Origin of the sequence: Paenibacillus sp. J2TS4, from assembly GCF_018403245.1 — a bacterium.
GTDB lineage: Bacteria > Bacillota > Bacilli > Paenibacillales > NBRC-103111 > Paenibacillus_L.
In genome coordinates this window covers 288,358-346,028 of the sequence record NZ_BOSH01000006.1, presented here as the reverse complement: position 1 = coordinate 346,028, position 57,671 = coordinate 288,358, and the positions used below count along the sequence as shown (strand labels likewise).

At 49.9% G+C, this 57,671-nt stretch carries 52 protein-coding genes (1 of these 52 running past the window's edge); 15 read left to right on the top strand and 37 right to left on the bottom strand.

What is annotated here, in order from left to right; genetic code table 11:
- Nucleotides 1-168: 168 nt before the first annotated feature.
- A complete protein-coding gene (locus KJS69_RS15615) occupies nt 169-552 on the top strand; it encodes a YhjD family protein (RefSeq protein ID WP_213584702.1) in 384 nt (127 codons plus the stop codon).
- A gap of 61 nt (nt 553-613) precedes the next feature.
- Here the strand turns inward: KJS69_RS15615 and KJS69_RS15610 are convergent, their stop codons facing one another.
- Nucleotides 614-1,312, bottom strand: a complete 699-nt coding sequence (locus KJS69_RS15610) for an adenosylcobinamide amidohydrolase (protein WP_213584701.1) — start codon at nt 1,310-1,312, stop codon at nt 614-616.
- The gene (locus KJS69_RS15605; protein WP_213584700.1) at nt 1,309-1,521 is read right to left on the bottom strand and encodes a hypothetical protein; all 213 of its coding nucleotides are present in this window, start codon (nt 1,519-1,521) and stop codon (nt 1,309-1,311) included. Before KJS69_RS15605 ends, KJS69_RS15610 begins: the two co-directional genes overlap by 4 nt.
- A gap of 245 nt (nt 1,522-1,766) precedes the next feature.
- Between KJS69_RS15605 and KJS69_RS15600 the strand changes: the two genes are divergently transcribed.
- Entirely contained in the window at nt 1,767-2,081 is a 315-nt protein-coding gene (locus KJS69_RS15600; RefSeq protein WP_213584699.1) for a hypothetical protein, read from the top strand.
- A gap of 80 nt (nt 2,082-2,161) precedes the next feature.
- Here the strand turns inward: KJS69_RS15600 and KJS69_RS15595 are convergent, their stop codons facing one another.
- Nucleotides 2,162-2,479, bottom strand: coding sequence for a hypothetical protein (locus tag KJS69_RS15595; RefSeq protein WP_213584698.1), 318 nt, complete (start codon nt 2,477-2,479; stop codon nt 2,162-2,164).
- A 137-nt stretch (nt 2,480-2,616) separates the two neighbouring features.
- Nucleotides 2,617-3,189, bottom strand: a complete 573-nt coding sequence (locus tag KJS69_RS15590) for a xanthine phosphoribosyltransferase (RefSeq protein ID WP_213584697.1) — start codon at nt 3,187-3,189, stop codon at nt 2,617-2,619.
- Nucleotides 3,190-3,479: 290 nt separating this feature from the next.
- Here KJS69_RS15590 and KJS69_RS15585 point away from each other — a divergent pair, with 290 nt between their 5' ends.
- Together KJS69_RS15585 and KJS69_RS15580 are read left to right on the top strand one after the other, a co-directional pair.
- Complete coding sequence (locus KJS69_RS15585) at nt 3,480-4,163, top strand: hypothetical protein (RefSeq protein WP_213584696.1); 684 nt, start codon at nt 3,480-3,482, stop codon at nt 4,161-4,163.
- Nucleotides 4,164-4,276: 113 nt separating this feature from the next.
- The gene (locus KJS69_RS15580; RefSeq protein ID WP_213584695.1) at nt 4,277-5,323 is read left to right on the top strand and encodes a YkvI family membrane protein; all 1,047 of its coding nucleotides are present in this window, start codon (nt 4,277-4,279) and stop codon (nt 5,321-5,323) included.
- Here the strand turns inward: KJS69_RS15580 and KJS69_RS15575 are convergent.
- On the bottom strand, nt 5,249-5,683 hold the full coding sequence (locus tag KJS69_RS15575; protein ID WP_213584694.1) for a hypothetical protein: 435 nt from the start codon (nt 5,681-5,683) through the stop codon (nt 5,249-5,251). The two genes, KJS69_RS15580 and KJS69_RS15575, sit on opposite strands and share 75 nt — an antisense overlap.
- An 18-nt stretch (nt 5,684-5,701) precedes the next feature.
- The gene (locus tag KJS69_RS15570) at nt 5,702-6,091 is read right to left on the bottom strand and encodes a hypothetical protein (protein ID WP_213584693.1); all 390 of its coding nucleotides are present in this window, start codon (nt 6,089-6,091) and stop codon (nt 5,702-5,704) included.
- A gap of 204 nt (nt 6,092-6,295) precedes the next feature.
- Here KJS69_RS15570 and KJS69_RS15565 point away from each other — a divergent pair, with 204 nt between their 5' ends.
- Nucleotides 6,296-7,054: an SDR family oxidoreductase gene (locus tag KJS69_RS15565; protein WP_213584692.1), complete on the top strand. Its 759-nt coding sequence runs from the start codon at nt 6,296-6,298 to the stop codon at nt 7,052-7,054.
- 21 nt (nt 7,055-7,075) lie between these two features.
- Here KJS69_RS15565 and trpB read toward each other — a convergent pair whose 3' ends face one another.
- Nucleotides 7,076-8,242, bottom strand: coding sequence for a tryptophan synthase subunit beta (gene trpB, locus KJS69_RS15560; protein WP_213584691.1), 1,167 nt, complete (start codon nt 8,240-8,242; stop codon nt 7,076-7,078).
- A 244-nt stretch (nt 8,243-8,486) separates the two neighbouring features.
- Here trpB and KJS69_RS15555 point away from each other — a divergent pair, with 244 nt between their 5' ends.
- Complete coding sequence (locus KJS69_RS15555) at nt 8,487-9,368, top strand: EamA family transporter (RefSeq protein WP_213584690.1); 882 nt, start codon at nt 8,487-8,489, stop codon at nt 9,366-9,368.
- A gap of 256 nt (nt 9,369-9,624) precedes the next feature.
- Here the strand turns inward: KJS69_RS15555 and KJS69_RS15550 are convergent, their stop codons facing one another.
- The 9 genes from KJS69_RS15550 to KJS69_RS15510 all read right to left on the bottom strand — a co-directional run bounded on the left by KJS69_RS15550 (nt 9,625) and on the right by KJS69_RS15510 (nt 30,109).
- A complete protein-coding gene (locus KJS69_RS15550; protein WP_213584689.1) occupies nt 9,625-11,298 on the bottom strand; it encodes an alpha/beta hydrolase family protein in 1,674 nt (557 codons plus the stop codon).
- A gap of 275 nt (nt 11,299-11,573) precedes the next feature.
- Complete coding sequence (locus tag KJS69_RS15545; RefSeq protein ID WP_213584688.1) at nt 11,574-12,497, bottom strand: D-alanyl-D-alanine carboxypeptidase family protein; 924 nt, start codon at nt 12,495-12,497, stop codon at nt 11,574-11,576.
- 244 nt (nt 12,498-12,741) lie between these two features.
- Nucleotides 12,742-13,848 (bottom strand): sensor histidine kinase, encoded by a 1,107-nt coding sequence (locus tag KJS69_RS15540; RefSeq protein WP_213584687.1) that lies wholly within the window; start codon nt 13,846-13,848, stop codon nt 12,742-12,744.
- Entirely contained in the window at nt 13,838-14,533 is a 696-nt protein-coding gene (locus KJS69_RS15535) for a response regulator transcription factor (RefSeq protein WP_213584762.1), read from the bottom strand. The genes KJS69_RS15540 and KJS69_RS15535 overlap by 11 nt, the downstream gene beginning before the upstream one ends.
- Before the next feature lie 387 nt (nt 14,534-14,920).
- The gene (locus tag KJS69_RS15530; RefSeq protein ID WP_213584686.1) at nt 14,921-18,148 is read right to left on the bottom strand and encodes an AAA family ATPase; all 3,228 of its coding nucleotides are present in this window, start codon (nt 18,146-18,148) and stop codon (nt 14,921-14,923) included.
- Nucleotides 18,145-19,461 carry a metallophosphoesterase family protein gene (locus KJS69_RS15525; protein WP_213584685.1) on the bottom strand — a complete coding sequence of 439 codons (1,317 nt, stop codon included), beginning with the start codon at nt 19,459-19,461 and terminating at the stop codon, nt 18,145-18,147. Before KJS69_RS15525 ends, KJS69_RS15530 begins: the two co-directional genes overlap by 4 nt.
- Before the next feature lie 866 nt (nt 19,462-20,327).
- Nucleotides 20,328-21,455, bottom strand: a complete 1,128-nt coding sequence (locus tag KJS69_RS15520; RefSeq protein WP_213584684.1) for a glycosyltransferase family 4 protein — start codon at nt 21,453-21,455, stop codon at nt 20,328-20,330.
- A 920-nt stretch (nt 21,456-22,375) separates the two neighbouring features.
- A complete protein-coding gene (locus KJS69_RS15515; protein ID WP_213584683.1) occupies nt 22,376-29,524 on the bottom strand; it encodes a SpoIID/LytB domain-containing protein in 7,149 nt (2,382 codons plus the stop codon).
- Between the two features lie 378 nt (nt 29,525-29,902).
- The gene (locus KJS69_RS15510; protein ID WP_213584682.1) at nt 29,903-30,109 is read right to left on the bottom strand and encodes a helix-turn-helix domain-containing protein; all 207 of its coding nucleotides are present in this window, start codon (nt 30,107-30,109) and stop codon (nt 29,903-29,905) included.
- 179 nt (nt 30,110-30,288) lie between these two features.
- Here KJS69_RS15510 and KJS69_RS15505 point away from each other — a divergent pair, with 179 nt between their 5' ends.
- Nucleotides 30,289-30,699, top strand: a complete 411-nt coding sequence (locus KJS69_RS15505) for a helix-turn-helix domain-containing protein (protein WP_213584681.1) — start codon at nt 30,289-30,291, stop codon at nt 30,697-30,699.
- A gap of 28 nt (nt 30,700-30,727) precedes the next feature.
- On the opposite strand, the gene KJS69_RS15500 is transcribed toward KJS69_RS15505, so the two are convergent.
- The 5 genes from KJS69_RS15500 to KJS69_RS15480 form a co-directional block, all read right to left on the bottom strand.
- On the bottom strand, nt 30,728-31,459 hold the full coding sequence (locus KJS69_RS15500) for a hypothetical protein (RefSeq protein ID WP_213584680.1): 732 nt from the start codon (nt 31,457-31,459) through the stop codon (nt 30,728-30,730).
- A 5-nt stretch (nt 31,460-31,464) separates the two neighbouring features.
- Nucleotides 31,465-32,100, bottom strand: a complete 636-nt coding sequence (locus KJS69_RS15495; RefSeq protein WP_213584679.1) for a DUF4004 family protein — start codon at nt 32,098-32,100, stop codon at nt 31,465-31,467.
- Nucleotides 32,101-32,396: 296 nt separating this feature from the next.
- Entirely contained in the window at nt 32,397-32,936 is a 540-nt protein-coding gene (locus KJS69_RS15490) for an HAD-IIIA family hydrolase (RefSeq protein WP_213584678.1), read from the bottom strand.
- Between the two features lie 17 nt (nt 32,937-32,953).
- The gene (locus KJS69_RS15485; RefSeq protein WP_213584677.1) at nt 32,954-33,658 is read right to left on the bottom strand and encodes an AIM24 family protein; all 705 of its coding nucleotides are present in this window, start codon (nt 33,656-33,658) and stop codon (nt 32,954-32,956) included.
- A gap of 17 nt (nt 33,659-33,675) precedes the next feature.
- On the bottom strand, nt 33,676-34,137 hold the full coding sequence (locus tag KJS69_RS15480) for a hypothetical protein (protein ID WP_213584676.1): 462 nt from the start codon (nt 34,135-34,137) through the stop codon (nt 33,676-33,678).
- 173 nt (nt 34,138-34,310) lie between these two features.
- On the opposite strand from KJS69_RS15480, the gene KJS69_RS15475 reads away from it, so the two are divergent.
- The gene (locus KJS69_RS15475; protein WP_213584675.1) at nt 34,311-34,889 is read left to right on the top strand and encodes a 2'-5' RNA ligase family protein; all 579 of its coding nucleotides are present in this window, start codon (nt 34,311-34,313) and stop codon (nt 34,887-34,889) included.
- Nucleotides 34,890-34,930: 41 nt separating this feature from the next.
- Nucleotides 34,931-35,515 carry a GNAT family N-acetyltransferase gene (locus KJS69_RS15470; RefSeq protein ID WP_213584674.1) on the top strand — a complete coding sequence of 195 codons (585 nt, stop codon included), beginning with the start codon at nt 34,931-34,933 and terminating at the stop codon, nt 35,513-35,515.
- 10 nt (nt 35,516-35,525) lie between these two features.
- On the opposite strand, the gene KJS69_RS15465 is transcribed toward KJS69_RS15470, so the two are convergent.
- The 5 genes from KJS69_RS15465 to queD form a co-directional block, all read right to left on the bottom strand.
- The gene (locus KJS69_RS15465; protein ID WP_213584673.1) at nt 35,526-36,128 is read right to left on the bottom strand and encodes a YdcF family protein; all 603 of its coding nucleotides are present in this window, start codon (nt 36,126-36,128) and stop codon (nt 35,526-35,528) included.
- Nucleotides 36,129-36,414: 286 nt separating this feature from the next.
- The gene (locus tag KJS69_RS15460; RefSeq protein WP_213584672.1) at nt 36,415-37,236 is read right to left on the bottom strand and encodes a metallophosphoesterase; all 822 of its coding nucleotides are present in this window, start codon (nt 37,234-37,236) and stop codon (nt 36,415-36,417) included.
- 956 nt (nt 37,237-38,192) lie between these two features.
- Nucleotides 38,193-38,900, bottom strand: coding sequence for a 7-cyano-7-deazaguanine synthase QueC (gene queC / locus KJS69_RS15455; RefSeq protein ID WP_213584671.1), 708 nt, complete (start codon nt 38,898-38,900; stop codon nt 38,193-38,195).
- Between the two features lie 31 nt (nt 38,901-38,931).
- The gene (locus KJS69_RS15450) at nt 38,932-39,612 is read right to left on the bottom strand and encodes a 7-carboxy-7-deazaguanine synthase QueE (protein WP_213584670.1); all 681 of its coding nucleotides are present in this window, start codon (nt 39,610-39,612) and stop codon (nt 38,932-38,934) included.
- Between the two features lies 1 nt (nt 39,613).
- Complete coding sequence (gene queD / locus KJS69_RS15445; protein ID WP_213584669.1) at nt 39,614-40,084, bottom strand: 6-carboxytetrahydropterin synthase QueD; 471 nt, start codon at nt 40,082-40,084, stop codon at nt 39,614-39,616.
- A gap of 595 nt (nt 40,085-40,679) precedes the next feature.
- On the opposite strand from queD, the gene KJS69_RS15440 reads away from it, so the two are divergent.
- Nucleotides 40,680-42,062, top strand: coding sequence for an RsmB/NOP family class I SAM-dependent RNA methyltransferase (locus tag KJS69_RS15440; RefSeq protein WP_306434412.1), 1,383 nt, complete (start codon nt 40,680-40,682; stop codon nt 42,060-42,062).
- Here KJS69_RS15440 and KJS69_RS15435 read toward each other — a convergent pair.
- Together KJS69_RS15435 and KJS69_RS15430 are read right to left on the bottom strand one after the other, a co-directional pair.
- Complete coding sequence (locus KJS69_RS15435) at nt 42,032-42,301, bottom strand: hypothetical protein (protein ID WP_213584668.1); 270 nt, start codon at nt 42,299-42,301, stop codon at nt 42,032-42,034. The two genes, KJS69_RS15440 and KJS69_RS15435, sit on opposite strands and share 31 nt — an antisense overlap.
- Nucleotides 42,302-42,596: 295 nt before the next feature.
- A complete protein-coding gene (locus tag KJS69_RS15430) occupies nt 42,597-44,156 on the bottom strand; it encodes an FAD-dependent oxidoreductase (protein ID WP_213584667.1) in 1,560 nt (519 codons plus the stop codon).
- Nucleotides 44,157-44,291: 135 nt separating this feature from the next.
- On the opposite strand from KJS69_RS15430, the gene KJS69_RS15425 reads away from it, so the two are divergent.
- Entirely contained in the window at nt 44,292-45,296 is a 1,005-nt protein-coding gene (locus tag KJS69_RS15425; RefSeq protein WP_213584666.1) for a LacI family DNA-binding transcriptional regulator, read from the top strand.
- Nucleotides 45,297-45,386: 90 nt separating this feature from the next.
- Here KJS69_RS15425 and KJS69_RS15420 read toward each other — a convergent pair whose 3' ends face one another.
- Nucleotides 45,387-46,499 carry an RNA-guided endonuclease InsQ/TnpB family protein gene (locus KJS69_RS15420; RefSeq protein WP_213584665.1) on the bottom strand — a complete coding sequence of 371 codons (1,113 nt, stop codon included), beginning with the start codon at nt 46,497-46,499 and terminating at the stop codon, nt 45,387-45,389.
- 288 nt (nt 46,500-46,787) lie between these two features.
- On the opposite strand from KJS69_RS15420, the gene KJS69_RS15415 reads away from it, so the two are divergent.
- Entirely contained in the window at nt 46,788-47,360 is a 573-nt protein-coding gene (locus tag KJS69_RS15415) for a DUF4269 domain-containing protein (RefSeq protein ID WP_213584664.1), read from the top strand.
- Here the strand turns inward: KJS69_RS15415 and KJS69_RS15410 are convergent.
- Nucleotides 47,357-48,091 (bottom strand): DUF6081 family protein, encoded by a 735-nt coding sequence (locus tag KJS69_RS15410; protein ID WP_249730543.1) that lies wholly within the window; start codon nt 48,089-48,091, stop codon nt 47,357-47,359. The genes KJS69_RS15415 and KJS69_RS15410 overlap by 4 nt on opposite strands.
- A 345-nt stretch (nt 48,092-48,436) precedes the next feature.
- On the opposite strand from KJS69_RS15410, the gene KJS69_RS15405 reads away from it, so the two are divergent.
- Nucleotides 48,437-49,249, top strand: coding sequence for an undecaprenyl-diphosphate phosphatase (locus tag KJS69_RS15405; protein ID WP_249730542.1), 813 nt, complete (start codon nt 48,437-48,439; stop codon nt 49,247-49,249).
- 319 nt (nt 49,250-49,568) lie between these two features.
- Nucleotides 49,569-50,873, top strand: coding sequence for a hemolysin family protein (locus KJS69_RS15400; protein WP_213584759.1), 1,305 nt, complete (start codon nt 49,569-49,571; stop codon nt 50,871-50,873).
- A 130-nt stretch (nt 50,874-51,003) separates the two neighbouring features.
- Here KJS69_RS15400 and KJS69_RS15395 read toward each other — a convergent pair whose 3' ends face one another.
- The 4 genes from KJS69_RS15395 to KJS69_RS15380 form a co-directional block, all read right to left on the bottom strand.
- Nucleotides 51,004-51,996: a hypothetical protein gene (locus KJS69_RS15395; protein WP_213584662.1), complete on the bottom strand. Its 993-nt coding sequence runs from the start codon at nt 51,994-51,996 to the stop codon at nt 51,004-51,006.
- Between the two features lie 175 nt (nt 51,997-52,171).
- Nucleotides 52,172-52,960: a Cof-type HAD-IIB family hydrolase gene (locus KJS69_RS15390; RefSeq protein ID WP_213584661.1), complete on the bottom strand. Its 789-nt coding sequence runs from the start codon at nt 52,958-52,960 to the stop codon at nt 52,172-52,174.
- A gap of 33 nt (nt 52,961-52,993) precedes the next feature.
- Nucleotides 52,994-53,740 carry a pseudouridine synthase gene (locus KJS69_RS15385; RefSeq protein ID WP_249730540.1) on the bottom strand — a complete coding sequence of 249 codons (747 nt, stop codon included), beginning with the start codon at nt 53,738-53,740 and terminating at the stop codon, nt 52,994-52,996.
- Nucleotides 53,741-53,742: 2 nt separating this feature from the next.
- Nucleotides 53,743-55,470 (bottom strand): RsmB/NOP family class I SAM-dependent RNA methyltransferase, encoded by a 1,728-nt coding sequence (locus KJS69_RS15380; protein WP_213584659.1) that lies wholly within the window; start codon nt 55,468-55,470, stop codon nt 53,743-53,745.
- An 80-nt stretch (nt 55,471-55,550) separates the two neighbouring features.
- On the opposite strand from KJS69_RS15380, the gene KJS69_RS15375 reads away from it, so the two are divergent.
- The gene (locus KJS69_RS15375; protein ID WP_213584658.1) at nt 55,551-56,030 is read left to right on the top strand and encodes a thioredoxin family protein; all 480 of its coding nucleotides are present in this window, start codon (nt 55,551-55,553) and stop codon (nt 56,028-56,030) included.
- An 82-nt stretch (nt 56,031-56,112) separates the two neighbouring features.
- On the opposite strand, the gene KJS69_RS15370 is transcribed toward KJS69_RS15375, so the two are convergent.
- The 3 genes from KJS69_RS15370 to KJS69_RS15360 all read right to left on the bottom strand — a co-directional run.
- Nucleotides 56,113-56,547, bottom strand: coding sequence for a DUF309 domain-containing protein (locus tag KJS69_RS15370; RefSeq protein ID WP_249730539.1), 435 nt, complete (start codon nt 56,545-56,547; stop codon nt 56,113-56,115).
- 69 nt (nt 56,548-56,616) lie between these two features.
- A complete protein-coding gene (yjbM, locus tag KJS69_RS15365) occupies nt 56,617-57,423 on the bottom strand; it encodes a GTP diphosphokinase (protein WP_213584657.1) in 807 nt (268 codons plus the stop codon).
- Between the two features lie 21 nt (nt 57,424-57,444).
- On the bottom strand, nt 57,445-57,671 hold the final stretch of the coding sequence (locus tag KJS69_RS15360) for a quinone-dependent dihydroorotate dehydrogenase (RefSeq protein WP_213584656.1). Its footprint extends 871 nt past the window's final position; the window shows 227 of its 1,098 coding nt (coding positions 872-1,098); its start codon lies beyond the right edge, outside the window; it ends in the stop codon at nt 57,445-57,447.

Sequence of the window (57,671 nt, the reverse complement as noted above, 5' to 3'; positions counted from 1 at the left end):
TGGTTTAAGATTGTTGCGGCGACAAGAAATAATATACCATGCTTGCCCATACGTTGTCAAACATTTTCTTTAAGATATTTTCCATATATTATTTCAACATTTGATCTTGCGTTTTACGGTTTTTTCCAGTACAATAAAAACAAATACACGAACGGAGGTTCGCATCCTATGACGACAAGAACGCTAGTCCGCAAGCCACCGCACACAACGTTGGAAGAATCGGAATTAGTTAAGGAAGCCGTACTGCTGCCCGTTTTATTGACCATGATTAGGCGTGATATGGACCGGATGCAGGATCAAGCCAACAAGCTTTGCCTTCCGAACATTGTCGTCATGCAGAGAGTGCTCGAGATGATCCAGATCGATCTGGTCAAGCTTAAGCAGCGGCTAAGATCGGCCGGAATCCGTATATACAGCGAAGTGAAAGACGCCCAAGGCATCCGCTGCAAGTACATTTGCCGTGAGAATAGAGGAAGCTTAACTATGTCCCGGAGTATGGTTAAGGCAGAAATCAGCATTATAGCCGGCAATTATGTCCATATGCGCCGTTAGGAATACTACTTTAAGTGCCTTTACTTAACACTTTTCCAGTGTCTTTCCCGTTTCCAACCGCCTATTGCGGATAGATGCGTTCCCGCCAATAGTGCAGATTACGCTGTCCGGATGCATAAACCGCATCGTATACGGTCCGTCCAATCCTATATCCAAGCTCGGTCGCCGTCCCGGCATACACACACGGAACACCCGTTTGGGTAGCGGCGATAATGATCGCATCAGTAGTCGTTCCTGTAGCCGTTGCTTCCTCTTCCCCAATCTGTACCTCCAGATCCTGGAGAGCGGCTGTTTTGGCTTCGGTTGCTGTTATGACCGCGTTTACCATAGCCGAGTCGGTTAAGACGGCTTCCACCAATACTATAGTATTAATCGTTCCCGGGAAGTGATATTGGGGCTCACGTCTGGAACCCGCCCTCGAAGGGTTGCTAAGTCCTGCAGTCACCCAAGTGCTGACCCGAATTCCCGATTCGCTTATTTGAGAGCTTCCTACATCCTGAACTCTGGCCGCCGTCAGCATGCCAGCCGTCTCCATAAGAGGAAGTCCGGCCCTTGTAAGGAATTGCTCCATTTCCTTAACCGGATCCTCGCAATCGTAATCCTTGTTCACTTGACGGTTAATCAAGTAACGGCATTGGGAGAATCCTCCTCTCCATATGGAAGAATTTAGCGTGTAGAGAGGTTTCTCCGCAGAGATCAAGAGACACGGGCTGTCATCCCACTGGATTAGTTTCTGTTGTACTCCATCAATCACAGTCATTCCGGTACCTTCCGTTCTTCGCTGAATGGCTGGTATAAATAATTTCTATCCAGCTTGATCACTTTACGATTCATTTTACGGATAAGAACCGTCTCTTCATCCCACGCCATGACGAATCCTCTCACGTCATTAGCCGGATCTGCATCTCTAACCACCCTTATTCTTGTTCCATCCAGCCGGTAACGGTTCAACTCCTCATCTGAAATCATTCCGTATCCCTCCCGTCATCTCTATAAAATTATCATCACATAAGCGATTCACATTACAGCCATCGAATCACGGTTTTCCTCAGATTCATTGATGATCCTTGCTCTCCATAAATATAACATACAACAAGTTGTTCATTTTTAACTAATAGAAGATCATTAATACATAGGAAACGAAGCGATAGGACAGAATAAGACTGCCGCAAAGCAATTCTTCCTTAGGGACAAACTGGAAGGAGAAGGACTACATGGAGAAAAAAACTTACTATGTGGCGGTCAGTCACGGAGAAATCTTGCCAGAACCCCCATTCAATTATGAATTCGTAATCCAGGCAACGGATGACGAATTAGATAAGTTGCAAGAATTATTTGAAGATACGTCTGAAGCCGCAACCAGCACCGCCGCAAGAGCCACTATTCCATTCCGGGAATACTCCCATGATAAAGAAAACGATTGGTACGACACCAATCTTCAGCAAATTTATCAGGCGCTTCATTACTTGGGGACACCGGAAACAAGAAAACATATAGAGAGCATGAATGTTTTGCCTCAAAAAGAGTAACGAAAAAGCATTATAGTAATAAAGACCTAAAAGTGATTATCACTTTTAGGTCCTAGCAAATTCGAATATCCAAAGATGTCTTAGCCGACATGCTCCTTAGATTCATACCAACAATCCAACACTTTGCCGGACATCACTCTAGATTCGATGTACTCGATCTGTTGAGGCGTAAATTGCTCTTTCCAGTTAACCTCTAATTCGCCGCACAGCTTAACGATCGTCAGCAATTCAGACCAAGCGACATATCGTTTGTACCAAAAAAATTGAGGATGTTCAATCATATAGGGATACAGGTCATCGAATTCGGTGTGCTTGCATTCCAGGGCACGTTCAAAGTGAACCTTGGCTTCCGTCAATTTGGTTTCAAAGAAATTATCCGGAATATTCTCTTTCCCCATAGCAATGCCTCCTCTCTCTATAGTCCTGATTTAATTATAACGAAAAACAGCGGTGTTGGGAAGGCAAAGAGCTTCTATCCATAATCCACCTGCTTACTTTTTTGTTAGGATCATTAGGCTCTGCTTCCTTCCCGGACTTATGAATCGAACTGAATAACGCCATCCTCTAACCCCGCAATGCTGACCAGAGATTCCATCCTTATTCCTTGCTCCCGGATCGTTTGAGCACCCTTCTGGAACGATTTCTCTACGACCACACCCATTCCCACCAACTCGCAGCCGGCCTGATCAATTATCCGCAGCAGCCCCCGTGCCGCATCCCCATTAGCGATGATGTCATCAATAAACAGCAATCGATCTTCCGGAGCCAGAAAAGACTTCGATATCATAATATCGGTCACAATCCCTTTTGTAAAAGAAGGAACGCGCTCGATGTAGCTATCCGCATCCGTCGTTAGCGTCTTTTTGCGTCTCGCAAAAACCATCGGAATATCAAAATGATAGGCCGTTGCAAAAGCGACCGGTATTCCCGAAGTCTCTACCGTAATAACTTTCGTAATGGATTCCCCCTGAAACCGACGGGCAAATTCTTGCCCCATCTCCATAATAAGTGAGGGCTCTACTTGATGATTAAGCAAAGCGTCGAGCTTCAGAACTTGATCGGACAAAACAATACCATGCTCCCGTATTTTCTGTTTTAATCGATCCATCTGTATGACCAACCTCCCATTGTAAACTATCGCTGGCTCCACCGAATTCAGGCTTTATTTCGCTACCGTTCATCAACATCGGCTTCCGTTGCTTGTTTTTTAAAATTTATCACAGCCTTTCCCGATTTATCAAGAGAATGTTAAAGAGATAACTAATTTTGTATTTTTGCAAAAAAAATGAAACTTTTTGCTTTCTTAGGATGTCTATATATGTAGAGAAAGATTTGTTCGACCGATTCGCCGTTATCACGGGCTCCAACATCAGCAGTTTTACGAAAGGATAGAGAATCATGTACCCCTTTACTCAAAGGGTTGTCCTGGTTGGACTGGCCGTAGCCGCCATTACCGTCCTCAGCGCTTGCCAAAGTGAGGGCAGCCATGCTCAACCGGCCCCGACACCCTTAACAACGACCGACCAACCGACCGAAGCCAGCACCGTGCCTCCGACTCCCGTTTCTGATCCCCCAGTGGCAGATGCTCCAGTTAACGGAACACAAATCTCGCACCCTCAGGAGACAGCCACCCCGACCGGCGACAAGGAGAAGCCGTCTGCTAAACCAAGACCGGAAATCGAAGCTTATGACAGCCAGCGGCCGATGCTAATGGGTCTCTCCATTGCAGACAAAAGAGAAACGGCAATAGACAATTTCGGAGAACCGGACAGCGAATTTGTTATGGATGACCCCAATGACCCTATTACCGTAATGGATTATACCGACTTTACAGTAGGGATTAACCATGCCGGCAGCATCGAATTTATAAGCATTGAATCGCAGGATATCGATCCCGGTCTGAATGGACTCAAGCTCGGACAAAAAGCTTCCGACGCCATCGATGCCTTGGGAGAGCCCGATACGAACACCAATTACGTCATCGCGTATTCTAATGAGGCAACCGTACTCAAGCTCGACATCGACCCCAAAACAGCCAAAATTCAATCGATCAAATTGTTTAACGAAGTGCAAATGCAATGAACGATGCAAGAACGGATTAAAGCCATGCTTTAACGGCGTAAGATTGTCATGCTTCCGCTCCCTTGGACATACCTTATAGTAATTCGGGTATGGACAAAGGGGGCGGTATTTTTATGCGAAAAACAGGTAAAATTTTACAGGTGTCCTTTACTTATATCGGGACCGTGGTTGGCGCCGGTTTCGCCACTGGACAGGAAATTTTGCAATTTTTCACACGGTTCGGGTCCGCCGCCGCTTGGACCATCGCTCTCTCCTGTCTTCTTTTTACATGGATTGGAATAAAGCTGATGCTGTTGGCTAATGAAATGGAGGCTCGTTCTTATGAGGATTTGAACCGGATGCTGTTCGGGGAACGAATCGGAAATTATGTAAGCTTGTTTACGATGATTGTCCTGTTTGGTGTTACCACCATTATGCTGGCAGGTGCGGGCTCTCTTTTTACCGAGCAATTGAACATGTCCTATCAGGCGGGTTTGTGGCTCACGATCATAGTTTCTTATTTCGTTCTGTCTCGGGGCATTCACGGAATACTGACTATGAATTCGATTGTCGTGCCGGTCATGATGGCTTTCTCTATCCTGGTCGTCTGGACCACTCTCTCTATGCCTAATGCGGATTATTGGCTGAAACTATCGACCGATTCCTCCAGCTGGAGGATCTGGTTTTCCCCCTTCTTATATACCGCCTTTAATCTGGCTATGGCACAAGCCGTCCTCGTACCGCTCGGTTCGGCCATTCGCGACCGCTCCATCTTGTTCTGGGGAGGTCTTCTCGGCGGGGTCGGGATCAGTCTAATGCTCCTTGCCGCACATATAGCTCTGGCTGCGCGTATGCCTGGAATCGTCCAATTCGAAATTCCCATGGGACAAGTTATCCACCACTTAGGACCTGTTCTTCAGCTTATGTATGTATTTGTTATTTTCGGAGAAATCTTCACGACCTTTGTCGCAGATGCCTATGGTCTTACCCTGCAGTTAGAGCAGCGAACGAAGCTCTCTCAGACCAAACTGGTTCTCTTAATTCTGCTGATCAGCTACTTGGTCAGTCAAATAGGCTTCAGCAAGTTATTGTCCGTCCTGTATCCTTTATTCGGTGGAGTCAGCCTGCTCTGGCTGATTATGATGCTCCTTCCCAGATCCCGGCATACGGGTACTCTGTAGCGTTAAAGACAGCCGGACAATCATGAATAGCATACCGAGAAAGCTGAAAATAAAGCCGACCAGGATATACGCATAGTGATGATAAGGATACTGCTCCGGATTACGCATGACCGACAACAAATCAACAAATAAAAACAGCATCCCGATAGCGAATAGAGCAAGCATGGCGGCGTCCAGAACAGTCCACCTTAAAAAATAAATCCCCACTCCCGGCCGCTGCCCGGATGAGTTATGAGAATCCTGAGGCTGTCCTTCTTTCGTCTGGTTAATACTTGAATAGACGTGCCACAATGTATATACGGCTGCTCCGGTCACTATCAAGCCAACTATTCCGGCAAAAATGGCCCACATGGAATACATCTCGATCCCCCCTTTCTTCTAATAGTGCATCAGCGAATAAACAACCCAAATAATAAGCCCAAAGCTGATGGCAGGCAGCATCCATAACAATACCTCCGCTGCTCGAGCCGGCAGCCAGGGCAGTTCTATCCATAACCAGCGGGAAGAGCCTGTTAAAAGCAACGCGGGATAGTTCGCCGAGGATGCCGTCAAGACTTGCTTGCTATGGGAATCTCTCCGGGCCCGATCGTCGGCCGCCCTTTTCCGCTTGAAATTGTTCTTGGAAGAGGCTGTTGCAGTAAGTAAGGAACCTGGCTTCTTGGCATTGGAGCCTCGTTTGCGCTGAGGATCGTATTCAATCTTACCTTTTCTCCACCCGATTTGATATGTAATTTGCCTCTGCGGTTTATTTCCTTTGGATGAGTCCAATTCCGTCCCTCCTCTCCAAAAGCTTCAAATCATCTGTCCTTGTCCTGACAGGACCAGCAGATTTGCCGGCTATTCACGGACCTGCGCTAATTGACCGATAAATTTGCGCTAGTACTATAGTATTCGAATCTTTGTCGAAAAAGCAATGAACATTTCAATATCGAATGGCTTTTTCGTATAATAGTGGAAAAGGAGGAAGACGCCATGAACAAGGTTGCCGTTGTTTCTGGAGGGGGGCAAGGAATCGGCAGAGCCATCGCCTGGAAGTTTGCTGCCCAGGGATATTCTGTCTCCATTGCCGATCTGGATAAAGAGGCCGGTTTTGAAGTTATCCGACGAATAAGGCAAATGGGAGGACAGGCTATGTTCCTGCGTGCGGATGTGGCGGATGAAGAGGCGGTGCATCGTTGGTTCCGCCTGACTCAAGAGGAATATGGACGGATCGACGTCCTCGTGAACAACGCCGGAATTAGCCGCAACGCGCCTATGCTGGAGCTGACCGCGGAACAATTTGACCGCGTCGTGGCCGTTAATTTGCGGGGAGCGTTCCTGTGCTCACAGCAAGCCGCGCAAGTGATGAGAAGACAGGGCAGCGGCAGCATTATTCATATCGCTTCGACCCGGGCGCTTATGTCCGAGCCCGATACCGAAGCCTATTCCGCCTCCAAGGGAGGGCTTCTCGCATTGGCTCACTCCATGGCGGTCAGCCTCGGTCCTTACGGCATCCGCGTGAATGCGATCAGTCCCGGCTGGATAGAAACGTCGGACTGGCAGTTGTCCTCCCGAGCGTCCGCTCCACACCATAGTGAACGGGACCAGCGGCAGCACCCGGTTGGCCGGGTCGGCACTCCCGAAGACATTGCCGAGGCTTGCTTATTCCTGGCTGGCTCAGGCTCGGGCTTCATCACCGGGCAGAACCTAGTGATAGACGGGGGCATGACGGTCCGCATGATATACGATTAGACCGTCTTGCCCCCGTATTCCTTACTTCTTCTCCTTCAGCATTTCGAACACTTGCTCGACGTCCTTATCACCGCGACCCGACAGATTAACAATCAGCACCTGATCGTGGCTAAGTGTCGGACCCAGCTTCAGAGCGTAAGCAACCGCATGAGCGCTCTCCAAAGCCGGAATGATCCCTTCCGTACGAGAAAGCACCTGGAAGGCTTCCAGTACTTCTTCATTAGAAACGGCATAATATTCGGCCCGTCCGGATTCCTTCAAATAGCTATGCTCCGGACCAATCCCGGGATAATCGAGACCGGCGGCGATAGAGTAGGTTTTCCGAGGCTCCCCCTGCTCATCCAGCAGCACTAGGCACTTGAAGCCGTGCAGCATTCCCGGAACCCCCTGGGTTAAAGTAGGGGCCTGATCCGGCTCCACTCCAATTAACCGAACCGACGGCTCGTCGATATAGTGTGCGAAAGAACCGATTCCGTTACTGCCTCCCCCCACACAGGCGATAACAGCATCCGGCAGACGGCCCTCTTTTTCGATGATTTGCCTTTTCGACTCCTCGCTAATAATCGATTGAAAATGCTTGACCATCGTCGGGAACGGATGCGGTCCTACCGCAGAGCCAAGCAAATAGAACGTGTTCTTGTAGTTGGCTACCAGGTCTCCTAACGCTTCATCTACAGCGTCTTTAAGCCTGCCCTGACCTTTGTTCACCGGCACCACCTTCGCACCGAGCAGCTCCATCCGGAAGACATTGAGCGCTTGCCGACGAGTATCCTCAGCTCCCATATAAATCACGCATTCCATACCGAACATCGCACACACGGTTGCCGTTGCCACTCCATGCTGTCCGGCTCCGGTTTCGGCAATAACCCGTTTCGCCCCCATCCGCTTTGCCAACAAAATCTGCCCGAGCACATTGTTGATTTTATGAGAACCGGTATGGTTTAAATCTTCTCTTTTTAAATAAATTTTCGCTCCGCCCAGCTTCTCCGACAGATGCTTTGCATACGTCAGCGGATTGTCGCGGCCGACATACTCTTTTAAATAGTATTGATACTCTTCAATAAAATCAGGATCGTCTTTATATTTCTCAAATTGCTCCGTTAAATAATCCATAGCTTGCTGTAATTCCGGCGGTATGAAGCTGCCACCGAAAGAACCAAAAAAACCAGCCTGCTGATCGGTGCCCATTCTAAAGCCCTCCCTGTGAAATTTCAATTCATTATATAATCTGCTAATAATGATCTATTCTACTAAAATCCCACCTGTTTGTCATGGATGCTTTTCTGGCCTCTATCTTTACTGAAGCATGTGTTTGATGCACAGAGAAAAGTGAAGAAGGTCAACCTTGACGGAATTCAAGAGTCTGCCTATAGTGGAAAGAGTGACTTTTTGCTAACTTCATAGTATGACTAGAAAGGATCTGATGTAGTTCATGTGGCTCGTCTATGCAAGCCTGGCCTGTTTGTTCTTCGGAATGAGAGGCATACTATACCAGTGGACTTCCCAAAAGCCTCTGGATCGCAATTTGCTGCTGTTCGGTGTTTATTTATCCGGGACATTGATTGCTGTCGGACTGAGTTTGATTCTCCAGCCGGAATGGTCACCAGCCGTCTGGATCGGCCTCTTGATGGGAGTATTTTCATTTACCGCCAATGCGGCCATGTATAAAGGCTTTGCCGTCGGCAAGGCCTCATTAATCGCTATTCTGGCCGGACTCCCTCCGGTCGTCGTTGTTATTATGGCCTATGCTTTATGGGGAGAGGCATTGACCTGGGGACAGGGGGCCGCATTTCTGGTCATCATCAGCGGTATTTTATTAATCCGCTATTCCAGCGACTTATCCCTCTCTAACTTGAAGGGCGTACAATGGGGAATCATTACCCTTATTTCTTTCGGTATTACAGACGTCGCCTCCAAGCAGGCCATGCTATGGGGAGGAGAGACCATTCCGACCTTGGTCGTCATGTATGCTACCGGAATGGTGCTGTTCTTTGTTTCCTGGCTGTTGAGCTTGAAGAAAACGCGAGCCCAAGCTGCACAAGCGTCCAATGAGGAGACTGTTCCCTCCTGGTCATTTTCCAAAACTATTCTCTGGGGGCTCGTGGTCGGAATAAGCAATATATCCGGAATGCTGCTTATCCTTCCTGCGTTTAAATATGGCGTGACCGGGCTTGTTTCAGCGGTCGTAGCCATGAACGTCCTGATTATCCTGTTCTATGCACGATTGTTTCTGAAGGAAAAATTCAACAAACAGGAGACCGCCGGAATCGTCTTCGCTTTCTGCGGCATGATTTTGCTGCGGCTGATCGGATGATCAAGCTGGCCAGCCTATTCAACCGACAGAGAAAATGAGAACCCGCACATTTAGCATGGATCTAACAACTCAAGGAGAACCGTTACTTTCGAAACAGCCAACGCCATCTGGCGTTGGCTGTTATTTGAATGGCTGTCGCCCGGCAACGGAGCTCGACTTTCTTTCGCTCTTAGCAGCCGGCAAAGATTCCGTTCGATCTCGTCGGCATGAAAAAAGCCGGGGAATCCCCGGCAGCTTGCGTTGACTAGTTTCTTTCCTAATTCTGTTTCTTGATCCATTCGGCCAGATCGTCAATCAATTGCTTCGATACATTGCCGGGCACCGCGTATTCCAACCCGGTTGAAGGCTGATCCACTTCGATCAAGAAGTGATTCATTCGAGGATACAGCTTGTAAGCTACATCGTTGCGGGCAGAGAGTGCTTCCTTCCAGCCATCCAATTCCTTGGCCGGAACCTGAGAATCGTTGTCCCCTTGCATGATAATAAGAGGAACGGTTTGATCCTTGGCTAGTTCTCCACCGTAGTAATTGCTAAAGTCCTTCCACCAAGCAAAATTGCCAAAGTTGAAATTCTCCGGCTCCGTCTGTACTTCCGGATCTTTAATCGCCTTCAGATCTTCCTTATAAAGGGCAACCTGCTGCTCGAGCTGAGCAATTTGTTCTTCAGGAACATTGTTCTCCTTGGCGTACTTGAGCTGCGATTCAAATTGCCACAGAAGAATATCCTCCAGAGGAGTGGACGGCCCCGAAATGACTGCCGCTCCGGCCACACTTCCCGCCTCATCAGCCTCGATCATCCGGGGGACAAGCATAGCGCCCTGGCTGTGTCCAGCCAAATAAATCCGCTCGGGGTCGATTTTATCCTCAGACTGCAACAATTTCACAGCATGAAGAGCGTCCTCCACCGTTTCGTGCTGAACGGTGAAATTGGGAATCGCACTGGATTGATAAGGATATTCCCGCGTCCGTTTCTCATAACGAAGCACCGCCACATCCTGAGCAGCTAACCCGACGGCGATATCCCGGAATGGCTTATAGGCTCCGACCGCTTCATCACGGTCATTCATCCCTGATCCATGAACAAGGACTACGACCGGAAACGGACCTTCCCCTTGCGGCAGCGTCAAGGTGCCCGGCAGCAGGAATGGTGCTTCTCCAATGACGACTTCTTTCTCCGTATAAGCGTCTGGATCTTCATAGCTAGGCTTTTCGTACCCGGCGGCTCCCATGTAAGGAATAAAAAGATCGTTCAACAACCGATCCTGATTATAGCGAAGGGTAATTTCTAACGGAATTTGGTTGGCGGTCATATAGGTCAATTTCACGTTATGATGCACGGCATTGTCATCCTGCTGCACAGTGATCAATTTCTCAGGCGCTCCATAAATACCGATAACTTGCATTCCCATTATTTGAATGACTTCCGGAGTCAGGGCCTTCTTCAGAGGATCACTGATCAGATCCGGAATCTCAGAATAATTTCCACTAAATAATTGATTCATAATAAATCCGCTCAAGGACACCAGGTCTTCTTTATTAATATGGAGACCGTCCTCCTCATCCCAATCAAGATCAGCCTGGAAAGCTTGTTCAATGGCTTCCAGCGGGACCATCGTTAACTCATTAATCAACTGGGCGGCCTTCTCCATCTGAACTTCGGTTCCGTTCATGATCGCCTTGTGCTCTCCAATGGTAACCGTTAGCTGCTGATCGCCGCGACGGATTTCAGCTTGATAAGTCTCCTGATTCCAAGCGACCTCGGCCCCGATTGATTCAGCTACCACTCTGAGCGGAACCAATTCGGACAATGCCGCTTCAACGGTTACTTTCGCGGGCACAGGATTGGCCATAACATTCACCGGCAGGCTTAAGCTCAGAGCCAGTACGGTTCCGACCGCTGCTTTTTTCCAATTTGTCCTTGTCCTCTTCATCTTACGCAATCCGTTCACCCCGATTAATAATAGATTACATCCTCAATTTCTAGTGGAGAAATGACTGCAGCTAAACTATTCCATGAGAAAAGGAGGTCGACAGCGCCTCCTTTCGTTCTCCGTTCTAGCAAGAAATCTATGGATTTCCTCTATTATCCTACAGTTTATCTCTCATGTCCAGAATTATGAACTATATAAGCGGCCCAAAAAAAAGCTTCTTTCCACTCCGAAGAAAATTGCCTCCGAACCTTTAAACCCCTTGTTTTGTATCCTATTTAATGGGTCAAGGCCTTAAATCCATATTCAAGCAATTGGCTGGAATCCAGCCATACCCTGTCATTAGTCGATTTAAGGACGACGGCTATAAGCCCCGCATTATACCGGGTTGCAGAAGAAACCAGACAATAGCCAGCCTCATCAGTAAATCCTGTTTTGATCCCGTCTGCCCCCTCAAAATAATTCCCGCTGTTTTTCTGGAGCAGCTGATTGGTGTTCGTAAAGCTTAACGTCTCAGGCTGACCTTTGGAGTGGGAAGTATACATCTCCGTACTGACGATGCTCCGGAAATCTTCATTTTTCATCGCCTCACTGGCAATTAGCATCATATCGCGTGCCGTCGTATAATGGTTATCGTCATGCAAGCCGTGCGGATTGACAAAATGCGAATGCTTAGCCCCGACCCGCCGGGCTCTGTCGTTCATCAGTCCGGCAAAATAAGAGGTCGCTTCACTGGCCTCCATGTCCGTCCGGCCGCTGGTCCGGGCCGCGATGTGAATGGCGATCGTTCGGGCCGCATCGTTACCGGAGGGAAGCATCAGGGCATGAAGCAGATCCCGCAGAGGAAGGCGCTGCCCCTGCACCAACCCTGCTTTGCTTTCTCCGGGGTGGGGTTTCGCTTCCTCCCCTACCTCGACTATCTCATCCATATCTCCCAGCTCCAAAGCCAGCAACGCCGTCAATATTTTAGTCGTGCTAGCCGGATACATTCTCTCTTTATCATTTTTATAGAATAGTATTTTTCCCGTCCGCTGATCCATCAGTATAGCGGCTTCCCCCTGAATTTCCTTCATGGCGAAATCACGGTCATTCGTCTGTACCTTAACCTGATTCCATAACCGTACCCAGCCATCCTTTCCTACGGCATTAGCCACCAGCACAATGGCTAACGCAAATAAAAAAAGAAAAAATTTTCGTTTCATTCTCTTGGTCCTTTCGTCTGCCATTCGGGTAGTGTTGCGACTGTTCTAACTCTACCGAAAATTGCTTAACCAATAGATAATAAAACTTAAAGTTTTTCTTAAATTTACTTTTATAAAGTTTAAGAACCAGTCGAAAGGAACAAGAGAGGAGCAAGGATAAACGACTGGTGCGTCCTTGATCCCTATTCAAGAAAGCCTGCGTTTACTGTCGAAATTTACCGATAACGATTTTTATAAAGCCGGATTATTCCGTTATCGGCAGACGAATTTCAAACTGCGTTCTTAACTGATCGCTGTCGGCAGCTATGGTGCCTCCGTGAAGCTCGACGACTGTCTTGGCTATAGCGAGCCCCAGACCGGAGCCCCCGGTCTCCTCGGCCCTCGATTTCTCCACCCGATAAAATCGGTCAAAAATATGAGGCAGGTCCGTGTTCGGAATCGGATCTCCGTAGTTGATCACATGAACGACCGAATCACCGTTATCGCGCATCACCTTCAAATCGATATATTTGCCATCCTTGCCATAATTCATGGCGTTAATAAATAAATTTTCGAATACGCGGACCAGCTTGTCTCCATCTGCCGTAATAATTATTTTTTCTTCGGGAAAAAATAACCGGCACTCCATACCTACCCGTTCCAGCTGCAGCCGAAAGTGAGCAGCCACCTGCCCCAGCATTTCGACAAGATTAATCTGCGAAGGCTTCAGCTTCATTCCTCCACCGCTGGCCCGCGCATATTCAAACAGGTCGTTAATCAGTCCGGTCAGCCGTTGGGCCTTATCATAAGCAATATTGACATAATAGCGAAGCTCTACTTCGTCCCGATAACGGTCTTGTTCCACCAATCCCAGGTAACCGTTAATCGAAGTAAGCGGCGTCCGCAAATCATGGGAAACACTCGTAATCAGCTCATTCTTCGTACGCTCCGCCCTGCGCTCCTCTTCAATGGATACTTTAAGCTGCTGAGCCATCCGATTGATATTTTCCCCCAGCTCCCCCAGTTCATCCCGGGAACGAACAGGAATCCGGACATCAAAATCTCCAGAGGAGATTTGCTGCACCGCTTTCGTAATTTGACCCAAATAACGGATGCTCCGGTGACTGAGCAGAACGACAAAGCCGATAAACAAAATGACTCCGGTCAGCAGAGCCACCGGAAGAGCGCCAACGGAATAATAAAGACTTCTAAACAGACCTCTAAACAGATCACCGATCACGGAAGGCCCGTATTCCAAGAGCAGTTGAGCGGCAACAAATAAGAAGAGAACCCCAAGCAAAGACAGGATCAATGAAATGACAAAAAGCAGCAGCAGCTTCCAGCGAAGTCTGTAAAATAAATTATTGATCAATTTTATACCCGACTCCCCACACCGTTTGGATCAGCTTCGTTCCTCCCGGCTCGCTTTCTAATTTATCCCGCAGCTTGCTGATATGAACCATAACGGTATTATGAGACTGGTAATACTTCTCTTTCCAGACCCGTTCGAAAATCTCCTCTGCGCTAAACACTCTGCCCGGATGGCTGGCCAGCAAATAAAGAATGTCGAATTCGAGAGAAGTCAAATTGACTTTATGTCCGTCCACGGTAACGTTGTGTGTCGTCTTGTTAATTTGCAGCGAATGAATTGTAATCGTTCCATTATTAGCCGATTGAAGCTGCGGATTAAGATCAAACGTTCTGCGAAACAGAGATTTGACGCGGGCCAGCAGCTCCAATGGATTAAACGGCTTCACCATGTAATCGTCTGCCCCTGTGGTCAACCCGAGGATCTTATCCATGTCCTCTCCTTTGGCGCTGAGCATCAATATCGGAATATTGTCCTTGGCCCGAATTTGGCGGCAGACCTCCAGTCCATCCAGTTCAGGCATCATAATATCGAGGATAACCAGCTGAATCGGTTCCTCGGCAATAATCTTGAGCGCATCCAATCCATTATGCGCCTTATTCACAGTGTAGCCCTCGTTGACCAAATAAATCTCGATAAGCTTGGCAATTTCTTTATCGTCATCCACGATAAGAACCTGTTTATTCATCACCGTTTCTCTATCCTTTCCTGTTCCATAAAAGGCAAAGCCGACTAAAGACTACGATTTGCCAGATAATCTCTTTCTGTGAAGTGAATTAAGAAGTCCCTCGGACTTGTGAAGTCTCTTGAAGTCTTTTTGAAATTCCTTGAATTCTTTCGAAAACTCTTAACCCGTTTAGTCCCTCGTGCCTTTCGGCTCGGTAAACGTTCACCATCGCTATTACTTATAACGAATTTAGCTGAAAAAAGTTTTCTCTAGTCTGCCCGTCCTACTATTCTTGCCAGCTCCTTTACATTGTACCACCGACTCCCTCTGACCGGCCATGCCTTCTGCGGTAAGATGGGAAACAGGAGTTGAAAAATTCGCTGAAGTCCCTTCTTCGCCCCTCTTGTCTTATTCTGCCTTTTCGTCCATTGGTAAAATGACAGCCCGAGGATCGATTTCACTCATCGCTTCCACAATATGGGGATGGCAGGTAAATAGCAGCATTTGGCGCTTTTCGGCCAGCCGTCTGATCAAGGATAACGCAGACTTCAGCCGGGAGCGATCAAAATTAACCAGAATATCGTCCATAATCATCGGCAAGGAAGCCTTGCGGGCATATTCATCCGCCAATGCAAATCGCATCGCCAAATAGAGCTGTTCCGCCGTTCCCCGGCTTAATTGGGAGGAATCGATCCAATCTCCGCCGGCAAGCTCCGCGCGGATGCTCTTCTCCCCAAAAGGGACGGTTACGCGCACATATCGCCCTTCCGTCATGTCTGTAAAATAATCGGAAGCCCGTACCAGCACTCCCGGCTGCCGCTCCCGTTCGTATACTTCCCGCGCTTTTTTGAACAGCGCCGAGCAGAACGTCAAGGTCGCCCAACGGGCCGCCACTCCGTTCAATTCGGCGATGGTTTCCTGACGGAGCTGAAGCTTGTCCGAATGCTCGCTGCCGAGCTCCAGCTTCTCAATTTCGTTAGCCAGCCGGCCTCTTTCGTCCTTCCAACGATCCGCCTGCTCCTCCAGTTGTTCAATCGAACGATCCAGCCGCTCCGCCTCGGCACGCAATTCGAACAGCCCCGATTCCCTAAGCCTGGCGTCCAGTTCGTCTCTTTGGTTCTCTCCGACCGCTGCGTTCAACAACTGCTCCAGCTGCTCCTGCTCCCTGACAAGCTCCTGCCTGCGGGCATGCTGTGCGGCATGCACCCGGAGCTGCTCCTCATCGGCCGCATATGCCTCCCTCAGCAAGGCGGCCAACTGCTGACCGGTCTCCTCCAGGGCCGCTTCGATCCATTCCCTGTCGGCTGCCAAGCCGGCCAGCTCCTGTCCCAGCTTGTCCTTGCGCTCCCGCTCCCGGGTGTTCCTCTCCTCCGCTTCTTTCCACAGCCTTAAAGCGGCCGAGACCTCAAAGCGGGAGTCCGTACGCCGCAAGCCAAAGGCTTCGGCCGTTCCCGCCTCGAAGCGGGCCTGGCGCTCCGCCAATGCTGCACGCTTCGTCTCCAGGCTCCGCTTGGACTGTAGCAGCCGATGGCCCTCCTCGATTCGCGGCAAGCATTCGAGCCCCGTCTCCGGCGACAGCCCCGACGGCAGCTCCAGCTCGGCCAGCCAGCCGCTCCATTCCTGCTCCAGTCGGGAATGACGGCTGCGCGCATCCTCGAGGCGAGCATTCTCCTCGTGGAGAAGCCCTTCCAGCCGCTCGCACTCACGCTCCGCTGCTGCGCGCGACTCTTCCCGGCGGCGCAGCTCCCGGTCGGCCTCCTGCCACTCGTCGAGATAGCGCTCCATCTGCCCGAGCAGCTCCTCGACGGCGTCCGGGTCGACCGGCCCATCCGGCGCCGGGCCCGCTGCGGCCGCCTCGGCCAAGGAAGCCGCCGCGGTCAGCTTCGCCTGGATGGCTTCGGCGAGCGCGGCTTCCTGCCGCTTAAGCTCGTCGCGCTCCTGGCGAAGCTCCGGCAGCTCCGGCTCCGCCTGGCGGCCCGCGGCCGAGCGAGGCCCGGCCGCGGGCCTGGCTGGGCGCAGCGACGCCGCATAGCCGGCCAAGCCGCCGAGCAGCAGCAGCGCCGCCAGCGCGGGCCACGGCTCGCCGAGGGCAAGCAGCGCTGCCGGCAGCAGCAAGGCCGCCCCGGCGGAGAGCAGCGCCAGCCGGCGCAGCGCGCGCCCGGCCTCCGCCGCGGCCGGGGCGAGCAGCAGCCGCTGCTCCCGCTCGCGGCGGCGCAAGTGCGCGAGCTCGAGCCGGAGGCGGGCGAGCTGCTGCGCCTCGCGGCGAAGCTGGCGGAGCTGCGCGGGCAAGCCGCGCGTGGCCGCTTCGCCGGCGTCGAAGCGGAAGCGCTGCCCGAGCTCGCCGGCAAGCGCTGCGAGGGAGCGCCGCCGGTCTGCGAGCCGGGCGGCCGCTTCCCGCTGCGCGTCGGTGAGCTGCCGCAGCCCGCTCTCGAGCCGTTCGCGCTCACGGGCGAGCTCCGCGAACCGATCTCGATAAGAGCGCATTCGCTCTCTGCGCTCGATCGTGACCGGCTGCCGCTCCAGCGTCTGCTCCGACCAGCCGGCGCCGATCGTCTTCAGCAGCTCCTCCAGCCGCCGCTCGGCTTGCTCGATTTCGGCTGCTCTTTCCGCCAGCTGCTCCCGGCCGTTATCGTAAGCGGGCAGTTGCTCCCACAGCTCGCTCCGTTCAGCTTGCGCCTCCTCCGGGACTTCCTCGATGCGGATCTCCTCATACTCCTGCTGAATTCTGCCAGCCTTAAGCTCCAGCTTGTGGATCTCCTCCGTCTGCCGTCTGCGTTCAGCAAGCAGCGAGCTCATCCGGCCGACCGCCTCCTCGGGAAACCGCTCCAACCGAGGCAGTTCGGCCAGTTCTTCACGGAGCGCCCGAAGCCTTTGCCACGGCTCCCTGACCTGCAGGCAGCCGTTCAGCCACTCCCGCTCCGTGCGGAGCCGCCGGATCTGCTCTTCCGTCTGTGCGAGCCGCTGCTCCAAGCCGGCTTGCTCCGCCAGCCATTCATTATACCGGCCCACCTGCTCTTTGCTGCGGCGCAGCTCCTTGTCCAGCTGCTCCAGCTTGCCGGCTATTCGATGAATGTCCTGATTCCGCCCTTTCGGCTTGAACAATGCCTCCGCTTCCTGATTCAGACTTCGTTCTGTATCAAGAATGGCGCGGGCTTGCGCACCGAGACCAGCACTGTACAAATAGCCGCTGAGCTCATCGCTTTGAAGCGTCCGGATTTCTTGCAGTTCTGTAAGACTGAAGGCAAACAGGCTGCGATACAGTTCGCCGCTGGTACCGCCCAACAGAGGCACAAGCAGCTCTTCACCGCCGCTCGTTCCATCGGAGAATGTCACCGTTACGCTCCCCCGCCCCGGGGAGCGGCCCTTCCCTTCATCCCGGCGCGTCACCCGAACCTGCTCTCCCTGATCGGTAATAAGTGTTATTGCGCCTCCATGCAAACCTCCGTTGCCGGGCTCGTATCGCGGTTCAGTTTGTGCTCGGGTAGGAAAACCGAACAAAATCGAGCGGATGAAAGCCATCAAAGTGCTTTTCCCGGCCTCGTTCCGTCCGTAGAAGACGGTCAGACCTCTCTCTGGCGAATAAGTTTTTTGATAGAGAGTGCCAAATCCATCGATGTTGATTTCGGTTAGTCTCATTCCTCCCACCTCCCGCTGCCCATCAGCGCATCAAGCGCCATCTCCCGAGCTTCCTTCAGCCATTCCTCCCGGTTGTCCACTGTTATTTCATCCAGCCAGGCAGCCGCCTTGGAACGAGAGAATAACGGAGCAAGCGTCTTCTCGCTGAACCGCACAAGCTCTTCCTTATCCTGCAGCAGTTCCTCCGACATCCGCAGCAAATCCCCGATAAAGCTTTCATCCTCCATCCATCTCTGCATGTCCAGCTCGAGCCCGCTTTGAATGGCGGCCGATTCAATCCAGACAAAATCCGCAGCATGACCCGCTTCATCAGCGGCCGCGGCACGCTCCGCCTCCGCGGCCCGAAGCTCGTCTATTAATTCTGTCAGATAGGTGCCTTGCTGCAGGATGGAATGCATCGGTCCCCGCTCGGTAAAGGTGACCCGCCCCACAGACGGCCGGCCATTCGCGGCCGCTCTCGCTTGCTCCATACCGTCTTCCAGTTGATCTTTTAACTGCTGCTCGTTTTCTACTCCTTTAATGGATACCGAAATTTGCTGCCAGCGAACGGCATCTACGGGGAAAAAGCTAAGCGAAGTCTCGCCCAACTCCGACACCTCGACGAGATAACAGCCTTTAGGCCCCGTTTCCCGGATGCTTCTTCCTTGCAGGTTGCCCGGATAGACGACAGAGGGGCGCTCATTAAGAATCTGTCTCGTATGGACATGCCCTAGCGCCCAGTAATCGATTCCGGATTCAACCAGTTCCTGCTTGGTGCAAGGAGCGTAATTGGCGTGTCCCCCGTCTCCGTCAACATTCGCATGGAGCAGCGCAATCCGGTAACGGCCTTTATCCTGCGCCGCTAAAGCGGCCAGCCTGGCCGCATAATTATCATTTACGGAAGACGTCGGATAGGAAATTCCGTACAGGATAGCCAATGTTTCACCGTCCGGCGTGACAAGCTCTTTCCGGTCCGCGACGCCTGCCGCAAAGAAGTGAACAGAATCCGGCCAGCGTAAGGAAGCCGCCCGACCGTCCGCAGGGTCGTGATTGCCGTGCACGATATAGAGCGGGATGCCCGCTGCAGCCAGCCTTTCTGCCGCCTTTTGCATTTGCAGCTGCGCCCGCAGCGAACGATCCTGCAAGTCGTATATATCCCCAGCCAGCAGGACGAAATCGACTCGTTCACGAGCCGCTAGCTCGACCAAACTGGACAAAGCCGTGAACGTCGATTGCCGCACAACGGATCGCACCGCTTCGGGCAAGCTGGCCATACCTCGGAACGGGCTGTCCAGATGCAGATCTGCGGCGTGAATAAATCTGAATTTGCGCATAATTTCCCCTTTCTGCTGTTTACTGGCTTAAGGTGCCAATACATGTAAACTAACTGGATTTTATGTAGATAAGTAATTCAGATAGATGATTTATGCAATCTAATACGTGATCTTGAGGCTGTTGAAAAAAGCATCTATATCATCCGTATCCGCCCCAAGGGGTATTGAAATATAGGTACAAATGCGCGATAGAACCGATGATGAGTGTGTTTTGTTGTGTTTTGTACGAAAAATCGTACAATTGCCGTGCGTATGCCGCGACAGTCCTGCTTTTGTATGAATAATCGTACAAATGGGCGCACAAGTTCCGAGAAAGGGGCGTCTTTGTACGAAAAATCGTACAATTAGCCGTACGTATGCCGCGACGGTCCTCCTTTTGTATGAATAATCGTACAAATGGGCGCACAAGTTCCGAGAAAGGGGCGCCTTTGTACGAAAAATCGTACAATTAGCCGTACGTATGCCGCGACGGTCCTGCTTTTGTATGAATAATCGTACAAATGGGCGCACAACCCGAGTACAGTGAAATAAATGTAAATAATAGAGTGCATTTTACACGTTGATCGCATATATCGCTTAATAGGCAATATAAGCGGACACAAATGCACTTTTTCAACAGCCTGATTTCATCCAGCTTGTTCGGACTAAATCTAGCCCCTCCATCCCTATCCTCATTTCTAACTTCAGAGATTCCATTTAGTCCGGCTGTCTGGCAAACAAAGCAAGAAACTAACTGTTGAAATTCCATCTAGTCTCGCTCCAGGACTGCCTGTCAAGGATCGCCTGCCAAAGCCAAGGACTGTTTAGGGGCAGAGACTATTTATTATGTTTTCGCGCTGCGATTTCCTGTGTTAGTTGTTTGACTCCTATGTCGTGCGATAGCTTTCATAAACGTGGGCAAGCTGGCGAATGACCCGCTGTAAGGAATAACGGCTTTTTGCCTTCTTTTCGGCAGCATAGGCCAGGCGGGTGCGCAGCTCAGCATCTTCGATAAGCCTTGTCAATTCCTTTGCCAGAGCTGGCGAATCTCCCGGCGGAACGAGCAGGCCGTTATATCCGTGCTCGATTTGCTCGGCGATCCCACCGACGTTGGTTCCGACCAGGGCTAACCGGCAAAGTGCCGCTTCCGCGAATACCGATCCGAACGCCTCCGCCCGAGACGGCAGCACAAAAATATCAAAAAACGGCATGAACTGCTCCGGATGAAGCATATAGCCGTAAAAAATCGTCTCCTCGTACAAGTCAAGCTCCACCGCCATCTGCTCCAGCTCCTTCTGGATGGGACCGTCCCCGATTATATGCAGTACGAAGGAATGACCGTTCTTTTTTAACTCCGAGCAAGCCTCCAACAGGGTATCCAGACCTTTAGCTGGAACGAGACGGCACATAGTAATGAACTGCAGCGTTTCATTCTCATGCGGCATCGGTCGAAACCGACTTTCGTCGAATCCGTTGGGCACGATTCCGATTTTGTCCGGCTCCTCCACATATGGGGCCAAATAGCTTTTAAACGAAGCCGATACCGTTAATATTTGATCCAGCTTCACTTCCAGCTCGCGGTAGAGCGAGGTCAAAAAGCGATGCTCCGGGCCATCCGCTTTAATTTTTCCGTTGAGGATCAGCTCCCTCTCGTAACTCGAATGGATAGTCAGCAGTACCGGAGTCCCCGGAAACAGCTGCCGCATCACCAGAGCCGCAATGGGATGATGGGCATGAATAATGTCGTACCGCTGGCGGACTCGCATCTTGGTCCACCAGATGTAATCCTTGTAGGTCTGGATGTATTTATCGACCACCGGGGTGCCTTTGTACAGCTTCCAATCAAAGGTCGCGAATTCGACGGGCTCGGTGCCCTTTCCCCTTACTCTTTTAGGCAGATAGAAGAGCTCCATTCCCCAACTTTGTTTAACAAAACGCTCCTTCATGAAAGGAATCATGGAAGATACTCCCCCGGGCTGCTCCGGCGGAAAAAATAATGCTTGCAGTATGTTCATAGAAATCCTCCTAAATGGCTAAAAAGACAAACATTCGTTTGGTACTTTTTCTATTGTACCTTTTTCCGGGCTTGCTTGGAAAGGCGGCTTTTCACGGAATTCATGACTGAACTTAAACAGTACTCACCACGGCAATTATGATCGTATTGATGAAGTGTCCATGATGTAGTTCATGTAGTTCATGTGGTTCGTGGGTTTCATGGGTTTCATGGGTTTCATGGGTTTCATGGGTTTCATGGGTTTCATGGGTTTCATGGGTTTCATGGGTTTCATGGGTTTCATGGGTTTCATGGGTTTCATGGGTTTCATGGGTTTCATGTGCTTGATGTTTTACCCACGCGCCTCTCCCGGCACTCGCTGCTTTTCACTGCTCTCTTGCAAACTCTCTTGTTGTTGTTCCCCTTCTAAAACAGTGTATGCGGTGAGTCCTTGGCCTTTTGCTCCCGATCCTCCCGTATCCTTCCTTTTGCGTGAATGGCATTCTTCCTTTCCTTTTCAGTTCTATTAATACCCAAATTACCTAAGCCAAGTCGACAAGAGTCTGTCTCGGGGGTATTCAGAAGTTCAAGGAAAAACTAATACAGCCTGCAAAAGTGCAGTACTTTGGGGCCATTCCTGACCGTCCGGGTTCATCTACTGCAAATATACAGTAGATTTCGGACGTTAAGGATATAACTGGATAATTCTGGATATCCGACTGCACATTTGCAATAAAATAGCTAAATTGGGTCCAGTGTGATCGATTTAACTGTATTTTTGCAGCAACTCCAGGCAGCCACCGTTCGCCAACACTTATGGCTCTTGCTGGTTTCAGTGGTTTCAGTGGTTTCAGTGGTTTTACTGACTTCACTGATTTCACTGAAACGGCTAAGAGGACTTCTTATCGAAGTCCTCTCACGCGCTCAATCTATAGATGCTGCTTATTTATTATGGCCCGGAGGGGCTTTGGTAACGTTCAGATTTTCTTTGACCGTATAGCCTCCGTATTCAACCGTAATCATCGTCTTGCCTTTCCGCAAGGCCCGAATTAATCCTCCTTCGTCTACGGTTGCTGTTTGCGGATCGCTGCTGGTGAATACCGAGTTTGCGGTTACGGTTTCGGTGGTGCCATCGCTGTAGGTGGCCGTGACGACGATCTGGAACGTTTGCCCTTCCTTCATCGGCTTCAGCTTGCTGCTGCTCACCTTCTTCAGCGTCACCTGAACCTGAAGCTCCTCCTCCGCAACCCATCCATTATATTCGGCGCGGATGACCGTGATTCCCGGCTTAAGTGCGGTGATTTTCCCTTTTTTGTCCACCTTCGCCACCCGTGAATCACTGCTTGTAAATTGAACTCCCTTAGACACGATTTCCGTGGAACCGTCAGGATGCAATACTTTCACCTGCACCTGAATCTTGTCTCCTGCCTCCATAGCGGACAAACCGATGATTTGGAGGACGGTCTCCCGATGGCCTACTATCAGTTTATAGCTTGCTGATTGTCCATCATATTCCGCAGTAATTAATGTCTCTCCGGGGCTAAGGGCCGTCACCCGGCCCGTGTCATCTACCTCCGCCACCTGGGGATTGCTGCTGGCAAAGACAACACCGGACGTGACCGGATGTCTCGAACCGTCTCCATAGACCGCCGTCACTACCGTTTGGCTCTGATCGCCGGGACGCATCGGGCCCAACCCGCTAATTTCGATCGTATTTAACGACGAAGTTACAACGAGCTTGTACGAAGCGAATCGTCCTTCATATTCGGCGCTGATTAGGGTCTCTCCCGGGTTAAGGGCTGTCACCCAACCTGTTTCATCTACCTCCGCCACCTGGGGATTGCTGCTGGTAAAGACAACGCCGGACATGATAGGATGCCTCGATCCGTCTTCGTAAACAGCCGTGACCACCGTCTGCCCCTGATCGCCGGGCCGCATCGATTCAAGTCCGCTAATTTCGATCATATTTAACGATGACCGGACTACCAGGCTGTAGCTTGCCGAATGTTCCTTATAGACAGCGGTTATTTCGGTTTGGCCGGGTCTGGCCGCAGTTATCTGTCCCGTCTCATCTATATCCGCCACTTCCGGGCTGCTGCTCGAATATTCGACACCTTCGGTTATGATTTCCACCGTACCGTCCGAGTAAGTAGCCTTTACCTCTGCTTGTGCGGTCTCGCCCGGCAGCATAGGACGGAGATCAGACAGCTCAATCGATTCCAGCTTTCTGGATGGATCGTAGATCGAAATGAGGCTCATCTTCGGATAATAGGCGTTCAGAATCCGGTCATAAGCCCAGCCTTGTCCGCCAAGCATGGAGGCTCCGTATTGACTCATGCCGACCCCGTGCCCGTTGCCTCCCCCATAGAACGTAATCCGTGCTATTTCTCCGCGATCATCTCTTTCCAAATCGAACGTGAAGAAGGCGGAGTACAAGATGCTAGGATTTAATAAAGTGGCGGTCGGATCATAATCGGCCGATCCCCCTTTGGCCCGATAAGCGAGAATATCGCCTCCGCCCGTGTACGTTTTGCTAGGCCGGATCGTAAAGCGGATATTAAATTCCTTGACGATTTTGTAGGTTCCCTTGCTCCCTTCAACGACAAGCTCCATAATGTTGCCGCCTGCTCCGCGCTTTGCTACATAAATGTCACGGAGACTTCCGATCCCGCCTTCCGGAATCGGCTGGCTGACGAAGCTGCCATCCTCTTGCCGGGTCAGGATAAACAGCGAGTCTGCCGCGAATCGGTCGGCCAAATTCCGGTTGATCGTATTCTCCAGCTCCTGCTTGGACAGACCGACCTTCCAGCGGAAATAAAGGGAAGCCGAGTCATATCCGGTATGAGACAGCGTTTTGTAGAACTCGTTAATTTGCCGCTCGTCGCTCGTATCGATCGTCAGCATCTCATCCGGTGCGGACGGATGATAGGTATAGCTCTGAGCCGTTAAATACGGAACCGGTATACCCGGAAAAACGCTGGACGGAGGCGCCTCAGCCCATACCTCATGCTTGGAAGCACCGTATCCTCCCGATGTGGAGTAGAATCGGGCATCCACCAGCTCCTCACCGCTCTTCATCACGATTCCGGCGGTTTCATTAACCGCTTGGGTCGTCAAGGCATTCTCCGCACTGTTGTTGTACACCTGACTCAGCGTACTATCGTCAATATGGAAGCCTTGGTCGGCAAAGCGGCTGCTGTAATAATCCGTCAGCGCATAGGTCCGGGCCGCCACCGCCTGGGCTTTGAGCGCTTCCAGTCCGAAGGAGGCCGGCATTTCACTCGGAACGACCTGGTATAAATAAGACTCCAGGCCGATATCGTTAATTAGCCTCAACGCCTCTTTGGAACGATTGTGCGAAATTTCCAGCGTCCCTCTATACAGAGGCTGGCCCTGAGCTCTGCGGATGCTGGTTACCTGTATCCGTGAGTCCTCGCCGGACGAATAGGCATAGAGACGGTTCGCCGTACGGTACTCTTCCGCACCCCCGATACGAACGACGGTCTGTCCCCCTTCTACCGTCAAAGCAACCGGACGGTCACCTGCTACGTCGAACGTCCAATCTGCTCTCTTGTCCTCCAACTGGAATCCTTCTTTCGCGAGCAGCTCAATCCGGCTGTGATCCAGCGTCGTCAGGTCCGCTATATTGCCGATATCGGTGCGGATTCCGACACGCATCCGGCCCACCGGCGTTTCCTCTTCGATCATGAGCAGGTAGACCGCTCCCGCACGGTTCACGAAAGCAGTGACATTCTCCGCGCCGATTCTGACATCGGTTAATGTTCTCGGAATCGGCTCCCCTTGTGCCGTCTGATAAACTTTGTAGGCCTCGCTCAAGGGCAGCTCGCCTGTATATTCCAGGTCAATCGTGCCGGCGGCTGTATTCTTGGCCATTACTTTCTCCCGAAGGGGCACATTGGAGGATGGAGAGACGACAAGCGTATAGGAAGCGGTCCATTCTCCATACTCCGCCGTAAGGATGGCTTCCCCAATCCTCCAGACGCTGACCAGCCCGGTGTCCGACACTTCCGCCACCCCCGGGTTGCTGCTGCTGAACCGGACATCCTCCGACAGCTTGACGCGACCTCCATCGCTTAATAGCTGCCATGCCACCGCCTGCGCCGTATCTCCGACCTCCAGAGGCTCCAGCCCCGCAAGCTCCAGGCCCACCGGCTCCCCGCCGCTGACCCGAACAGTCGTCTGCGCTTCAGCCCAACCGGATTTGACCGTAATAACCGCTGTTCCAGCCGAATGCCCGGTCACATTGCCGTCTGAATCGACCGAGGCTATCTGCGGATCGCTCGACTCCCATTCGACTTTAAACGGAGCCCGCACCGGAAGCGTAATCGGTTGATTCGTGCTGGTCATGAACTTTCCGTCTGCCCGCAGCAATACGGTGCCGTCCTTCTGGATGGTGTCCGGAGCCCCGACGAACTGTATGCTTTCCAGAAGCGGAATAACATCCCAGCTTACCGTCTCGCCCAATACTTGTACATTTAAATAATGATAGAAGCCTCCTTTTTCGGGAGCAATATGAGTATACTTTCCGCCCCCTCCTGTGATGACGTAATCGACTCCCTGCACCTGCTTATGGATATATGCATGCAAGTCACCACAGAAAACGATTATATTCTTGTCCGGATTCGCAGATTTGTAGGAGCCGAGGAGATCATACAGCCGGCTGGCCTCCCCGCTGTTCTGAAAACCATGGCCGGTATTGAGATTGTCCCCGTCAGCCGTAATCTCATCCGGCGGGACGTGCATAATAATCATAATGTTGCTTACTTCCGTATCCTCCAAAGTTTCCTTCAGCCACGGCCATTGAGAGGCGTCGGAATTCGAAATCATTCCGTTCGCCGTATCCAGCCCGATCATTCTCGTGTTGCCGTAATCGTATAGATAAGTCGTTTCCCCGAATGAATTCTGGTAATTAACCCGGGAACCGGTGCCCGATATTTCATGGTTTCCGATGCTGACCAGATACGGCATCTGGAACAAATTCATATTTTGCAAAGCGACAGCGTAATTCTCGGGAGTATCATTCTCTACAATATCCCCCGTGTAGCCAACCAATTCAGAATCTTCCCGGTTAATCCGGCTGATCTGCTCGCGCAATAGAATATCCGGGGCGGTCTCTCCTTGACCGGCCGTATAATAGCCCCCGTCTCCGATTACGCTAATCTGGAATTGCTCCGGATTGTTCGGCTGCCCGGGCAGCGGACCGATTTCAAACGACCACGACTTCTCCGCGCTATTGCCGCTCCGGTCAGCAGCGACCAGCTTGACGCTGTGTATAGTTCCCTCTTGCAGCTTGTCCGGAACCGTATAATAGATCGTGCTGCCGGCTTCGTCATAACGGTGGGGAACCGCTGCTCCATTCCACTCCAGCACGAGGCTGCCGGCATCGATCCCCGATTGGTCATCGGTCAGCTTGGCGGCAATCCGCGGCTGATCGGTCCGGGTGCGTATGCCGTCCATCGGACTAATGACGCTAATCTCCGGCGCTTCCCGGTCTGGAGCCGTATCGATGATAAATCTCCAATCCGCGTTCGGTACCGCTGGATTGCCGGCTCGATCCGCTGCTTCGATGACGACGCGGTGTTCGCCGTCGTCCAATGCCTGGGCAGGGGAATAGGTTATGCGGCCGGTCGTTTCATCAAACTCATGGGGGACTACCTCCCCATTAACCCGCATGACGATCGCTCCTGGATCGACACCTGATTCTTCGTCCATGACGGTCGCCGCTATAACCGGCGTTCCGGTAAAGACCTTGCTGTCCGGGGCCGGTGTCCGCTCGCTGAAAACCGGGCCTTCCAGATCCTCTCCGGTCTCACTGTATATAGACCGTAACTGATCAAAATAAACGGCACCCGCATTCTTGTTCGCATTGCTGGTCTCCACGACATAAATCTGATTGAGCTTAATCGGCAGAGGCATGCCTGCGGGAATGTCCGCCGTTACATACTTCCAGCCAACCCAATTCAATTGTCCGGCTCCCGTGAAATCGATCGGCTTCTTGGTTCCGTTGCCGTCTTCAATTTGTCCTCTAAGCCAATGCTTGTTACCGTCTCCGTAGACCCAGACTCCGAGCTTGACCGGGTAATCCTCCAGAGTACGCCCAGCCGAACCGTCCTCTCTAAAATTAATATACGCTGCCGATGTCCCGCTCGTCCCGGTGAAATCATAAGTCAACTTGGCCGAATGAGCGCCGACCCGAACCGGATCGGGACGGCTTGATAGCTCAAGCTTGACCGAGCCCGGAACGGCATTGACCAAGGACGGTACCAGATCGGTCAAAGTTTCGAATTCCTCCACCACAACGGGCGGCTTGCCTACAATGACGACGGCTTCAGCCGAAGCATCGCCTAGAGAGACAAGGACTTTGCCGGAAGCCGTCTCGTTAGCGGCTATTAATTCACCAGTCGGTAATAAAGTGCCTATATTTCCTTCTATACTCCAATTCAACCTGTCGGGTGACAATATGACTTCCTGGCCATCGGCATCGTAGCCGCGCACGCGGAACGATTGCTTCTCTCCAGGATTGATCACCGCGATGGAAGGGCTAATGTCGATTCGTTCCACTTGCGTAACCACCTGTATCTGAACTTGTGATGATATTTCCCCTAATCGGACGGTTACCTTTCCTTCCGCTGCAGAGTCCGCGGCGGTAAATCGTCCCAGAGGATCAATGTTGCCGATGGCGGGATCCGCTTCCCATGTCAACTGAGACGAATCCACCGGAATGCCGTTGTAATACTCATCCTGTCCCTTGGATGTAAACGAGAGGCTGCCTCCCGCAATAACCTTGAGCGGACCTTTAGGGATAGGAAGAAGAGTGGCCAGCTCCTTAACGGGAGCCGTCGAAAGAATGACCAGGGAGTTGGAGTTCGACCGTTCATAACCATCCGAAGGACGATTCAGGACAGACAGACTCTGATCCCCGGGTGAACGGGCCGCATAGGTTGTCGAGCCGCCTCCGTCCATGTTCAAGGCAAACTCCATTCCTTCGTCTTGCAGATATAATGCTCCTTCCTCCAGTGTCACTCCGTCCGAATAACCCGGCTGACGTCCATCGAATGTATATACATACAGCTTCCCTTGCTTAACCGCCACAAAAGTACGGGGGTGACGGTCCCGATCAGCCAGCGCCTCCGGGGTGGCTTGTCCGTTTCTAACCATCAGCACACCACCGGATACAAGCTGCTGCGCTTCATTCATTCCTTTGCTGAATTGCACATTCAGCTCCACGGGATCGCCAGGTGCCAGCTTGCTGCGCGCCCAATCCGCCTTGCTTCCAGTAGCGGTCACAACCAGTTTCCCGGCTGGAATCGGTTGATCCCCTCCTTGCAGGACAGCCTCGACCGTTCCGGAGAACGGCACCCCCGGCCGCAGGATAGAGCCCGGCGTGTCGGGGGCGACAACCACCTCCACCGTCTGGTCGCCAACGGATTTAGTCGTCAGGCTGAACCGATCGGTGAACACAAACAGATGATTGGACAAGGCCGCCGTTACCGCTCGGTTCACTCCGGAAATAACCGCTGTGTCTCCGTCACTGGTCTGGATAGAGGCCGTGAGTCCCACCTCCGTCTCTATTCGGACCGATCCGTCCTTCATGACTGCCAGTACGCTGCGCAGCGAGGAAGGAGCCGTGATTACTTCTCCGTCGCTAATTTGGTGACCGGTTGGAATCCCGGCATAGGTCGGATCGGTATTATAAAAGTCCATGTTAAATGCCGCGACTGCCCTGCGTCCCTCGCTTTCTGCCAGCTTAGCCTGATTCCGCACCGTATCGAGCGCCACCACTTTGCCTTTGGGCGAAGTCACCGCCAACTCCAGAAAGGATTGGGACGGATCGATTTCCATCACCTTGACTTCTTCAATGTAATTTCCCCCCTCCAGTGTCATTTCCTTATGATAAGCGCCCGGAGCAACAGGAAACTGGTCCTGGCGTACCGGATGAAAGACGGGCGTTTGAGCGTAGGACTTGGCTATGCCTTGTGGAAAACCAGCGAGCAAGCTGCCCGCTAAAAGGACCAACGACAATAAGACCATCAAAGATTGCTGTGCGAACCTGGATTGATGAGCAAACATTAATTTCACTCCTCCATATTAGTGTTCTGCTTCAATCTTCATTAAGTGATGATCGCCATGCTGCCGTTACAAATGCCAAAAAACGTAAACTATCGTTCACCTCCCGGTCATCGAAGTTTCAAATCTTTGATACCGCTTACATAATGTACCAACTCTATTGTATTTGTAATGAAACTATATTTCAATAATAAAATGATAATTTTGAAATAAAATTATATTAGAGTGAGAGGAAAAATAAAACATCAGCAAAAGCATTTCTATCATCACTAACAAATCGCTTTTCACCATGAAAATCGCAAGAAGGCGAATATAGGATCCTATGATTCGATCGACTGAAGAGGAGAGAGAATTAGAGGAATAAACCAGATGACTATCGAATTATTTAATAATAAATAGTTCGTCCATGGGCATATCCAGCACATCGCTCAGCTTTTTGGCGGCTGCCGGGCCTATCGTTTTCTTGGAGCGTTCCAGCATGCTGATATACGTGTGACTCAAACCTGATCGTCTGGCCAGCTCACGCTGCGACATTCCCTTCAAAATTCTAGTTCTGGCAAACAAGTCCGGTCTGGCAATGATTTTCAAGCAAACCCCTCCACTGTTCCCATTTCGTTCCTATTATACTGGATTATATTTACTTTTGCAATCCTTTTAGTTTACTTATGTAAAAGAAGTAAAAGAATAGCATTTTACATTACACAATTGTAAACTTTCATGTTAATATTGTTAACTAACGGAACCTATTGGAATAAGGAGAAGAGACGATGTTTTACGATAAACTACGCCAAATGCGCAAAAAACAAGGATTTACCATCCGGGAGGTCGCCAATCGATCTGGCGTTTCCCCTTCCTATATCTCCCAAATCGAGAATGGACAGCGCGGAATTCCTTCTCCTGAAGTACTCTTGAAGCTATCTAACGGTTTAAATACATCCTATGCTGTTCTGATGCAGGAAGCCGGCTACCTGCAGCCGGAAACCGAGCTTGTGCCACCTCCTCAGGCACCTGTCAATCTGCGCCGTTTTTTGCGTGAGAATGAGCTGGAGTTTGACGGCAGACAGCTTTCCACAGAAGATAAGGAATGGATCGAACGGGTACTTAGCGCATTGTTCTGGAAAGAGAAAAGAGCCCAAAACTCAGTGGAAACCAACAAAAATCCGCACCAGCCGGATTAGGCGGAGCGGATTAAGCTTCGTTATTTTATCATATTTTAATAGCGTTGCCTACTTGAGCTTCGGGGGATACATCCAGCGCATCCATATATTCTACCTGCTCGATTCGACAGCCCGGGCCGATGGTGACCCGGCCTCCGCGAACGACATTGGCCCTCGTATTTTCCAGATAAACCTGCGTCCCTTCGATTAAATTGGCGGTTAAACTATGATCCGATTTGAACAATGACAACAGAGCTCTGAACAGACCCGGCCGCGAATGATGGGAATAGATAGAAATGGTCTCCCCTCCAATTTCATGAACCCGGCACGGACCGTATAGAATAACGTCTGTCACATGAGCGTTCAGCTCTTTGCTAATGTTCATGCTTCCTTCGAGCCTGAATTCCTCCGCCTCTAACTTGTCTGCCTTGAAATATCCATTAATTTGGGCATCGACGAGTTTGACCGATTGCGAACAGGAGAAGCTGCCGCTCACTTTGAGCTGTGACATATGGACGTTGCCTCGGGAATGGAAGGATCCGCTGACGGTGCATGATTCCCCTTCCAGGCTGTCGTCGAAGCCGCAATGGCCGCTCACTTGCAATTCCTTAATGACTGCAGGGCCCTCCACTTTCCCCGAGCCGGATATTTTAAGGCGGTTGGCCTCCACTTCACCGCTAATTTTGCCAGAGCCCGATATTTTTATTTTATTGTACCGGCCACCTATAATTTTGCCGCTACCGGAAATGCTCACATCCTGCAGATCGGTCGTTACATCCACAATCATCACCCCATGTTTTGATTAATGATCAGATTCAAGTCTTTGGATAACTCTTCTAAATACACATTGTCGATCAGCACCGCGCCAGGGTCAGTCAACAGCCTGCCCCCCTGCTCCGCCAGCATGAACATTAAAGCTCCATCTTTGCTGAAGGCATAGATCGTCGCATCCGTTCCTTTAATCTTCGGAATCCATTCCTTCGCACACATGACAAACTGTTCAGTTTCTTTATCGCTTAACGGGCACTTCTTCATGAAGCGGCTGGTTACCTGAATGAACAGCACCTCCATGAAGCTAAACCGATCCTTCAGAAAATAATGCTCATACAAGCTTACCGCTTCCGGATGAAAACCGGGCAGCTGCCGCACCGCAGCAGCTTCGTAAGTTCGGGAATTCGTCTCCGGGGAGAATAAACCACTTAACTCCTCCAAAGTGTAGCGATCCCTAAGCTGCTGGATCGCGTCAATTCGACTGAGAATTTGCTCCTTGGGGAAGAACGTCTCCTGACCTGTATAAGAGGATTGTTTAATAAACCATGCTTCCGGAATGAGATTTTGCCTCTTCCAACGATAGAGCTGACCGTAGGAAATACCGGTCGCCTTCAACAAATCCTTCTTGGAAATATACTCCAATTTATTCATCGGCCATCCCTTCATTTTTAATGTAACAATGTTCTATTCGGATTGTAACAAAACATTGTTACAGACTCAAGCCTTTTTTTCATATCGGTTTCCAATCGTGTATCCAGCCTTGTTCCTGCAGCGAAGTCCCCCTATCTCCAGTACAAAACTCTGGCGATTACAACATGGACAGGGCCATTTCATTCTCTTTCGTTCCCATCCAAAAAGCGGCCTGCCCTATAACAAGGCCAGCCGCCAAAGCTTTCGTGGCGATCCTCTTCTTCAAGGCAGCCACATTTCATTCGATTTCCATGCATTTATTTATGATGCTGGAGAAGCCAGCTTACCGCCTCCGGCAAATCTTTCGCCACGTAATCAGGCTCCGTCTCCGCCCAGGTATGCCGATAATCCCCTAATGACTGTTCTCCCCAGCCCGTGCGAACGAGAATCTTGACTGCTCCTACTTTGGCCGCCGCCAGCATATCGGTCGAGCCGACATCGCCTATAACTGCACAATGCCGCAAATCAAGCCCATGTTCAGAAGCGGCCTGCTCCAGCATGGCGGTTCCGGGTTTGCGGCAAAGACAAGGCTCGCTCGAGGAATGGGGGCAAATATAGGCCTGATCGAAGCCAAACTGAGCAAACTGCTCATGAAATTGCTCCTCCGTGGCCTGTCCTCTGGAGATGCGATGCTGATTCGTAAGGGCGAATACTTGCAGCCCGGCTTTTTTGAGTTGAATGAGAGAAGCTTCCACCCCGGGGTACAGCTCAAAATCACACGGATGGATAAAATGCCCCGTTCCTCCAATCGTTCCGTCCCGATCGATAAATACGGCCTGCAGTGACATTTTATTCATAATGAGCCCCTCTCCTGTTATTTGATAAAGATGCCTCCGAAGGGGATGATTTCCCGCAGCATCCGCTTGATCAATCCATCGTCTTTCAACTGCTCCTCCAGCCTTAATCCAGGCTTGCCGGTTTGCATTAATACATATCCTTGCCCAGTTATTTTCCAGTGATAGTTCATATGCTGTCCAGCCAGCTGATTTCCGTACACACATAGATCCAGCTTCGCGTTCTGAGGGTAAGCGACCAAACAGCTTGCATCAATATAGACGGGAGCATCAGGAGCCAGTTTCATTTCAACGAGCGGCCCTTGGGACAAAATGCCGATTTCTCCGCTGCCGTAAAACTTCATCCGGATCCAATCCCGTGTCACGACAACATTTTTCATCGTTTGAATGACGCTTTTCATTTGGATTCCCGAGGTGTAGAACAGAACGTGACGAATATCGAATAGGAAATCCTCCTGCTCCATAACGGGAATACTTCTCACACTGTAACCGGCAGGCAGCGACAGGACGAATCGGCATGGACCGGACAGATCCGACCGGAGCCATTTTTTTTTGCGAAACATTCCTTTCCAATCCATAATCCGATCTTCCCGCTGATGAGAGTCCCCCTGAAAAGCAATGATCATTTCGGAGTTGAGCATATGAAGCTTTTCCCCAGCAGCAAGCTGTACTTCCATCCCTTGGCTTTGCCCGTTCCCGGGGTGAATGTTATATGTAATCTCCATGGCGCGCCCCCTGCTGCTTACCTGCTTCTTAGAACGACTCTCATCCCGCGGGTCAGCACAAAATATCCGCCGACGAGCCCGACGGCTGTCCATACAATGGTGCGGAATCGAGACGCCTTCTGACGTCTTTCCTGCTCCGATTGCTGCAGCTCCAGCACCATTTGCAGCAGCTCTCTGTTCTGGCTCTGAAGCTTTTCGTTCTCCTGAATAAGCTTTTGCTGCGAGCTCTCATAGGTCTGTGCAGCCGATTGCGCAGCCCGTTCCGCTTCTTCCAGACGGCTCATCGTGTCATTGTAATTTTGTCGGACCTGCTCGTAATCTTCCTTAAGCCGGTCGATTTCTTCCGGCAGCTCCATAATTCCTTTAAACGTTCCAAAAATTCCCGCTTGAGCCGGAGTATGAGCGGAAAACAACAGCAGCCCGCTCCACAGAATTAGCAGCGGAAGCCGTAGTCTCTTATTCCATTGATCCCCGTTCACCGCCCCACCCCCTGTCCATTCCTTCTCTCTATCTATATACGTAAGCATAGACCTTTTCGTTTCCAAAATAAACCGGTTGTCCAGCAAAATAATCGAGCTGTGGATGATTTGGTTATATCGTAAACGGGCTTCCCTAGGTATAATATGAGAAAATGAGGAAGGCGGGGAAAGCCATGATTCGGTATGCCGTAGAGTTGTTTGTTGATGACAGGACCGAGCAATATGTGCGGGGACTATGGAAAGGATTGGAACAGAAAGGAATAACGGACGATATGGCGTCCATTCAAGAAATCCAGCCTCACCTAACGGTGGCCGTATATAATGAGCTGGATACCGAACGCTTTCAGGACGAAATGGCTGCTTTTATGCAGGGGACTCTGGCCCTGACGGTTCCTGTTGACATCGTCGGCTGCTTTCCTGCTTCAGGGACGGTATTCCTGGGACCCACCGTAACGGCTGGTCTGCTGCAGCTTCATCAACGGTTTCATAACCGGTTCAATGAACTGCGGTCTCAAGCGATCCCTTTCTACCTGCCGGGAAGATGGAATCCGCACTGCACGCTTGCCACGAACCTTACCTCCTCCCAGCTTGGCAAGACGTTGGATTATTGCGTCGGACAATTCAGCCCCTTTCAGGCGGTACTGCAGCAAATCGGACTGGTCGAGCTGACCTTCGAGCAGCAGAAGTGCACCCGCAGCCGAACCCTATTCGCTATGCCTCTCGTCCCACCCGACAGGGGATATCCGAATTAAATGCCGCACCGTTATTATTTGAGAATAAGGAGGAAAGAGTCATGAGCGTATCTGACAATGAGCTTCTGCTGCTCGAATTTCCGGAGCAATTCGAAACCGAGCGGCTAATTATTCGCGCCCCTCAATGGGGAGACGGCGCCGTGGTTAATGCAGCGATAAGGGAAAGCTTCGAAGAGCTGCGCCAATGGATGCCCTGGGCCCAACAATTGCCCACGGTGGATGAGACGGAGGCGAACATCCGCAATGCCCGGTTGCGGTTTCTGGAGCGGATGGAGCTGCGTCTGCATCTATTAGTCAAGGAAACAGGCCAATTCATTGGCTGCAGCGGCCTGCACCGAATCGATTGGAGAAACCGAGGCTTCGAAATCGGCTACTGGCTCCGAACCTCGCAGACAGGTCGGGGCTGGATGACCGAAGCGGTGCACGGCATTACGCGATTCGCCGCCGACGAATTGCAGGCGAATCGAGTCGAAATCCGCTGCGACGCCCGCAATGATCTAAGCCGCCGCGTGGCGGAGCGATGCGGATTTACGCTGGAGGGCATTCTGCGGCGGGAGGACACCGATGTAAACGGGCTGCCACGGGATACGATGGTGTTCTCCAAGGTTCGGGGAATAGAGCTATAAGAGGAATGACCTAATCTATTGATAAGTCGGTATCGATCACCATCCCTTCCTTGACATATCGGATCAGAGATCGGGCTTCTTGGGCCACTCTCTCCTTCTCCTTGGGCAGCATCCACCAATTATTCGCCTGCCCGTCGTGACGTTCATCCGGACATAATGTATAGGCTATCCAGCGGGGCATATAGGTTAACAAAGTCAAATGGCATCTGCGCATATGGTAGGGAGAAGTGACCACCAGCAGCCTTCTAATTTTATGGAGTCCGATGCTGCGGCTCAGGACCAGCATCGAGGCGATGACATTTTCACCGGTGTGATTTGATTCGGCTTCCAACAGGAGAGCCGATTCCGGCACACCGAGCCGAACAATCTGATCCCTCATTCGTTCCGCCTCGGGGGGAATGATTTCTCCCCATCTTGTTCCTCCCGAAAGCAATATATAGGGTGCGCGGCCCGCTTTATATAAATCAGCCGCCTTCATTACCCGCTTGCTGCTGCGGCTGCCGAACAGAAAAATACAATCTCCCTTCTTTCCGTCATCTCGAATTCCATCAAAAAGAAGCTGCGTCATTTGCTGCCGGGTCAGTCGGTCCGGATCAAGTTTGGAAATAAACAATGGAATCCCCCCTTCTGACAAACATTTTTTCTGACTTACTCGGCTCGATAATAGAATGATCTCTACCTATTAGACGAACGCGATCGACAATAAGTTGTCTATACCCAGCTTTTTCTTCATTATTTTTCGCAAATCTTCTGAAAATAGCAATATTATTTTTTCAACATATTTGCCTTACTAGCTGAATATCATTCTATTAATAGCTTACAAAACAAAGTTAGTGCCAAAGCATTCATCCGATCAGAAAATCGATAGAGCCCAAAATTTACTTGGTTTGCCCTGTTTCTTAAGCAGGAACCAGCCGGTACACGACGATTTCCGGCCGGCAGTTCAAACGAATGGGCAATTTGACGGTGCCTAGACCCCGGTGGATTCCGAAATAACGATTGGCACTCAGGCGGCTCAAGCCGATAGGATAATGACGATATGATCCCCAGGTTTTTCCAAACAGTCTGATTTGTCCTCCGTGGGTATGCCCGGCCAATAATAGATGGAAGTCAATCCTGTGCTCTTCCAAATATTTGATAATACTGGGACAATGCGCCAATCCAATCGAATACGGAATTTCCAAAGATGACTCCTTAGAGTTCGCGCAAGGAGAATCCGGAAGACGTTCGTTACCGTAGATGGAATTATCAAAGCCATACAGATGAATGCTGTTTCCGTTGCATTGGATTTCTGCCGCCCGATTATCCAATACGGTGATGTGCTGACCAATTCGGGACAGATAGTCTGATTCAGCTATCGGTCTTTTACGCCATCCGATCGATTCCTCCCGTTCATAATTGCCGGGTACGAAATAGATTCCGTTTCGATGAGGGATACGGCTGATTTCATCCATTACGCGGGGAAGCTGTTGCGTACGAGTAGCTAAATCTCCAGTGACAACGACGAAATCCGGATCGATTTGTGTCACTAGACGACTGATCCGTCCGTTGATCCCTGCGGTCATGCCGTGAAGATCGGACAGATGTACGAACAGAACGGGTCGTTTTACAAGATCGCTGCGGATTTCATATGGAGAGATTTCAATCCACCAAGTGTTGTAAACATAAAGGATTATAATAATCACTGCTATCGTCATTGCGATCGCTATACCCAAGCTCATATTTTCACCATTTTCCAATTTTTCCTATACTTTATCTATCTTTATCATATCTTTTTATTATACTTTTTCAAGGTATGGCTGTCTGAAAGACTATATTTCCATAGATGTTATATCGATGAATACGCAGCAATTGGCGAGGGAAGCACTCCTTGCTTTTAATGTTTCACTTATTACAGGATGGGAAATCAAAGCAGACTATTGGAATGGAAAAGTCGGAGAAAGAAAGACTTGGAGCAGATTTAGAGGAAACTTAGAAAAGGGACTCAGAGGACTATTTCAATATAGTTTTGGGGACCTTTTCGAGGTTCAATGCAACGAGTTCCTTTATGTCAGAACCAGTCGCAGATAATTGCTACGAGTAATATATCAACTAATTTTTATCAAAGGATGTAAAATATTTCCCGGAAAATGTTTTCCACGAAAAGGATGTCAGCTACGCAATTAGCAATATACCACACATAAATTGTTAAACTTATAAGCGCCTAAAGAATAGCTTTCCTCCGTTCCGAAGGAAAGTGCCTCCGAAGCTACTAACCTCTTATTTTCAGCGATTAGGAAGCCTGCAATTCTCAGGCTGTTGAAAAATGCATCTATGTCGCTCGGATAGTTCCCGATAAAGGAAAATAAATGTAAAAATACATCTATTTTCCATATTTATCGCCCATTGAGGTGAAATAAGTGTCAACAAGCCTGAATTCAGCAGGATTTTTGGGCGATTTTCTCCGATTCCGCAGTAAAGCCTGCAAAAGTACATCCTTTATCTCGTTCCATCCGCGATCGGGTCGTTTTATACTGATATTACTGTATCATCGCAGGCTTTTCTCACGAGCGTTCGAATTCGATTCATAATAACTGTATATTCGCAGGAATTCGTGTCTACTAAAGGAACGATGAACGGATAGGCGCTTAGAAGGGATTTCGTGCACTCCCTTTTTTCAATACACTTCAATCTAGCTTTATAAGTAAGGGATCGGGTCCTTCAAGCCAGCCTCGGCAAATCCTCTTAACCTAAGTCGGCAGCTGTCACAGGTCCCGCAAGCTTCTGCCCGTCCGTTGTAACAGGAAGTCGTTAGATGATACGGCACATTCAGACGGCTTCCCTGGCGGATGATTTCCGCCTTGCTCCAATCGATGAGCGGAGTGGCGATCCGAATTCCCGGACCTTCGGAACCAGCTACGGTAGCCAGTGCTATCACTTCTTCCACCTTACGGATAAATTCAGGCCGGCAGTCCGGGTATCCACTGTAATCGAGAGCATTCACCCCGATATAAATGGCCTCTGCTCCGGTCACTTCCGCATAGGATATAGCGATAGAGAGAAACAACAGGTTGCGACCCGGAACGTAAGTAACGGGAACATCCTCCTCGGTATGACTCCCGTCGGAGTCACCTGCTTCCGGCACATCCATGGTATCGTCGGTCAGCGCGCTGCCCCCGAATTCTTTAAGGAAGCCTAGCGAGATCATTTTATGCCGCGAAGCAACCCCATAATATTCAGCCACTCGCTTGGCGTTTTCTATCTCCATGCTGTGTCTCTGCCCATAGTCGAATGTAATTGGATAAATCTCATAGCCTTCTTCTTTGGCAATCCCCATACAGGTTGTGCTGTCCAGACCGCCGCTCAGGATAACGACCGCTTTTTTCACCGTCTCTTTGCTTGCCATAACGCACCGCCCTTAATGTTAAGTTATATGATTAGACCCCTCTCATGGCCGGGTCCCAAATGATTTTATGCAGCTGCATGTTCAGCTTCACATGAACCATAGCATGCTCCAGCATCAGCTCAACCAGCTTGGCCGGAGGCATCGTCTCCCAGACGGGACTGAACAACGGCAGCGCCTCGGTTGGATATTGTTCCAATACTTGACGAGCCGTGTGAAAATCAGTCTCATCGGCAATGACAAACTTGACTTCATCCTGCTTTCTCAACAAAGCAAAGTTTTCGTGGACCATTTGTCCCGCTTCTCCGGATCCGGGAAGCTTGTAGTCCATAATATATCTGACCTTGGAGGAAGTTACTTTGCTAATGAAGGGGGCGAGATCAATCGCGCCATTCGTTTCGATATGCAGGTCATCGATCCGTTCCATTCCCGCCAAAGCTTCAATTAAAGCGAGCGAATAATCGCCGTATAACAAAGGCTCCCCGCCGGTCAGACAAATGTGGCGGGACCGATAACGGCCCACCTCTCCGACGATCTCTTCAATCGTCATTACCGTATCCGCTTTATCCGGCGGATAGCTGTACGTCGTATCGCACCATACGCAGCGGAGATTGCAGCCGAATAGACGGACGAATACGGTCGGAAACCCTGCACGGGTTCCTTCGCCTTCCACCGTCTCAAAAATTTCTACCATCGGTAGCTTAACATCCTTCATCTCAGCTATCCTCCATCATCGACCGGGTAATTGCCGCATAGCTCGTAGGCGTCTCCCATAAACGCAATTCCTCCAATTGAACTGCAGGATGGAGTCCTTCCTGGACCAATCCTTCGTGAATCTGCTCATACATCCAGACGATCATATTCTCGGCAGTCGTATTCATTGGAGGAAGAACCTCGTTCAAATATTGGTGGTCCAGTCGATCGACCACCCGTTCCTTCGTAATTCTTTTGATATCGGCAAAATCAATAACGAGGCCCCGCTCATCCACCTTGCCCTTCATGACGACCTGCAATTTATAGGTATGTCCATGCATGTTTTTGCATTTGCCTTCGTAGCAGTGCAGATGATGCGCGCTGTCAAAGGTAAACTCCTTGGAGACCAGCACCTCTTTATGATGATATTTCAATTGGTCCGGACGGATATCCTGACCCAGAATCTGAACTTTGGTTGGAATGTTATAGCTCATGGCCACCACCTTTTCATAACTAAAAGTGAGGGTTCAAAAAGTCAACCTTTCAGCATCGAGAAGTACAAGTTTTCGCAGAAAACTCGCTTCTTTTGAACAACCTCTAGAAAGACATTATTCTATTATATCATGCGGATTCCCTGTAGCAAAGCGGAGAGGAGGGTCGGAAAAGGATGCGCTACCCTTCTCCTAGGCGAAAAATGACAACTAAAAAGATAAGATGGGGTGCAGAACCGCACCTTAAATGTTGTTTTCCTTCCCGACTGCAGACACCAGATTCAAAGTATATTCCGTGAGGCATTTATTACTCATGCACAGCTTCCGGTTTTTGAGCCGGATTTTTATTACAAGATTTTCATAGTTTCATAGGATCTCCAACATTTTCATCGAGTTTTCAAAGAAAGTATTCTAGTCCGTCGGATCTGTCTCCATTTGTCTGCCGCGCGCCTGTGTAATCATTTTAAAGCCTTAGGGGAATAACTATGAAATGGTTCTGGAAATTTTGCATAAAAATCGTTATGATAAAAAAATTAGAAGTCTAAGAATGAATGAAAACATACTTTTATTGAAATCCAGTACAAAGGAGTTCCTGGTTTTGATCGCCCAATTACCCGAAGCCTACATCGTTAAAATGAAGCAACAGCTTAATGACGAAGCGGAGCGGTTTTTCAGCAGCTATGAACAAGCGCGCACGCATGGCCTCCGCCTTAATCCTCTTAAAGTGCGGCCCGGCAGTCTCGGGGCGGAACGGTTAATAGAACAGTTTGAATTAAGTCCGGTTCCTTGGTGTCCGACCGGGTATTACTATCCAAGCTCGCATCGTCCGGGCAAGCATCCGTATCATGCTGCCGGCCTGTATTACATTCAGGAGCCGTCCGCCATGTCCGCCGTGGAATGGCTTGACCCTCAACCTGGGGAGACCATTCTGGATCTGGCTGCTGCGCCGGGAGGAAAATCAACGCAAATTGCCGGTAAAATGCAGGGAAAAGGGCTGCTCGTCGCTAACGAAATTCATCCTGCCCGCGCCAAAATATTGGCGGAAAACATGGAGAGAATGGGGGTCAGCAACGCCATCGTGACCCAGGCGTCCCCCGATAAGCTAATGAAGCGGCTTGATTCCTGTTTCGACCGCATTATGCTCGACGCGCCTTGCTCCGGGGAGGGAATGTTCCGCAAAGATCCGCAAGCCATGGACGAGTGGTCCCCCGAACTCGTCGCCATGTGCGCCGCCAGACAGCTGGACATCTTGCGCCAGGCCGTCCCGATGCTGAAGCCGGGCGGAATTATGGCCTATTCGACCTGTACCTTCTCCGAGGAAGAAAATGAACAGGTTATTGGACAGATCACTGACGAGTGTACTCATTTGGAGGTGCTGCGAACGGAGCGGCTCTGGCCCCATCGGAACGAAGGGGAAGGTCATTTCGTTGCTCTTCTGAGGAAAAGGGAGGAAGGAGGGAGCGAGCCTGCGTCCAAGCTTGTGACCACAGGACGAGTCAAATCCACTAGCAAGAACAGCTTACAATCCAAAGCGGTTACCGAAGCATGGAAGCTGTACTCCGAGTTCACGCAGCGGTATTTATCCAAGCCGCTGGAGCTTCCTCCAGGGGAACCCATCCTGTTCGGAGACCAGCTTTACTGGCTGCCCTTCGACAGAGAGGCGCGCTGGACAGGAACGGCTTTGGAAGGATTAAAGACAGTTAGGCCCGGTCTGCATCTGGGCACCATTAAGAAGCGCCGATTAGATCCCGCCCACGCATTGGCGCTCGCTTTGAAAGAGGATATGCCCCGGAGCATTCTGACGGTGAGCTCCGATTCCGGGGAAGCCAATTCTTACCTCCATGGTGAAACCTTGCCGGTGGACAACAGCACAGAAGGATGGGTCCTCGTTACAGTCGACGGATATCCGGTAGGCTGGGGTAAGGCAAGCGGAGGACAGCTCAAGAATCACTATCCTAAAGGGTTGCGCTGGCCCCGCTGAGCAAAGCGCAGCTCGATCTCCTGCTGCCGATTATTTTCGGACCGCAGCTGAGCTTCAATATTCTCCACCAACAGGCGGATATGCTCGACAACGCTATCGGGCAATTCCGCTTCCGGCAGCGATTTAACAACGTACAACAAACAGCGCAAAGTATCTTCCATTGCCGCTTTCTTCTTGCCGTTCAACACAACATCCGCCAAAAACACGAGATGGCTCAATTCCTTTTGCGATAAAAGCATTAGACCCGCCCCCTGCATGACTCACCGGACCCGGTGCGTGTAATCATTATATATCTATTATTGTATATATCCCAGTTTTTGTCGAATATTGGAACATTATAAAGCATAAACAGCTATCGCCTTCTTTGGAGACGATAGCTGCTCCTTCCCCAAAAAGTGGAGATGGGCTTCGAAGCGATTCCAGGTACTTTTCGGGGGCCCCGAACCAACCGATTCCTTATTTATGGGGTTTCCTCGCATTTATTGTCGTTGCCAATAAATTTTTTTGCAGCCCGGGCATCGAACCGCTTCAACATCATTTAATATGCTCCAGCCGTTGTTGATCTGCCAGTAATCTGGTTCGCAATTGAACATAGTCGACTTCCTGCACAGCGCAATTGGCCTCCAGAGCAAAGGCAGCGGCAGTGGCTGCGGATTGCCCCAAAATCATAAAGACAGGTTCCATACGGATAGAGCCAAAGGCGACATGAGACGCAGAAAGACAGACGGGGACGAGCAGGTTCGTGCACTCGTTTCCTCTGGGAATAATGGCGCGGTAGGAGATAGGATAAGGTGCCGCAGGAGGAATTTCCACGTTTCCTTCGTTTACACAGCGCCCATCGATTACAAGACGGCGGCAATTGTGGGAGTCAATTGTGTAGGCAGCCAGTCCGATTGGGTCCGTGACGGTTGTATATTTGTAGCAATGATGTTCCGTCATGACGACATCGGAAACCATTCTTCTCGCTTCGCGAATATACAACTGAGGTGTCCAGTGCCCGCTGTCCGGGTATTCATCCGCAGGCAAGCCCCATTGACTGACTTCTTTACGTATAGGTGCCGGAACCCGTTCATCATTGCACAGGAAATAGAGCATTCCAAGATTGTAATGCAAGTGCTCCTGAAATATTCGTTCTCTTGTTACATAATCCCCCTCGGGCCATTCGTAATTAGCCCCGATCATATCGGTAGATACAGCACCATAATTGTTCAAGTCTGTCTTGCCATTCGGCATCATTTTGTGCAGTCTTAGCGCGTCCCACACTCCGGCCTGCATATATCTGGCTAGTAAAGTAAATGCTTCTGGATCGTAGTTCGGCGGTTCGGGAAAAGCGATCTGGTTATCCGGAACATTGGTAAGACAGATGCGGAAATTATAAGCCTGTATACATTTATCACCCTGGCCCTGGATAAAGGGAGGGACGTCTGTCACACCCTGCAGTAGCCCGCTGTCTGGCTTGCCCTGAACCTGGTACGGGTCGATCCAGGCTTTGAACGTGTGATTCGGGCTGCCAAAATGAACACCATTTAGCGTCTCCCTGTACACTGTATTGGCCTCGCGTCCTACATGATAAGAAACTCCCGCGAGTGCCAGCAAATCCCCTTCATACGTTGCATCGATGAACATGGAAGCTGAGAATACGCTGCCATTCTCCATAACTAAGGTTGTAATTTTGCTGTCGGTCTTCTCTACGCTGGATAGACGTTGTTCGTAATACACCGGTATATTGGCTTCTTCCAGCCATTGCTTATATATACTTTTGGCCACACTCGGCTCAAAGGTCCACTGCGTTCCATCTCCCTCCTTATTTTCATAGAACTCTCCAATCGCGGTATAAAACTCCCTGGCAATTCCACCGATCGCCTCCTTGTTTCCAATATCCGTTGCTCCCAGTCCCCCGGTAGTCAGTCCTCCCAGATGGCGACCAAACTCAGCTATCGCAACGCTGAGCCCCATTCGCTTTGCCTGAACAGCTGCGGCAACTCCGGCTGAACTCGCCCCATAGATGCATAAATCAGCATGGACGGTTATTGGTGAACTGTTATTAGACGAAGGTGTGTAGTACTTGATTTTCTGAAAATCAACTTTAGACATATCAGGTTTCCTCCTTATTGCCTATAGGTTCAGTTTCATTTTATTTCATATGAAGCTTTTATAACCAGTTGAAAAAAACCTTCATTTTAATTAGAATGAGGCTACAAATCGGAATCGAAAAGGATGAATATATCGTTGCGAAAAAAGAAATCGGTTACGCTAAAGGATCTGTCTGAACAACTGGGGCTGTCTGTTCATACGGTGTCCAAGGCATTGCGAGGGTTGCCCGGCATGTCTGAGGGAACGAGAAGTGAAGTCATCAGGAGGGCACAGGAAGCCGGATACCGGACTAAAGAGCAGGAACGGGCCCATGCGGTGGAGCAAATCCCCCTCTATACCCGTAAACCGTTTCGCTTTGCCCTTGTCATCTCCGATCACCCGTCAGCGATAGAGCTAAATCAGTTGATTTTGGCCGGGTTACAGCAGAAGCTGTCGGAGTACGGACATTCAATAGAAACCGTTATTATTCCTTACGAATTCAAGGAGGGGGAATCATTACAAGATTGGGCGGATATTCATCAACTGGAATATATGGACGGAATCTTTATTCCTCCTATGGTTGGGTTGGAGCAAGAGGAGCATTTATTGAGATATTCCATTCCACGCATACTTATTAATTTTCCCGGACATGCGGCCGAGGTAGATAGTATTGCCTGGGATGTCGGTACGGCGATTCATCAGTCTGTGCGCTATTTATTATCCAAAGGTCATCGCAAAATCATATACGTGGGAAGAAAGGAAGGGCACCGGGGGTTTGTGATCCGCTGGCAGTCTTTCGAGAAAGCTATGGCTGATGCAGGTCTGGAATGTCATCCAGATGACCATATGGTCGAATTTGGGGATTGGAATGTCCGTCTTGTCGAGAAGCTTGAACGTGTTCAACCTACGGCTATTTTATGTGCTACCGGAATGGATCTCGCCTGGATTTATCATGCATGCGGCCTGCTCGGAAAAAGGATTCCCGACGATATTTCGCTGATCAGTATGCAGCATGTGGAGAACCAGCATGTTCCGCAATTATCCCGTCCATTGATCATGATCCGCGAAAGCGGAATAAGAGCGGCGGAAAGAATGTTATGGCGAATCGCCAATCCGCATCACCCCTATCAACAACTCATGACTCAAGTCACGAGCTTGTAACTGCCCGGAAGTGAGTACGGCGGTTAGCCTCCTTCCTTGGGGTGGCGTTACCATAGGCAGGTTGACTGCTGCCCGACTGCATAGGTATACCTATACAGCCACTTCAGCGATGTACTGGATTCCAATGCGCTGAAGATTCATAGCGCCAATGCGATCATCATTCGAGCGATACCCGCACTTCTGACAACAGAAGCGGTGCCTCTTCTTATCCCGATTGGCTCTCTCTGTATGCTCGCATTTGGGGCAGGCTTGTGATGTATAACGGGGATCAACCGCTATTACTTTGGCTCCATGGAGGATGGCCTTGTACGTGATCATCTGGCGCAGCTGATAGAAGGACCAAGAAACGGTTTCATAACGATCCTGGACCCGAACCCGCTCTGTACGGTTTCGAACACCCGTTAAGTCTTCCAGTACAAACAACGTATGGGCCCCATATCGGCGGACGAGTGCCTTGGATATCCGATGATTGATATCTGTCATCCAGCGGTTTTCTCGTCCCCCGATCCGCTTTAACTTACGGCGAGCAGAGGCTGTCCCTAGTTGCTGCAATTGCTTTCGCAAATGCTTGTACTTCGAGCGTTTATTCTTAATGGGTCTACCGTGAAAGAACGTACATTGACCTTGGGAGTCATAGCTAGTCACAACAAAGTTGATGCCCATATCTAATCCGACTACTTGATTCAAAGATTGATCCGAAACTTCTTCCACTTCTTTGGTCATCGGGAGATGTAAGAAGAACTTCCCTCGCTTGTGGACTAACTTGGCGGTCCCGAAGGACCAGGATCCATCGAAATAAGATTCCATGCCTTTCGTTTCATAAGCCACCTTGATGCGGCCATGCAGGGTATTGATGGAAAACATCCGCTTCGTAAGCGAGTAATCTCGACGCCAAACGAGGTCGAGCTCCGGTTTCTTGAACCGGACGAATGTCCAGAGGTGGCCGTTGCCGACTAATGACTTGTATCGAGCAATCACCGTTCGCATGACCGATTGGGCCATTTGAGATCGCAAGGAAAAGGCAGAGCGCAACTCTCGGTACATCAACTGATGCAGCTTCGTCTTGGAGAGAATTTTCTCTTCAAATACAAGCTTGGACAGGTAATCACTTGCCAGACGATAAGCTCGTAAAGTCTGTCGTAACCCATCGATTTGTTCAGGAGTGGGCAAGATCTTCACTTTGGCGGTTAAAGTGATCTTCAACTCAAGTCACCTTGCTTCGTGTTAATATCATCAGCTAGGCTGTAAGTTACTCACCCTACATCCTACACACTCCATTATATCAAACATACGTTCCTATTTGAAGCAGAAATTCAGAAATAAGTGGAAGATCGCTTATCTAATCAAAAGAGGAGGAGTAAAGGGGTGTGACTTATAAGAGAAGGGCGTAGATTCCTCTCACGACTCAAGTCGCGAGTATCCTTTACGCAGACCATGAATTTACATTATGGGTACGTCTATCCATCGGAGCAAAAAGGAGGCTAAAGAGAAATGGCCCAGCTTTACACCAAGTGGAAAAAAGCGGAGGCTCTGCGTCAAGGGACACCGAGGCAGCGTCAAGCCTACGAAACCCTGACCAAGCTGCAAATTTATGAACGAGTGCATCCATTCGACCCCATACTGGCCGGAACGATCCCTCTAGGCATCGACACCGAAGAAAGCGATTTGGATATAATCTGCGAAGCCCGCAATCCCAACCTGTTCGCCGAATCCCTTCGGACCCATTATGGTACGCTGTCCGGATTCAGGATTCACGAAACCGTCAAGCAGGGCTTGCCTACGACGGTCTGCCGCTTTCATTATAAGGACTGGCCGATTGAATGCTTCGGGCAGCCCGTCCCGGTCACGGAGCAAAATGCTTTGATTCATATGGATATAGAGCATCGTCTGCTTCAATTGGCAGGTCCGGAAGCTAAGCAGGCCATCCTCCGGCTTAAAACAGAAGGCTGGAAGACCGAGCCCGCTTTCGCCCATTACTTCCGTATTAAAGGGGACCCTTACGAAGCCCTGCTCCTTCTGGCCCGCTGCTCTGATGACGAGCTGCGCGCCATCTTCGAGCTCTAGCTGCCCTCTTCGATCCTAATTTGTACAGGGGACCACTCTCCGATAACGGTCTGTCCATGGACGGATACGCTGCCTTCCGGGGTCAGATCCTTCTCGGTCATGATACCGAGAGCTACGGTAAACTGATTGAACTTAACCGGCACATTCTTTTCCCGGCGAACTTCATGATCGTTAATATAAAAAACCACTTCATTGGCAGCACGGTCATAAGTGATTTTGTAAGTATTAAACTCGCGCGGCTTGAAATGCTCCTTCTCTTCTTTAAAAATGCAGAAATATTTCGTTTGATCCGTTTCGGGGACCTGTACTCCCGGGAACGGCAAAACCGCGTACACGCTTGCGTATTGGTCATTGCTGACGAAGAAATCGAGAGCGCCGCCGGTAGTAAAATCTAGCAGGTTCAGTGACACGTACCCGTCATACAAATCGTTCGGAGCGGTGTTCTGTGCTCGTGCGCGAATCTGCAGCTCCACACTGATGCTTCCATTCTCCGGAATTTCAACCGGATCCACAGAATAATACATGTGTTTAGCGTTGTCCAGAATCTGTATTTGATCGTGGCTGCGGCTGAGGGGCGCTCTGACATAGAGAATCCCGTTACGGACTATGACAACCGCCTCCGGCTCCCGGTAGCTCCAGAAAGTTCCGTCTGGCAGTGGAAAACCTCCGATCTTCCAAACCTCTCCTTCTGATAATATCGTATGAAAATCTCCCAGCACGATTTCCTTCATTATGATCCTTCTCCTATCTTCAGGTTTAACGAATAGTGTAACACAAGAAGGCTATTAAATACGTGTCCAAAAAATCAACTTTTCTATAAGCGAAAGGGTACGTAGCCAATAGGAACGATAAGAAATAGTTAAGAAGTCTTAAATTTTCGTATTCTTTCTTAACAAAGCTTTGAAATTTCACTTAATTCTATTATTATAAAACAAGGCTCGACATCCTGAACTCAGCGCTTGACTCCCAATCCGGTCAGATGCTGTCGAATCCTTCTTTACAGCAAAGAGACTCCGCCGTCGTAACTGCGTCCGCTCTCAATCCATTCATTTTATCTATATTTGGAGGAACTTATATTGGAAAGCCTATGGGAAACTATTAAATACGCCATCCTCGGACTGCTTCAAGGCTTTACCGAGCCGATTCCGATTTCATCCAGCGGCCATCTGATTATTGCCCAGCGATTATTCGGGTTAGAAATCGAAGGATTAAGCTTTGAGGTTCTCGTCAACTTTGCCTCATTGATCGCTGTCTTGCTTATCTATAGACAGGATATCGTAAGACTGACAGTGAACGGAACCGCCTATCTGACCAAAAGGGATCCTAGCTGCCGCGGCGATTTTATGTTTATTATCTATTTGATTATTGCAACCATTCCCGCTGGAGTTATCGGCGTTCTGTTCAATGATTTCATATCCAGCAGACTTAAAGGGATACACGTTATCGGGATCACCCTGTTAGTTACGGCTGTAGCGCTATGGCTGATCCGCAACCTCAAAGGCCGCAAAGGGGATAAACAAATTACTTTAAAAGATGCGGTCATTGTCGGATTAGCCCAGGCCGTTGCACTCATTCCGGGAGTTAGCCGTTCGGGGGCGACGATCGTCGCTGCTATGGGGCTGGGCATGAAGCAGGAAACGGCGCTCCGCTTCTCGTTCTTCATGTACATCCCTGTCAGCTTGGGCGGGATGATTCTGGAAGCGGGAGATATTGTGAAAGATCCCGATTTGAACCGGCTGCTGCTTCCTTATGGAGCTGCTTTCCTGCTATCTCTCATAGCTACTTACTTTTCCCTCCGTTGGTTTATGAACATTATGAAGAAGGGAAATCTCGTTTACTTTTCTATCTACTGTCTCATAGTCGGTTTGGCTGTCCTCTTTTTTCTGTAAAATGGCGCACAAAACAATATACGATTACCGCATAAATCAACCCACTACTTTATACAAACGCCGTCCGGGACTTTTTCCTGACGGTTTTTTCTTTATATAAATAATGGTTCATCTTACCGAGTTAGCTTACAAATTGTTCACATTTCGATTATAATGGTCTAAATGGGGTGATCGGATGGAAAGTTGATGCTTAACATTGTAGGTTTTTCCATACCTTAAGTACTATTCTAAATAATCCGGAGGTGAACATCCAAACCCGACCGGGGGAGGATCCTTGTTGGAAGATGGCATACCGATATTATTAAATTTATTATTGGTAATGTTTCTAGTATTATTAAACGGTTTTTTTGTAGCATCGGAATTCGCGCTTGTGAAAGTCCGGGGAAGCCGGATCGCGCAATTAGTTAATGAAGGCAACGCCAGAGCAAAAATTGCACAGCACGTAACCTCACGGTTGGACGCTTATTTATCGGCATGTCAGCTTGGCATAACGCTGGCATCCCTGGGCTTGGGCTGGGTTGGTGAACCCGCCATCTCTAAATTAATCGTTCAGCCGCTTTTAGCATATCTGAATGCGCCTGAATATTTGGTGACGCCCGTCTCATTCGGTGTCGCCTTCGGAACGATCACTATCCTTCATATCGTCTTGGGAGAGCTGGCCCCCAAAACGATCGCGATCGTCAAAGCAGAACAGACGGCTTTATGGCTCAGCGGCCCCTTAATGTTGTTTTATCGATTGACGTACCCAGCCATTTGGCTGTTGAACGGGACCTCGATTCTGCTGCTGCGCTCGATCGGAATTCAACCGGCCTCCGAGCATGAAGCCAGTCATAGTGAAGAAGAAATCCGCATTCTCATGAAGGAAAGCCAGAAGAGCGGACACATCGATCAGGATGAGCTTATGTTGGTGGAGAACATCTTTAATTTTTCGGAGCGCGTAGCCCGGGAAGTGATGATACCGCGTACCATGGTGGAATGCTTATATACAGATTCGTCATTTGACGAGAATTTGGACATTGTTATCCAAAGCAAACATTCAAGATACCCGCTGGCACAAGAGGATAAAGACCGGATCATCGGAATTATCCATTCTATGGACATCTACAATGCCGTCCTTCAGAACGGCAAGGACAATCTTCAACTGGAAAGCATGATCCGGCCTGTGATTCATATTCCGGAAGCGATGGAGATCAGCCAGGTGTTAAGGGTCATGCAGAAGGAAAAGGTTCAAATCGTCGTGGTCGTCGACGAATACGGCGGTACGGCGGGAATTATTACAATGGAAGACATCATGGAAGAAATAGTTGGAGATATTCAGGACGAGATCAAGGTCGAAAGAGCCCAGGTGGAAGTGCTGGAAGACAAAACATCCGTAGATGGGCGCCTCCTTATCGAGAAGGTCAACGAAATGTTGGGACTGGACATTTCGGACGAAGAGGTGGACACGATCGGCGGCTGGATATACAGCCAAATTAACGGTCAGCCACAAATCGGGCAAACCGTCATCTTCCAAGATGTAAAGTTTCAAATCGCTGAGGTCGAGCATTTTAGAATTCATCGTGTCGATATATACGCTCTTCCGTTATCGGAGCGGTTTACGGCCAATGAAGAAATTATAGCTTAGCCTAGAGGCCTCTAGGCCGTTCATAGTAACGCGGTAATTCAGGCTTACTCTGATGGTCTTTACGTATAATCATATGACAAGGGACGGCAATATTGCCGCCCCTTTTTTCATATTCAACGGTCGGCTGCCACTAATGAACGGGAGCCGATTCAATATACATTTCTTCAATTGTTTTATTGTGACTGAGCATGGTCAGACTTAGCGATTCGTAATCCTGTTCCTTATCTAATTCGTTCAAAAGCAGCGCGGCAATCTCCTCCGAATCCCGGGCATGCTCCGGCTCCCGGAAGTCAATAAAGCCGGTCAGTTGGCGGCTGCCCAAATCAATTGTGGCGGTTCCAATGGGCAAGGCCCCCCTAGACTGCTGGTAAATCTCATAGGTTAACGTATCCCCGTCATCCCTTATGAGCACAACCAAATAATCATCATCCAGCTTGCCATTTAACGAATCCGGCTTCCCATCCTCTGATACAAGGGATTCATGATCCAACTCCATTATCGTCAAGATTTCCTGATCGTAATAATGCTCGAGCAAAATATGATCAATCTGATTAGAGTCAAAATCCGAGACGATCAATTCCGTCACCTCATCAATTTCTTCCTCAGACGGCTCATGGACCCAGTGGATTTCTCCCTCCACTCTATCCTGCTCTATATCCAGGAACGCCTCTACAAGCCATTCCTCCTGCTCATCGTAGACGTGATAATGCACCGAGTTTGGCGTTTCGTTCACCGCGACAAGCTCATAATACCCAACGGCATCTTCTTCATCATCCGCGATGCTTTCGGTCTCCTCGAATTCTTCTTCTACATCGGTCTCTCCAGCCGTCTCTATCTCCTCAGCATTGACAATATGCTCATAAGAGCTGTAAGTGACCACTACACTGCATTCATCCGCATTGACGGCATCGGTAAAGGATTGAATATACTGGGTCAAAAATAGCTCCACTTCCTCTTTATCCGCAGCGGACAGCGATTTTTTCTCCAGCTGGACCGAGCCGGAGACCCGGTCATTCTCCCGGTATACCAACGTGAAAGTTCCAATGAATCGGCCATTCAATAAAATATCGCCGGTTTCCCCGCCTACGGTTTTTAAATCGGGTCTGACGATCAAGTTCGCCATCGGGTTTCGCCTCCTGTTAGTTGGAATACTCCCCCGTTAGAGTGCCCGAAATACGCCAAGGATAAACGGCTGGTCGATTATTACACGTATGACCTGACAAACTTAAATAAATCCCGGCTTTAATACATCAACTCCATGAGATTTTAAAGACAATATTCATGGAAGGGCAAAGTCTTCAAAATAAATGCTTTCGAAGCGCCTGATATACGCCTTCCTCATTGTTAGATGCGGTAACCTCGTCTGCGGCCTGCTTGACCTCTAGCGGAGAATTGTCCATCGCGATCCCCATTCCGGCATATTCAATCATATCCGTATCATTGTAATAATTTCCTATCGCCAATATTTCCTTGCGGGAAACCCCTCTGGATTGTGCCAGCTTTTGCAAGGCGTTTCCTTTGCTTGCCTCCGGATGCATCATATCGATGAAATTCAAGTGGCTGCGAATCATCCTGAGAGAGCTCGTCCAGTCTCCCCACTGTCCTTCTACGCGATCGACTTTTTCCTTTTCGCTGTATATCGTAAATTTGACTATCGGATCTTGGAAGCCTAACAAATCTTCAAACACAATCGGATCCATTTTAAAGCTTGCATACATTTTTCTTTCCCATTCGGTGACGTGCTCCAAATATAATTCAAACGCAGTAGAAAGATCGAAGTGAATTTCATTCTCTCGACAAAATAGAATATATGGAATAATGTCCTGTACCTTAAAGGAATGCTGATGAAGAACCGTCATCTCTCTAGAGGAGACTGTAGCCGCACCATTATGGGTAACCATTATACCATCCAGTCCCATTTCCTTAAGGTATGGAGCCGCATTGGTCGGGCTTCTGCCGGTACACAGTACAATCTCCGCCCCGGCATGATGTATTTCCCGCAATAATTCCGCTGTCCGCGGAGTTAACTCATGCTGGTCATTAAGCAGCGTTCCATCTACATCGAGCGCAATCAGTTTATAGTTCATTAGTATCGCTCCCTCCCTTAAAACAAAATTCGATTATTCGGTGCTGGAATGTTTAAGGTTGTCCAGCTCCTTCTCTGTTAACTCCCTATAGCCACCGGGAGAAAGATGAGAATCCAATTGCAAACTGCCCATCGAAATCCGCTGCAAATAGACAACGCGCTTGCCTACCGCCTGAAACATTCGCTTCACTTGATGAAATTTGCCTTCCCTGATCGTTAACTCTATTTTTGAGAGAGGCTTGTCCGCAGCGGCATCCACATTTAAAATGACGAGCTCGGCCGGCAGCGTTACATAACCATCGTCCAACGAAACCCCTTTGCTGAAAGCGAAGCGATCCTCATCGGTTACAATTCCTTCCACTTCTGCAAAATAAGTTTTGGGCACCTCTTTCTTGGGAGACAGCAAATTGTGCGCCAGCTTGCCGTCATTGGTCAATAAGAGCAGCCCTTCGGTATCTTTATCCAAACGGCCAACAGGAAAAACCCGAAAATGACTGGCTTCCGGTCCAAGCAAGTCCAAGACCGTCTTCTCCCGCACATCCTCCGTTGCCGAAATGACCCCGGGCGGCTTATTCATCATTATATAAATAAATTCCTTATAATCGACTGGCTCGCTGCCAACTTGAATATGATCCTCGTACGGGTCAACCTGCAAGCCGCTGTCTTTTACCTTCCGGCCGTTTACCGTTACGGCCCCTCGTTTAACCAACTTCTTAATTTCGCTGCGGGTTCCCCACCCGGCATGCGCCAGCAGCTTATCGAGACGCTGAGTCGATCTCACTCCTAAGTCATCCTCCATCCCGGCGGGTATTCATTCTTCAGAATCCCGTCCTGCCACTTGCCCCAACCGACGGGAAATCCATCGATGCATACAAGGCACCAGCCTTTAGGCGATTTCACGCCCGCACACTTCACCTCTTCATCGCTGACGATAAGAGTATCACCTTTTAAATACTTAATCGCATCAGCAGACTGAGAAGTTAATTCCACTCGGCGGGCCGCTTCTTCCCCCTTCAATCCAACAGCCAGAGCGTGCGACGGAACAAATCTGTTGTTACGGATGGTACCGGCGTACCAACCGGGCCTCGACACTTTAAGACTATCGAGAGCCGGTGGGTAAGCCGGTGACAGATAGAGATGTTCTCCATAAACAACAGGTTCTCCGGGAGGCTCGACCGTGAGATGGTCGCGAACGAATGCCTTCCAGCCTTCTAAGGAGACTAGGGGCTCGTTATTTCCACGGTGGCCCTTCGCGCGCTTGCCTCCACCCGCCGTCGTTCGGGCTGAGCCTTCCCTCTCCACGCCGCGCGAGTCGGCTGCCTTCCTGCCCAGCCTGCTGCCGGAGGCAAGCAGCTTCACCTGCGCGGCTTGGCCCGCTGCCTTGCCTTGACTCGATTCCCTGGCTTCCGGCCATGCTGCGGATTTCAACGTCGGGCGCAATGTTCCCGGGCCGGGCACCTCACTTCCTCCTGATCCAAGCGCATTTCCGGTTCCCGACTCAAGGACACCTGCGCCTCCCGCTTCGGTCTCGGCTATCCGTCCCTCTGGGTTCTTCTCCAGCACCGCGGCGAAATGTCCCTCTCCCCGAACGAGATGCGGCCACAATCGAACGGTACCGGGCAATGGAGTGTTGCTAGAACCCGGCCCCAAGCCATCGCAGGCATCGGAGTCTGCTTCCTCCATTCCCGTGAATTCACTCCAATCGGCCCTCCCCGTGGAACAGCCTTCCGCTCCAATGGGGACCAATTTAAATTCCGGATGCTTTTTCAGAAAGGTCGAAATCATCGCTTCATTCTCTTCCGGTGAAAAGGTACAGGTCGAATACACAATTCGACCCCCGCTGGTCAGCATTTGGGCTGCGCTCTCGAGAATATTTCTTTGCATGGCGGAACACCGTTTCACAGAATGCTTCTCCCATTGCCCTGCCATATCCTCATCCTTACGGAACATTCCTTCTCCTGAGCAGGGTGCGTCAATCAGTATTTTATCGAAAAATCCGTGAAAGTTGGGAAGCATTCGTTCCGGAAGCTCGTTCAAGACAATCGCATTGCGGATGCCGGCCAGCTCCACATTTTTGACCAATGCTTTGACCCGCTCCGGTTGATTATCATTGGCGACGACAAGTCCCGTTCCCGCCAGCTTGGCGGCGATTTGGGTCGCCTTGCCGCCGGGAGCCGCGCACAAATCAAGCACCCGATCCCCGGGGCGGATATCCAGCAATTCCACGGGAAGCATCGCGCTTGGTTCTTGAATATAGTACAGACCGGCGTGATAGTAGGGATGCTTACCGGGGCGTTCTCCTTCTGCATAATAATAGCCGGTAGCACACCAAGGCACCCGCTCCAATGCAAAGGGGGCCATCCTGCTGAACTCGTCTGCCGATATTTTTAACGTATTGATTCTCACCCCGTAATGACGGGGGGCTTCGTAGGAAGAATAGAAGGCGGTAAACTCTTCCTGCAGCAATCTCTTCATCTTCGTTATAAACGCTTCTGGGAGCTGTACGGCCATGATGTTCACTCTTTCGTCATTCTTATATTTTGAAAAAAACATTTTGTTCATGCTATAATGGTTACGGAAAGGAGGGTACTATGAAAAAATTAGCTATTTATCTTTCAATTATAGTAGCCGTATTCGTACTACTATTCGTTCTTAATAAGGCTAGCGTCAGCTCCAATGATGCGAAAGCGAAGGAACTGTATGGAGTTTCGGCGAACAAGCTTCAACCCGAAACGATCAAGCAATTGGACGATCCTAATTACCAAAGCATCGTTCTTCCCCAACAACTGGAGCAAAGCATTAACAACAAGGAATCCATGTTCGTGTACTTCTTTTCTCCCGATTGTCATTTCTGCCAAAGAGTGACCCCGGTCATCTATCCGATGTCTCAAGAAATGGACATTGAACTAAAACAATTTAACATTCTGGAATTCAGGAATTACCTGAGTACTTACCAAATCGAATCCTGGCCAGTGCTTGCCTACTTCAAAGATGGAGTAGAGGTAGAGCGAATTGTCGGAGAAGCGGCCAAAGATAACTATAAGCAGTTTTTTGAAAAATATAAACAGTAATTTCTGGACAAGCGGATTACGGTTCATTTTCCATCTAATAGATAAGCAGCCTCAGGCTGCTTTTTTGCTTTCTTCCCCACGCCTAATGATCGTCATCGGGCAGATGTTTATGAACGGCCCATTCCTCAACCTGCTCCTTAAGGACAGGATCGATGATTCGGATCGTCAGGTCATAAAATTCAAACGGAGCCTCGTCATAGTTTTCCAGTTGTCTCCAATACCGCTCACTCTCTTCCAGCAGCCGTCCCAGATCAATCCCTAAAGAATCGTTTGGGAATTGACGGAGTTTATTTACCGCTTGAGCAAACATTTTGCGCGCGCCGTTTCGGTTGTCGTTGCGATGATGATACAGGGCGACCGCTACCTGAAGCAGACCCTGGTACAGAAGGTTTCTTCCTTCCTCCAGCCACAGTTCCTCCAACACTTCATGACATTCAAAATAATCCCGCTCCACGTTAAAATAATGAAGATAAGCCAAGTAAAGCGGGCTGTAGTCGATTCGTTCCATTCCTGTCATCCCCTTCCCCCTCCCTACAAACAACCCCCTGCCATCCGGTTCAGGGTCAGATGTCAGGGGGAAACCCGGTTACTTACGATCGACTTCTTTTTTCGCTTTAGCAATCGCTTCCTCAATGGATAAGGACAGCTTCTTTAAATTCCATATATCTTCCGCTTCCCAATATTCATTAAACTTCAATTGAAAGTTAACCGCTTCGCGGACTCGCCGGTAAAAGTAAAGCTGCTGAATATCGTTCAGCACTTTGGATACCAGAATGGACTTGTCTTCGAACAGCATCTGAGACTCCATAATTTCGTCGCGGATGCTCGACATTTCCTGATCCAGCAAATAGGCCGCCTCGGCCGCCTTGCTCAGTCGCTTAGTCACTTCTTCAGGAAGCTTGCCTTTATATTTATAATTTAATGAATGTTCGATAGTTGCCCAGAAATTCATGGCCAGAGTACGGATCTGCAGCTCGGCCAGCACAATTTTCATGCCAAGAGCGGTCTGCACCGGATATTCCACAATAATGTGGTAGCTCCGATATCCGCTTTCTTTTTTATAAGTAATGTAGTCTTTGCAGTAGACGACCTTCATATCCTGGCGCTGGCGGATGATAGCCGACAGCCGCTCAATGTCTTCCACAAACTGACACATGATTCGTATACCCGCTATATCCTCTATACCGGTCTCGATCTCGTCCATCGGCACATTCAGCTTTTTCGCTTTATCCAATATGCTTGATATTCGTTTGACCCGTCCCGTTACAAATTCTATAGGAGCATATTCTTCACGGCTTTTTAATTCCGAACGAAGGGTCTTGAATTTCACTTTAAGCTCCTCGACCGCTTGTTCATAAGGAAGAAGAAATTTATTCCAATCTCTTCCATCCATAACATTTCCTCCTCTCGCCGTCTATTCCAATACGTCCGCACCGACAGCTTCGGATATATGGGAACATCCGTCTCGTTCCAGCAGCTCCAACAAGCCGGCATTCAGTCGTTTAATCAACCCCGGACCTTCATAGATAAGCGAGGTGTAGACTTCTACCAGATTAGCGCCTGCCCGTATTTTGTCATAAGCGTCCTGGGCGTTGAAAATCCCCCCGCATCCAATAATCGGAATTCGGCCGCGGGTAAGTC

What these genes read in the sequence shown, in the direction of transcription:
- KJS69_RS15410 (WP_249730543.1), bottom strand. Translation starts at nt 48,091, where the DNA reads ATGAAGGAAATCGTGCTGGGAGATTTTCATACGATATTATCAGAAGGA.
- KJS69_RS15415 (WP_213584664.1), top strand. Translation starts at nt 46,788, where the DNA reads ATGGCCCAGCTTTACACCAAGTGGAAAAAAGCGGAGGCTCTGCGTCAA.
- KJS69_RS15555 (WP_213584690.1), top strand. Translation starts at nt 8,487, where the DNA reads ATGTGGCTCGTCTATGCAAGCCTGGCCTGTTTGTTCTTCGGAATGAGA.
- KJS69_RS15615 (WP_213584702.1), top strand. Translation starts at nt 169, where the DNA reads ATGACGACAAGAACGCTAGTCCGCAAGCCACCGCACACAACGTTGGAA.
- yjbM (WP_213584657.1), bottom strand. Translation starts at nt 57,423, where the DNA reads ATGGATGGAAGAGATTGGAATAAATTTCTTCTTCCTTATGAACAAGCG.
- queC (WP_213584671.1), bottom strand. Translation starts at nt 38,900, where the DNA reads ATGGCAAGCAAAGAGACGGTGAAAAAAGCGGTCGTTATCCTGAGCGGC.
- KJS69_RS15485 (WP_213584677.1), bottom strand. Translation starts at nt 33,658, where the DNA reads ATGGAGATTACATATAACATTCACCCCGGGAACGGGCAAAGCCAAGGG.
- KJS69_RS15530 (WP_213584686.1), bottom strand. Translation starts at nt 18,148, where the DNA reads ATGAGACTAACCGAAATCAACATCGATGGATTTGGCACTCTCTATCAA.
- KJS69_RS15565 (WP_213584692.1), top strand. Translation starts at nt 6,296, where the DNA reads ATGAACAAGGTTGCCGTTGTTTCTGGAGGGGGGCAAGGAATCGGCAGA.
- KJS69_RS15520 (WP_213584684.1), bottom strand. Translation starts at nt 21,455, where the DNA reads ATGAACATACTGCAAGCATTATTTTTTCCGCCGGAGCAGCCCGGGGGA.
- KJS69_RS15380 (WP_213584659.1), bottom strand. Translation starts at nt 55,470, where the DNA reads ATGGCCGTACAGCTCCCAGAAGCGTTTATAACGAAGATGAAGAGATTG.
- KJS69_RS15390 (WP_213584661.1), bottom strand. Translation starts at nt 52,960, where the DNA reads ATGAACTATAAACTGATTGCGCTCGATGTAGATGGAACGCTGCTTAAT.
- KJS69_RS15525 (WP_213584685.1), bottom strand. Translation starts at nt 19,461, where the DNA reads ATGCGCAAATTCAGATTTATTCACGCCGCAGATCTGCATCTGGACAGC.
- KJS69_RS15535 (WP_213584762.1), bottom strand. Translation starts at nt 14,533, where the DNA reads ATGAATAAACAGGTTCTTATCGTGGATGACGATAAAGAAATTGCCAAG.
- KJS69_RS15505 (WP_213584681.1), top strand. Translation starts at nt 30,289, where the DNA reads ATGTTTTACGATAAACTACGCCAAATGCGCAAAAAACAAGGATTTACC.
- KJS69_RS15435 (WP_213584668.1), bottom strand. Translation starts at nt 42,301, where the DNA reads ATGCTTTTATCGCAAAAGGAATTGAGCCATCTCGTGTTTTTGGCGGAT.
- KJS69_RS15600 (WP_213584699.1), top strand. Translation starts at nt 1,767, where the DNA reads ATGGAGAAAAAAACTTACTATGTGGCGGTCAGTCACGGAGAAATCTTG.
- KJS69_RS15460 (WP_213584672.1), bottom strand. Translation starts at nt 37,236, where the DNA reads ATGAGCTTGGGTATAGCGATCGCAATGACGATAGCAGTGATTATTATA.
- queD (WP_213584669.1), bottom strand. Translation starts at nt 40,084, where the DNA reads ATGAGCTATAACATTCCAACCAAAGTTCAGATTCTGGGTCAGGATATC.
- KJS69_RS15395 (WP_213584662.1), bottom strand. Translation starts at nt 51,996, where the DNA reads ATGGCGAACTTGATCGTCAGACCCGATTTAAAAACCGTAGGCGGGGAA.
- KJS69_RS15495 (WP_213584679.1), bottom strand. Translation starts at nt 32,100, where the DNA reads ATGAATAAATTGGAGTATATTTCCAAGAAGGATTTGTTGAAGGCGACC.
- KJS69_RS15370 (WP_249730539.1), bottom strand. Translation starts at nt 56,547, where the DNA reads ATGACAGGAATGGAACGAATCGACTACAGCCCGCTTTACTTGGCTTAT.
- KJS69_RS15550 (WP_213584689.1), bottom strand. Translation starts at nt 11,298, where the DNA reads ATGAAGAGGACAAGGACAAATTGGAAAAAAGCAGCGGTCGGAACCGTA.
- KJS69_RS15450 (WP_213584670.1), bottom strand. Translation starts at nt 39,612, where the DNA reads ATGAAGGATGTTAAGCTACCGATGGTAGAAATTTTTGAGACGGTGGAA.
- KJS69_RS15610 (WP_213584701.1), bottom strand. Translation starts at nt 1,312, where the DNA reads ATGACTGTGATTGATGGAGTACAACAGAAACTAATCCAGTGGGATGAC.
- KJS69_RS15605 (WP_213584700.1), bottom strand. Translation starts at nt 1,521, where the DNA reads ATGATTTCAGATGAGGAGTTGAACCGTTACCGGCTGGATGGAACAAGA.
- KJS69_RS15580 (WP_213584695.1), top strand. Translation starts at nt 4,277, where the DNA reads ATGCGAAAAACAGGTAAAATTTTACAGGTGTCCTTTACTTATATCGGG.
- KJS69_RS15575 (WP_213584694.1), bottom strand. Translation starts at nt 5,683, where the DNA reads ATGTATTCCATGTGGGCCATTTTTGCCGGAATAGTTGGCTTGATAGTG.
- KJS69_RS15430 (WP_213584667.1), bottom strand. Translation starts at nt 44,156, where the DNA reads ATGTCTAAAGTTGATTTTCAGAAAATCAAGTACTACACACCTTCGTCT.
- KJS69_RS15545 (WP_213584688.1), bottom strand. Translation starts at nt 12,497, where the DNA reads ATGAAACGAAAATTTTTTCTTTTTTTATTTGCGTTAGCCATTGTGCTG.
- KJS69_RS15470 (WP_213584674.1), top strand. Translation starts at nt 34,931, where the DNA reads ATGAGCGTATCTGACAATGAGCTTCTGCTGCTCGAATTTCCGGAGCAA.
- KJS69_RS15375 (WP_213584658.1), top strand. Translation starts at nt 55,551, where the DNA reads ATGAAAAAATTAGCTATTTATCTTTCAATTATAGTAGCCGTATTCGTA.
- trpB (WP_213584691.1), bottom strand. Translation starts at nt 8,242, where the DNA reads ATGGGCACCGATCAGCAGGCTGGTTTTTTTGGTTCTTTCGGTGGCAGC.
- KJS69_RS15475 (WP_213584675.1), top strand. Translation starts at nt 34,311, where the DNA reads ATGATTCGGTATGCCGTAGAGTTGTTTGTTGATGACAGGACCGAGCAA.
- KJS69_RS15400 (WP_213584759.1), top strand. Translation starts at nt 49,569, where the DNA reads ATGTTTCTAGTATTATTAAACGGTTTTTTTGTAGCATCGGAATTCGCG.
- KJS69_RS15490 (WP_213584678.1), bottom strand. Translation starts at nt 32,936, where the DNA reads ATGAATAAAATGTCACTGCAGGCCGTATTTATCGATCGGGACGGAACG.
- KJS69_RS15595 (WP_213584698.1), bottom strand. Translation starts at nt 2,479, where the DNA reads ATGGGGAAAGAGAATATTCCGGATAATTTCTTTGAAACCAAATTGACG.
- KJS69_RS15590 (WP_213584697.1), bottom strand. Translation starts at nt 3,189, where the DNA reads ATGGATCGATTAAAACAGAAAATACGGGAGCATGGTATTGTTTTGTCC.
- KJS69_RS15515 (WP_213584683.1), bottom strand. Translation starts at nt 29,524, where the DNA reads ATGTTTGCTCATCAATCCAGGTTCGCACAGCAATCTTTGATGGTCTTA.
- KJS69_RS15585 (WP_213584696.1), top strand. Translation starts at nt 3,480, where the DNA reads ATGTACCCCTTTACTCAAAGGGTTGTCCTGGTTGGACTGGCCGTAGCC.